Annotated in this window: 46 protein-coding genes and 1 pseudogene (2 of these 47 running past the window's edge); 14 read left to right on the forward strand and 33 right to left on the reverse strand. The window is 67.6% G+C overall.

Annotated features, from left to right (window positions below):
- Both HGB51_RS07815 and HGB51_RS07820 read right to left on the reverse strand, forming a co-directional pair.
- Positions 1–2,796: the 5' portion of an RHS repeat-associated core domain-containing protein gene (locus HGB51_RS07815; RefSeq protein ID WP_171966775.1), read on the reverse strand. Its footprint begins 1,869 nt before the window's first position; 2,796 of the gene's 4,665 nt are visible here — the first part of the coding sequence; the start codon lies at positions 2,794–2,796; the stop codon falls past the left edge of the window.
- Between the two features lie 359 nt (positions 2,797–3,155).
- Complete coding sequence (locus HGB51_RS07820) at positions 3,156–3,563, reverse strand: ExbD/TolR family protein (protein WP_070209539.1); 408 nt, start codon at positions 3,561–3,563, stop codon at positions 3,156–3,158.
- Positions 3,564–3,749: 186 nt separating this feature from the next.
- Here HGB51_RS07820 and HGB51_RS07825 point away from each other — a divergent pair, with 186 nt between their 5' ends.
- Positions 3,750–5,729 carry a transglycosylase SLT domain-containing protein gene (locus tag HGB51_RS07825; RefSeq protein ID WP_084739118.1) on the forward strand — a complete coding sequence of 660 codons (1,980 nt, stop codon included), beginning with the start codon at positions 3,750–3,752 and terminating at the stop codon, positions 5,727–5,729.
- 22 nt (positions 5,730–5,751) lie between these two features.
- Positions 5,752–6,972, forward strand: coding sequence for a multifunctional CCA addition/repair protein (locus HGB51_RS07830; RefSeq protein ID WP_070209542.1), 1,221 nt, complete (start codon positions 5,752–5,754; stop codon positions 6,970–6,972).
- A gap of 388 nt (positions 6,973–7,360) precedes the next feature.
- Here the strand turns inward: HGB51_RS07830 and HGB51_RS07835 are convergent, their stop codons facing one another.
- The 6 genes from HGB51_RS07835 to HGB51_RS07860 form a co-directional block, all read right to left on the reverse strand.
- Positions 7,361–10,186: an autotransporter family protein gene (locus HGB51_RS07835; RefSeq protein WP_171966776.1), complete on the reverse strand. Its 2,826-nt coding sequence runs from the start codon at positions 10,184–10,186 to the stop codon at positions 7,361–7,363.
- A 120-nt stretch (positions 10,187–10,306) separates the two neighbouring features.
- On the reverse strand, positions 10,307–11,374 hold the full coding sequence (locus tag HGB51_RS07840) for an acyltransferase family protein (protein ID WP_070209657.1): 1,068 nt from the start codon (positions 11,372–11,374) through the stop codon (positions 10,307–10,309).
- Positions 11,371–12,519: an N-acetylglucosamine-6-phosphate deacetylase gene (gene nagA, locus HGB51_RS07845; RefSeq protein ID WP_171966777.1), complete on the reverse strand. Its 1,149-nt coding sequence runs from the start codon at positions 12,517–12,519 to the stop codon at positions 11,371–11,373. The genes HGB51_RS07840 and nagA overlap by 4 nt, the downstream gene beginning before the upstream one ends.
- Positions 12,519–13,547 (reverse strand): SIS domain-containing protein, encoded by a 1,029-nt coding sequence (locus HGB51_RS07850; protein WP_070209642.1) that lies wholly within the window; start codon positions 13,545–13,547, stop codon positions 12,519–12,521. The genes nagA and HGB51_RS07850 overlap by 1 nt, the downstream gene beginning before the upstream one ends.
- A gap of 7 nt (positions 13,548–13,554) precedes the next feature.
- A complete protein-coding gene (locus tag HGB51_RS07855; protein ID WP_070209643.1) occupies positions 13,555–14,622 on the reverse strand; it encodes a LacI family DNA-binding transcriptional regulator in 1,068 nt (355 codons plus the stop codon).
- Positions 14,623–14,664: 42 nt separating this feature from the next.
- Positions 14,665–15,957: a sugar MFS transporter gene (locus tag HGB51_RS07860; protein WP_070209641.1), complete on the reverse strand. Its 1,293-nt coding sequence runs from the start codon at positions 15,955–15,957 to the stop codon at positions 14,665–14,667.
- 131 nt (positions 15,958–16,088) lie between these two features.
- Between HGB51_RS07860 and HGB51_RS07865 the strand changes: the two genes are divergently transcribed.
- The 4 genes and pseudogenes from HGB51_RS07865 (at position 16,089) to HGB51_RS07880 (ending at position 22,564) form a co-directional block, all read left to right on the forward strand.
- Complete coding sequence (locus tag HGB51_RS07865) at positions 16,089–16,235, forward strand: hypothetical protein (protein WP_171966778.1); 147 nt, start codon at positions 16,089–16,091, stop codon at positions 16,233–16,235.
- Between the two features lie 135 nt (positions 16,236–16,370).
- On the forward strand, positions 16,371–17,342 hold the full coding sequence (locus HGB51_RS07870) for a glucokinase family protein (protein ID WP_171966825.1): 972 nt from the start codon (positions 16,371–16,373) through the stop codon (positions 17,340–17,342).
- 110 nt (positions 17,343–17,452) lie between these two features.
- Positions 17,453–20,114 (forward strand): annotated as a pseudogene (locus HGB51_RS07875) (TonB-dependent receptor).
- Positions 20,115–20,227: 113 nt separating this feature from the next.
- Positions 20,228–22,564 carry a beta-N-acetylhexosaminidase gene (locus HGB51_RS07880; RefSeq protein ID WP_070209408.1) on the forward strand — a complete coding sequence of 779 codons (2,337 nt, stop codon included), beginning with the start codon at positions 20,228–20,230 and terminating at the stop codon, positions 22,562–22,564.
- 44 nt (positions 22,565–22,608) lie between these two features.
- On the opposite strand, the gene HGB51_RS07885 is transcribed toward HGB51_RS07880, so the two are convergent.
- Both HGB51_RS07885 and HGB51_RS07890 read right to left on the reverse strand, forming a co-directional pair.
- Positions 22,609–22,983, reverse strand: a complete 375-nt coding sequence (locus HGB51_RS07885; RefSeq protein WP_425505364.1) for a VanZ family protein — start codon at positions 22,981–22,983, stop codon at positions 22,609–22,611.
- Positions 22,984–22,999: 16 nt separating this feature from the next.
- The gene (locus HGB51_RS07890; protein WP_084739104.1) at positions 23,000–24,184 is read right to left on the reverse strand and encodes a class I SAM-dependent methyltransferase; all 1,185 of its coding nucleotides are present in this window, start codon (positions 24,182–24,184) and stop codon (positions 23,000–23,002) included.
- A 55-nt stretch (positions 24,185–24,239) separates the two neighbouring features.
- Here HGB51_RS07890 and HGB51_RS07895 point away from each other — a divergent pair, with 55 nt between their 5' ends.
- Positions 24,240–24,977, forward strand: coding sequence for a pteridine reductase (locus tag HGB51_RS07895; protein ID WP_070209411.1), 738 nt, complete (start codon positions 24,240–24,242; stop codon positions 24,975–24,977).
- Positions 24,978–25,013: 36 nt separating this feature from the next.
- On the opposite strand, the gene folK is transcribed toward HGB51_RS07895, so the two are convergent.
- A complete protein-coding gene (gene folK, locus HGB51_RS07900) occupies positions 25,014–25,496 on the reverse strand; it encodes a 2-amino-4-hydroxy-6-hydroxymethyldihydropteridine diphosphokinase (protein WP_070209412.1) in 483 nt (160 codons plus the stop codon).
- A gap of 84 nt (positions 25,497–25,580) precedes the next feature.
- Here folK and HGB51_RS07905 point away from each other — a divergent pair, with 84 nt between their 5' ends.
- Positions 25,581–26,315, forward strand: coding sequence for a proteasome-type protease (locus HGB51_RS07905; RefSeq protein WP_070209413.1), 735 nt, complete (start codon positions 25,581–25,583; stop codon positions 26,313–26,315).
- On the opposite strand, the gene HGB51_RS07910 is transcribed toward HGB51_RS07905, so the two are convergent.
- Both HGB51_RS07910 and HGB51_RS07915 read right to left on the reverse strand, forming a co-directional pair.
- A complete protein-coding gene (locus HGB51_RS07910) occupies positions 26,316–27,827 on the reverse strand; it encodes an ATP-binding response regulator (RefSeq protein ID WP_171966779.1) in 1,512 nt (503 codons plus the stop codon).
- A gap of 145 nt (positions 27,828–27,972) precedes the next feature.
- Positions 27,973–28,350, reverse strand: coding sequence for a BON domain-containing protein (locus HGB51_RS07915; protein WP_070208927.1), 378 nt, complete (start codon positions 28,348–28,350; stop codon positions 27,973–27,975).
- Positions 28,351–28,521: 171 nt separating this feature from the next.
- On the opposite strand from HGB51_RS07915, the gene HGB51_RS07920 reads away from it, so the two are divergent.
- A complete protein-coding gene (locus HGB51_RS07920; RefSeq protein ID WP_070208926.1) occupies positions 28,522–29,565 on the forward strand; it encodes an oxidoreductase in 1,044 nt (347 codons plus the stop codon).
- 10 nt (positions 29,566–29,575) lie between these two features.
- Here HGB51_RS07920 and gnd read toward each other — a convergent pair whose 3' ends face one another.
- From gnd to HGB51_RS07955, 7 genes are all read right to left on the reverse strand, one after another.
- A complete protein-coding gene (gnd, locus tag HGB51_RS07925; protein ID WP_070208925.1) occupies positions 29,576–30,481 on the reverse strand; it encodes a phosphogluconate dehydrogenase (NAD(+)-dependent, decarboxylating) in 906 nt (301 codons plus the stop codon).
- A 3-nt stretch (positions 30,482–30,484) separates the two neighbouring features.
- A complete protein-coding gene (locus HGB51_RS07930; protein WP_084739074.1) occupies positions 30,485–31,753 on the reverse strand; it encodes a hypothetical protein in 1,269 nt (422 codons plus the stop codon).
- Positions 31,753–32,490: a DUF2242 domain-containing protein gene (locus HGB51_RS07935; protein ID WP_070208924.1), complete on the reverse strand. Its 738-nt coding sequence runs from the start codon at positions 32,488–32,490 to the stop codon at positions 31,753–31,755. The genes HGB51_RS07930 and HGB51_RS07935 overlap by 1 nt, the downstream gene beginning before the upstream one ends.
- A gap of 125 nt (positions 32,491–32,615) precedes the next feature.
- On the reverse strand, positions 32,616–34,793 hold the full coding sequence (locus HGB51_RS07940; protein ID WP_070208928.1) for a carboxy terminal-processing peptidase: 2,178 nt from the start codon (positions 34,791–34,793) through the stop codon (positions 32,616–32,618).
- A gap of 295 nt (positions 34,794–35,088) precedes the next feature.
- Complete coding sequence (gene lipA, locus HGB51_RS07945; protein ID WP_070208923.1) at positions 35,089–36,099, reverse strand: lipoyl synthase; 1,011 nt, start codon at positions 36,097–36,099, stop codon at positions 35,089–35,091.
- A complete protein-coding gene (gene lipB, locus HGB51_RS07950) occupies positions 36,092–36,802 on the reverse strand; it encodes a lipoyl(octanoyl) transferase LipB (RefSeq protein ID WP_070208922.1) in 711 nt (236 codons plus the stop codon). Before lipB ends, lipA begins: the two co-directional genes overlap by 8 nt.
- Positions 36,790–37,068 carry a DUF493 family protein gene (locus tag HGB51_RS07955; protein WP_070208921.1) on the reverse strand — a complete coding sequence of 93 codons (279 nt, stop codon included), beginning with the start codon at positions 37,066–37,068 and terminating at the stop codon, positions 36,790–36,792. Before HGB51_RS07955 ends, lipB begins: the two co-directional genes overlap by 13 nt.
- Before the next feature lie 190 nt (positions 37,069–37,258).
- Between HGB51_RS07955 and HGB51_RS07960 the strand changes: the two genes are divergently transcribed.
- Positions 37,259–38,323: a lipid A deacylase LpxR family protein gene (locus HGB51_RS07960; protein WP_070208920.1), complete on the forward strand. Its 1,065-nt coding sequence runs from the start codon at positions 37,259–37,261 to the stop codon at positions 38,321–38,323.
- A 127-nt stretch (positions 38,324–38,450) separates the two neighbouring features.
- On the opposite strand, the gene HGB51_RS07965 is transcribed toward HGB51_RS07960, so the two are convergent.
- The 8 genes from HGB51_RS07965 to HGB51_RS08000 all read right to left on the reverse strand — a co-directional run bounded on the left by HGB51_RS07965 (position 38,451) and on the right by HGB51_RS08000 (position 48,515).
- Positions 38,451–39,668, reverse strand: a complete 1,218-nt coding sequence (locus HGB51_RS07965) for a D-alanyl-D-alanine carboxypeptidase family protein (RefSeq protein ID WP_070208919.1) — start codon at positions 39,666–39,668, stop codon at positions 38,451–38,453.
- A 101-nt stretch (positions 39,669–39,769) separates the two neighbouring features.
- Positions 39,770–41,020: a septal ring lytic transglycosylase RlpA family protein gene (locus HGB51_RS07970; protein WP_070208918.1), complete on the reverse strand. Its 1,251-nt coding sequence runs from the start codon at positions 41,018–41,020 to the stop codon at positions 39,770–39,772.
- Positions 41,017–42,162, reverse strand: a complete 1,146-nt coding sequence (mltB, locus tag HGB51_RS07975; protein ID WP_070208917.1) for a lytic murein transglycosylase B — start codon at positions 42,160–42,162, stop codon at positions 41,017–41,019. Before mltB ends, HGB51_RS07970 begins: the two co-directional genes overlap by 4 nt.
- Before the next feature lie 510 nt (positions 42,163–42,672).
- The gene (gene rodA / locus HGB51_RS07980) at positions 42,673–43,785 is read right to left on the reverse strand and encodes a rod shape-determining protein RodA (RefSeq protein WP_070208916.1); all 1,113 of its coding nucleotides are present in this window, start codon (positions 43,783–43,785) and stop codon (positions 42,673–42,675) included.
- Complete coding sequence (gene mrdA / locus HGB51_RS07985) at positions 43,782–45,845, reverse strand: penicillin-binding protein 2 (RefSeq protein WP_070208915.1); 2,064 nt, start codon at positions 45,843–45,845, stop codon at positions 43,782–43,784. The genes rodA and mrdA overlap by 4 nt, the downstream gene beginning before the upstream one ends.
- A 1-nt stretch (position 45,846) precedes the next feature.
- The gene (gene mreD, locus HGB51_RS07990) at positions 45,847–46,332 is read right to left on the reverse strand and encodes a rod shape-determining protein MreD (RefSeq protein ID WP_070208914.1); all 486 of its coding nucleotides are present in this window, start codon (positions 46,330–46,332) and stop codon (positions 45,847–45,849) included.
- Entirely contained in the window at positions 46,329–47,336 is a 1,008-nt protein-coding gene (gene mreC / locus HGB51_RS07995; protein WP_070208913.1) for a rod shape-determining protein MreC, read from the reverse strand. Before mreC ends, mreD begins: the two co-directional genes overlap by 4 nt.
- Positions 47,337–47,468: 132 nt before the next feature.
- Positions 47,469–48,515: a rod shape-determining protein gene (locus HGB51_RS08000; RefSeq protein WP_102947251.1), complete on the reverse strand. Its 1,047-nt coding sequence runs from the start codon at positions 48,513–48,515 to the stop codon at positions 47,469–47,471.
- Positions 48,516–48,789: 274 nt separating this feature from the next.
- On the opposite strand from HGB51_RS08000, the gene HGB51_RS08005 reads away from it, so the two are divergent.
- Positions 48,790–49,728 carry a carbohydrate kinase family protein gene (locus HGB51_RS08005; protein ID WP_070209143.1) on the forward strand — a complete coding sequence of 313 codons (939 nt, stop codon included), beginning with the start codon at positions 48,790–48,792 and terminating at the stop codon, positions 49,726–49,728.
- A 36-nt stretch (positions 49,729–49,764) separates the two neighbouring features.
- Here the strand turns inward: HGB51_RS08005 and HGB51_RS08010 are convergent, their stop codons facing one another.
- From HGB51_RS08010 to ubiE, 3 genes are all read right to left on the reverse strand, one after another.
- Positions 49,765–50,496 (reverse strand): hypothetical protein, encoded by a 732-nt coding sequence (locus HGB51_RS08010; protein ID WP_070209144.1) that lies wholly within the window; start codon positions 50,494–50,496, stop codon positions 49,765–49,767.
- Positions 50,497–50,587: 91 nt separating this feature from the next.
- Positions 50,588–52,519, reverse strand: a complete 1,932-nt coding sequence (locus tag HGB51_RS08015) for a M1 family metallopeptidase (RefSeq protein ID WP_070209145.1) — start codon at positions 52,517–52,519, stop codon at positions 50,588–50,590.
- 63 nt (positions 52,520–52,582) lie between these two features.
- On the reverse strand, positions 52,583–53,344 hold the full coding sequence (gene ubiE / locus HGB51_RS08020) for a bifunctional demethylmenaquinone methyltransferase/2-methoxy-6-polyprenyl-1,4-benzoquinol methylase UbiE (protein WP_070209146.1): 762 nt from the start codon (positions 53,342–53,344) through the stop codon (positions 52,583–52,585).
- A gap of 71 nt (positions 53,345–53,415) precedes the next feature.
- Between ubiE and HGB51_RS08025 the strand changes: the two genes are divergently transcribed.
- From HGB51_RS08025 to HGB51_RS08035, 3 genes are all read left to right on the forward strand, one after another.
- Positions 53,416–53,868, forward strand: a complete 453-nt coding sequence (locus tag HGB51_RS08025; RefSeq protein ID WP_070209147.1) for a nucleoside deaminase — start codon at positions 53,416–53,418, stop codon at positions 53,866–53,868.
- Between the two features lie 197 nt (positions 53,869–54,065).
- Positions 54,066–54,398: a hypothetical protein gene (locus tag HGB51_RS08030; protein ID WP_070209148.1), complete on the forward strand. Its 333-nt coding sequence runs from the start codon at positions 54,066–54,068 to the stop codon at positions 54,396–54,398.
- Between the two features lie 7 nt (positions 54,399–54,405).
- Positions 54,406–54,801 carry a low affinity iron permease family protein gene (locus tag HGB51_RS08035; protein ID WP_070209149.1) on the forward strand — a complete coding sequence of 132 codons (396 nt, stop codon included), beginning with the start codon at positions 54,406–54,408 and terminating at the stop codon, positions 54,799–54,801.
- A gap of 123 nt (positions 54,802–54,924) precedes the next feature.
- On the opposite strand, the gene HGB51_RS08040 is transcribed toward HGB51_RS08035, so the two are convergent.
- Positions 54,925–56,325 (reverse strand): efflux transporter outer membrane subunit, encoded by a 1,401-nt coding sequence (locus HGB51_RS08040; protein WP_070209150.1) that lies wholly within the window; start codon positions 56,323–56,325, stop codon positions 54,925–54,927.
- Positions 56,322–57,671, reverse strand: partial view of a multidrug efflux RND transporter permease subunit SmeE gene (smeE, locus tag HGB51_RS08045; protein ID WP_070209151.1) — the end only. It continues 1,785 nt past the right edge of the window; 1,350 of the gene's 3,135 nt are visible here — the last part of the coding sequence; the start codon falls outside the window, past its right edge; the stop codon is at positions 56,322–56,324. Before smeE ends, HGB51_RS08040 begins: the two co-directional genes overlap by 4 nt.

Below are 57,671 nucleotides of genomic sequence, written 5' to 3' on the forward strand. Positions count from 1 at the left end.
GTCCGGGCTTACCTGCCGCGTCAGATCTCCGAAGCCGTTGTAGGCGTATGTGGTGTGCAGCCCTTTCGGATCGATTACCTGCGTGACCTGATCCAGCGCGTTGTAGCTGGATCGTATCTCGGCCTCGATACCGCCTACGTCCTGTAACGTACGCGCCAACCTGTCCAGGGGGTCGTGTTGCTGGGTCGTCACCCGCTGCAGCGCATCGGTCACGCTGGCCGGATTTCCTTCGGGATCGTAGGCGAACAGAGTGGCGCGGTTGTTGGCGTCCTTGAGCGCTGTCAGCTCACCCAGGGAATTGTAGATGCGGGACAGCGTTCGGCGTAGCGTGCCAGCGGCATCCACGGTGTCTTCCTTGAGGCGGTTACCGGCGTCGTCCAAGGTGTAGTGGAGGGTGTTGCCAGCGTTGTCGGCAATATCGGTGAGGCGTTGCGCCGCGTCATAGACATAGGTGACCGTGCTGCCATCCGGCTCGATGACTTCCTGCACCTGGCCGGTCGGCCAGTAGCTGATCTGGGTGGTGCGATTGGCGGAAGGGGTGTCTCCGCGTACCGTGACCGAGGCAGGCCAGCCGCGCGGATGGTATGTGAAGTCAGTGATGACGCCGTTGCTGTCCACTACCGAGAGCGGAAGCCCGAGGGAGGTGTAGGACAGTGTTCTTGCGCTGTGCCCCATGGCATTTGTCACGCTCAGCAGGTCACCTTTGCGAAAGTTGCAAGTGCCGGCACTGCCGGGCGCGCAGCCGGCGTCGTCGGCCGCGTAGTAGGCGTAGGTGACTACGTCATCGACTTCGGTGCGCGGCCCGTCTACCTGCTTGAGGAGGCCCAGCACCGGGCAGGTTCCTGCAGCAGCCACATCGGCCGCCTCGCAGTAGCTCAGGGTGGTGGTGAGAACCTCATTGGAAGCGATGTCCCGTACTGCAATCGTTGCCGGCTGCAGGCGAGCGTTGCGGGTTGCACGCGTTTCGCGATTGCCAATCCGGCTCAGCATCACCCGGTTGCTGGTCACGTCCGTGTGGGTCTCGATGATGCGCTGCTCCGGCAGACCGACAGCCTCGGTCGTGGTCCGGACGTTGACCGGCTGTCCTCCTATGGGGTCTGTGCCAGCACCATAAGCGTACTTGGTCTGAACGCCCCGACGGTCGGTAGCAGTGTCCAGCCTTCGGCGAAAATCCTGGGAAGTTGGGTAATACGAGCGGCTGGTGGCGCCTTGGCTATCGGTGAGCCCGGTGACCTTGCGCGGATATCCTCCGGCGGCGGTCGCAGTGAGGCCATAGGTGGTGACGTGACCAAGGGCATCGGTAACGACGGTGGCACCTGCGGCGGTGTAGGCCAGGCGGGTGCCATCTATTCCCACATCCGCTTGGCTGCAGTCGCTGGAATGGCGGCTGCAGGTCACGCGACCCTTGGCATCGTAGGCGTACCATCCGAAGCGGCGGTTGTCCTCGGCCGTAACACCGGTGAGGTACAGGGGAAACCGCGTGTCTTCGTAGTGATAGACACGCGTGGCGCCATCGGCATGGGTAGCAGTAGCCACCTGTGCATTCAAACTGTAGGTGTAGGACGTCACCACCTGCCCGGCCACCGAGAGTGCGCTGATTAGGTCGGCGCCTTGTGGAGCGTCGTAGTGCAGGACCAGCGCGCGGCCATTTGTATGGGTGATGGAACCCAGTCGGCCCAGAAGGTCGTACGCATAGCTCAGGGTCGTACCGTCTTCGCGGGCGCGTGACTTCAGACGGCCGTCCTCGCTGAATGTCAGCACCTCGTCGGCGCGGTCAAGCTGCCACTCGCTGCCCTGCCGGACAATGCGGTCTCCGCTGCCGTCGACGGCCTCGTATGCAGCGCCTGCCGCCTGGAATGCGCCGTGCGAGCCATCGGCCTGGATCAGACCCACCATGAGTTGCGTGTCTGGCGGGAAGGTGGTGGGGTCGGTGCCGATGGCCAGGCGCAGGTTGTGCGAGTGCGTCCAGCCTTGGCCAAATGCGCCACCTGCCGTGGAAGTCATGGACTGGAAGTAACGGATGAATTGGATCCAGCCATAGTCGAGATCCGGCTCAGGCTGCGACTTGTTGCCGGTGGTTGGTTCGCACGGGTTTCCCACCGGGCACTGGTTGGTCAGTGGCGAACTGGAGTAGGTGCGCAGCTGTGCGCTGCTTTGCTCCTGGATGGGGTCCATGCCGCATGCGTCCAGGTCCGGACGCCAAGCCATGATGTTGGTGTTCGGACACTTTACCGTGCGAGTGCGCTGTACATACTGCGTGGCCGAGGTTGGAGCGCATGTGCCGGCAGTCGCGTCGTGGGACTGCACCACCACTGCATGGTTGGTGTCTTCGCCAGTGTTGCTGCCGTCAGGTCCAGCGCCTGCACCGCCGCCGGGGATGCCGGTCCAGGTCCCCGGCGTTACCTGCGTTGCTGGACACTGCGGAGACGACACGTACGCGGCCTTGATCGCAGCGACCAGGGCGTCTTCGGTCGGATACTGCTGGAAGTTGAAGGTGTAGGACCAGTCGGTGCGTTGCAGCGCCTCCGGTTGGATCTGGTAGTCGTATAGGACCTTGTCCGCGGCGACTATCTGCCTGGCGACGTGCCACTTGAAGGGACCGCCAGACTGGTAGGAGGCGTAGATGTTCTCAATCGCATCCTGGACTTCGCTCTCGGTGTTCCTGGGCTGGCCGAAAGCGGCCATCGTCTCCCATTTCTTTTCCACTTCCTGCGCATGCGCGAATGAGGTGGATGCAAGTGCAGCAAGAGCGACGAGAGCGCGTTGATGCGCGCGGATCGAGGTAAAGCTGGACATCCCTGTACTCCTTCCTGGAGGCGGACTGCGCGTTTGACTGGAAACATCATTCGGGCGTCACCGCGTACACCGAGACTGCAGGCGGTGCGTGACAGGGAGGTTTATGCGCGGTGCAACAGTTCGGCGCAAGGCGAAAAGTGTGTGCCGGTGCACTAAATGGAATTTTGAGGAATTACCTTACTGGGGCGTTGGGCATTTCCCTTGGGATCGCAAGGGCTCCGCTTACACCGCGATGGGGTTGGTAGAGCCACGCCCTGCGTGGCTGTCCCGGTCGGCGTCTCCGCTCGGCATTTCAGCCACGCAGGGCGTGGCTCTACCAATCCGGAATGGCCAAAGATGTTCCCGGCCATCCCGGTCCATCACGGCCGCACGAACGCGATCTTTTCCATGTGCGCGTTGTTGGCGGCTGCCAGCACCTTGGCCATCACGTCGTATTCGGCGTTCGGGTCGGTGGCGATGCGCAGCTCCGGCAGGTTGCCGGTGTTGGCCTGGGCGAGGTCCTGCATGCGCTGCTGCAGGGAAGACACCGCTACCATCTGGCCGTTCCAGCTGACCTGGTTGCTGGCGTCCACGCGCAGTTCGATCGGCGGTGGCGGTGCGGTCGGCGGCACGATCGTGGTCGGTTGCGGCAGGTTGATCGGGATGGGCATCGAGACCATCGGGGCAGTCACGATGAAGATGATCAGCAACACCAGCATTACATCGACCAGCGGAGTGACGTTGATCTCGGCCAGGGGGCCGGACTTGCCTGCTGCGGTGAAGGCCATGGGGTGCTCCTTGTCGGGTGACATTGCGAGGGCCGGCCAACGGCCGGCGCTACCGGTTCCCTGCGTGTGGTGCGACTCCGACAGTACGCCCGTTGGACGCGCCCATTCAGGGCGGCGACGGGTGCCGTTCATCATGGAGTTGGCTTACCCTCACCGACGTTCACTGACGCCCGCTATGCTTTCGGCATGAACCGATTCCCCCTGCATATCCTCAGCGCCGTCCCCCTGCTCGCCTGTCTTGGGCTGAGCGCTGCGGCCGGTGCCCAGAACCTGGACGCGCAGCGCGCGCAGATGAAGGCGGCCATCGACAATGCCGAACGCGGCCAGTTCGATCCGGCCCAGGCCGCAGCGCTGGTCAAGCACCCGCTGTACCCGTGGCTGGAGTACGCCAACCTGCGCCGCAACATCGACACGGTGACCACCGCGCAGGCCCAGGACTTCCTGAAGCGCTACAACGGCCAAGCCGTGGCCAGCAGTTTCCGCAGCGTGTGGCTGCCGGCGGTGGCCCGCCGCGAAGACTGGCCGACCCTGCTCGCCAACTGGGCGCCGACCGACAACGTCGGCCTGCGCTGCGCGCAGCTCAACGCGCGCCAGGCCACCGGCAAGGCCGACGCCCAGTGGGTGAGCGACGCCCAGGCGATCTGGCGCAGCACCGGCAAGTCGCTGCCCGACGCCTGCGACCCGGTATTCGCGGTGCTGGATGCGAAGGGTGGACTGAGTGCGGACCTGCGCTGGGCGCGCATTGACGCCGCCGCCGACGCCCAGCAGCCGGCGGTGATGCGCAGCGCCGCGCGCGGCCTGCCCGCCGCCGACCTGGCGCTGGCAAACACCTACGCGGCGTTCGTCGACACGCCCAACGCCAGCGCCCTGAACTGGCCTCGCAACGAGCGCAGCCGGCGCATCGCCACCGACGGCCTGGCCAAGCTGGCGAAGGCCGACCCGGATGCCACCGAGCGGCAGCTGCCGCAGTATGCCGACGCGCTGCAGCTCAGCGCCGCCCAGCAGGCCGAGGTGAAATATCAGATCGCGCTGTGGACGGTGGCCTCGTACGGGCCGGATTCGGCGCGCCGGCTCAATGCCGTGCCCGATTCGGCCTATGACGAACGCCTGCACGAGTGGCGCGCGCGCGAGGCGATGTCGCGGGGCGACTGGCCGGCCACGCTGGCCGCGATCCGCAAGATGGGCCCGAAGCAGCGCAGCGACTCGCGCTGGCGCTACTTCGAGGCGCGCATGCTGGACAAGACCGGCAAGCGCAACGAGGCGCTGCCGCTGTTCCGCGAAGCTGCGCGCTCGGCCACCTTCCACGGCTTCCTGGCCGCCGACCAGCTGGGCCAGAACACGTACACGCTGTGCCCCCTGGAGCCGAACGACAGCGCGCAGGCGCAGGCCGCGGTTGCCCGCGACCCGGCGATCGTGCGCGCGATGGAGCTGTTCAAGATCGAACGCTCCGGCTGGGCCGTGGCCGAATGGAACGACGCGCTGACCCGCTTCGACACCACCCAGCGCCGCATCGCGGTGGAAGTTGCGCGCGACAATGGATGGTTCGACCGCGCGGTGTTCTCGCTGGGCAAGACCCCGGACGAGCAGCGCCTGTACAGCCTGCGCTTCCCGCTGCACCACGACGATGCGATCCGCCGCGAATCGGCGCGCAACGCGATCGACCCGGCCTGGGTGGCGGCGGAGATCCGCGCCGAGAGCATCTTCAATCCGAAGGCGCGTTCGCCGGCCAACGCGATGGGCCTGATGCAGGTTCTGCCGGCGACCGGGGCCAGCGTCGCCAAGAACATCGGGCTGTCCGGCTACGGCGGCGCCGCCAGCCTGTATGACCCCGACACCAACATCGCGCTGGGCACCGCCTACCTGCGCCAGCTGATGAACAAATACGACGGCCTGCCCTACGTGACCATCGCCGCGTACAACGCCGGCCCGACCCCGACCGCACGCTGGCAGGCGCAGCGCCCGGGCTTCGACCCGGATATCTGGATCGAGACCATCAGCTACAAGGAAACCCGGGAGTACGTGGCGCGCATCCTGGCCTTCAGCGTGATCTACGACTGGCGCTTGAACGGCGACGCGCTGCCGGTGACCGACCGCATGAACGGGCGGTTGCAGGCCAAGCGCAAGGCACTCACCTGCCCGGCCGACGCCGACAAAACCAGCGAATGACCGGCATGGCATGATTGCGGCCATGAAGATCTATCTCGTTGGCGGCGCGGTGCGCGACCGCCTGCTGCAGCGCTCGCCCGGCGACCGCGACTGGGTGGTGGTCGGTGCCACCCAGGCGGAAATGGAAGCGCAGGGCTACAAGGCGGTCGGCAAGGACTTCCCGGTGTTCCTGCACCCCGACAGCGGTGAGGAATACGCGCTGGCGCGCACCGAGCGCAAGTCCGGACGCGGCTATCGCGGCTTCGTGGTGGACGCCGACCCGTCGGTGACGCTGGAAGAAGACCTGCAGCGTCGCGATTTCACCATCAACGCGATTGCCTGCGACGAGGCCACCGGCACCCTGGTCGACCCCTACGGCGGCGTGCGCGACATTGAACAGCGCGTGCTGCGCCATGTCGGGCCGGCCTTCGTCGAAGATCCGCTGCGCGTGCTGCGTGCGGCACGCTTCATGGCGCGCTTCGCCCCGCTGGGCTTTACCGTGGCGCCGGAAACGCTGCAGCTGATGCGGCAGATCGCCGAAAGCGGCGAACTCGATGCGCTGGTGCCCGAACGTGTGTGGCAGGAACTGCGCCGCGTACTCGGCTCGGCGCAGCCGTCGGCGTTCCTGCGCACCCTGCACGACGCCGGTGCGCTCGGCGCGGTGCTGCCGGAACTGGAGGCACTGTATGGCGTGCCGCAGCGGGCCGAGTACCACCCGGAAGTGGACACCGGCGTGCACCAGGAAATGGTCAGCGACAAGGCCGCGCAGCTGGCCCCGGGCGATGATCAGGTGGGCTTCGCCGCGCTCACCCACGACCTCGGCAAGGCGCTGACGCCGCAGGCGGAGTGGCCGCGCCACGTGATGCACGAACAACGCGGCCTGGCCCCGCTGCGGGCGCTGTGCGAGCGGTTGAAAGTTCCGCTGGATCATCGCCAGCTCGCTGAAGCGGTGTGCCGCGACCATCTCAACGTGCACCGCATCGACGAACTGCGCGATGCCACCGTGCTGGAGCTGCTGGGCCGCTTCGACGGCTTCCGCCGCCCGGAGCGCATCGCGCGCATCGCGGTGTGCTGCGAAGCCGACGCCCGTGGCCGGCTCGGGTTCGAGGACCGTCCCTACCCGCAGGGCGAGACGTTGAAGCGCCTGCACCAGGCCGCGCTGTCAGTGCAGGCGCGCGACCTGGACGTGACCCATCTGAAGGGCCCCGCCATCGGCGAAGCCCTGGCCCGGGCACGGGTCAAGGCGATCGCTGCAGCGCGCTGAGCACCCGATTCCATCGGTGCAGGGTCTCAACGTTTGCGTGGCACCGGTAGGGTTGGTTCCCGAACAACCGCCCTCAGCGTTTCCACATCCGGTAACGCATGACCTGCGCCGAAGGAAGCGCGTGCCTGCACCGGAGGTCATGCCCCACCGAACGCGGCCAGTTTCCCGGCGGTCGATTGGGATGCGACCCTACCAAGGCAGCTCCCAGATATTCATTGATTTCCAGATCCCGCGGCTACGGACGCACCACGAACAAGCCACCTGCACCGGATGAACGGACCGAGGTGGCATCGGACAGGCGCGAGCGGTGATTGGGCTGGGCATTGGGCTTGGTTCGCATCCGGAAAGCGTACACCAATAGCAACACCCCGCCCCGCCAGCGGGGCGGTCAGAAGTCCACGCGCAGCCCGATGTTTCCTTCGATCACCCGCCGCTCCTTCAACCGGTGGCTGTCCAGGTCGCGGGTGTAGTCGGCCACCGCGAACGCACTGATGTTGGCGTTGTAGCGCGCGACCACGCCGAGACCGACTTCCAGGGCGCGATAGCTCTGCTCGCTCATCAGCGGGTCCCCGCCGATGTCGATCCGGTCCTCGCCGCTGAACGCGCGCCAGTAGTTGAGCTTGAAGTAGGGTTGCCAGCCGTTGTCGACCAACATGTAGTCGCCCGCCAGGCGCAGCCCGATCCGCGCGGTCCAGGCATCGTCGTTGTCCACCCGCAGCACCGACAGCGCATCGCGGGTGTCGTCGATCCGGGTCTTCTGCCAGATCACCTGGGCCTGCGGTTCGAGCCACCAGGCCGAACTACCGAAGTGCAGCAGCGGCTTGCCCACTTCGAGCGAGGCGGTGGTGCCGTCGCCCTTCATGTCCACGCCGATGCCGCGGCTGGAGACGCTGTCGCCGTCGTAGCGGCTGCGCATCAGCACCGCATCGAGGTAGCCGTTGGCGCTGCCGACCCGCGTGTAGGACAGGCCCACGTGCTTGTCGTCCAGCCGCGAGCGGCCGACATCGACATTCTCCCAGCCCAGCGCGAAGCCGGTGACATTGCCCTTGGCGCGGGTCTGCCCGACGAAGAGCCCGACCTGGTTGCGCACGTCGCCGTCGTCTGCATACAGGTCGCCGCCGGCCTGCACGCCGACAAAGCGGCCATTGAAGCCGGGCTGCGCATCGCCGGCCCAGTTCTGCTCGTGGCTCTGCCCGATCATGCGACCCCACACCGAACGGAAGATGCCCTCGCCACGCAGCAGACGCTGTTCGCCCTGGCGCTCGTGGAAGGTGCCCAGGCTGGCCATGCTGGTCTCGCGCAGCAATGGCGGGATCACTGCGTAGGTCGGCGTTTCCACGCGGTAGATCGGCACCACCGCCATCTGCGGTGGACGCGCCTGCGGGGTGGGCGGCACCTGCATCGGGCTCGGCACCGGCACCGGAACCGGCGGCGGAGGGGGCTCCGGTGGCACGCCCGCCACCGGCGGTGGCGGCGGGGGCGGGTCGGGAACGACCACCACCGGCGCCGGCACCGGGCCGGGCACGATGGTGGAGCGCAGGTACCAGTTGTTGCTGGTGCCTGCGCTCACGCCGCCCTTGAACAGGAAGTACTCGAACGCACCCGCCGACAGGCTGCCGGCCAGCGAGAACGCGCCTGCGGCGGTACTGCCGCCGTTGGTGGCCTGCACCACCATGATGCCGTCGGCCACGGTGCTGGCACCGCCGCCACCGACATTGGTGACGCGCATGATCGTATTGCCGGTGGCACTGCCGCCGGCGATCACCAGCCGGTCCGACGCCGAGGCGTCGTTGCCCAGCACCGTCTGCAGCGCCAGGGTGCCGCCGTTGCCGACGTAGTTGCCGGCAATGGTGAAGGTATCGCCAGGCGCACTGCTGCCGTTGCCCAGCTCGATGCGGCCGGCATTGCTCACGTTGGCGAGCTGGCCGGCGGTGAACGCGGCCACGCGTCCGCCGCCGCCACCGGCCAGCAGCGCACTGGCGCTGTCGATGAGCAGCGCTCCGGTGCCGCTGGCGCTGTCGCCCAGCGCCAGCGTGCCGTCCATGGTCAGCTCGGTGCCGCGCGTGGCATTGACCTGCTCCCAGTTGGCGAACCGTGCCACGCCGCCGGTCTTGACGTTGAGCATGTCCAGCCGGTCGGTGCCCGGGCCGGCGTCGAACAGCGGCAGCGCACTCATCTGGGTCGGAGTGAGGTTGGTCAGGGTGGCGGTGTCGTTGCCCTCGCCGAAGTCCACCGGTCCGCGCAGCACGCCGCCGCCGGTCCATTCGAAGCGGTCGTTGCCGACGCTGAGCAGGATGCTGCCGCCCACCGAGCCGCCGCTGATCTTGACGATGTCGTCGCCACCGCTGACGCTGATGTTGCCGCCGATGTCGCCCCCGGAGAGTTCGACCCGGTCCTTGCCCAGGCCGGTGACCAGGTTGGCGTCGATGCTGCCGCCGGACATCAGGAAGATGTTGTCGTCCAGCTTCATGTTGACCCGGCCGATGCGGCCGCCGGTCATCTCGGCCGAATCGCCGTCGTCGAAACCGCCGATGATGTGGCCGGCGGTCATGCGGAATTTGTCGAAGCCATCGCCCTGCACCAGCCCACCGACGGTGCCGCCGGTCATCACGAACGTGTCGGGATCGCGGCTCTGGTCGATGCTGCCGGTCACCGTGCCGGCGCTGATCTCCAGGCTGTCCTCGCCTTCTCCCTGGTCGATGCGGTCGATGGTGCCGTCGCTGATCACCATGCTGTCGGTGCCTGCGCCCTGCAGCACGCCGCCGGTGATGCTGCCACCGAGCATCTCCAGCCGGTCGGCACCCAGGCCGAAGATGATGCCGCTGGTGCCGCCACTGATCACGCCACGGTTGATGACCGTGGTGGCGGTATTGCTGAGGATGGCGGCACCGGCGGTGCCGGTGATCGTGCCGCGGTTGTCGATGCGGTGCCCGCCGCCGCCATCCAGCGCGATCGCCGCGCCAGTGGGCACCACCAGCTGCGCGTTGGCCTGCACGTTGACGGTGATCCCGGCCGAGCCGGACACGCTGGCGACCGTTGTGGTCTGCGGATTGGGCGCGGCCGTGGAACAGGTCACGGTCTGGCCGGCGGTGGGTGCGGAGTTGTCGCAGGCCGCCCACGCCGGAGCAGACGCGGTCAACAGCACGGCGGCGAGGCAGCACGAAACAGCAGAGGCCAGCCCGTTGCGGGCCGGCAGGGAGGCATGGGGTTGCATACACCCTCCCTTTCAACGAATGAAATGGGGTATTGCAACGGACCTATGGTTCCCCCCGCAGGGCCGGCTGACGCTACTGTCTGTCCACTGGCGTGATGGCCACGTCAAAAAATGCGCGGGTCAGATCTTGAAATAAACGCGGCGTCGATCAAGCAGCCACACCACGCACCACCAGAACGCGACGAATCCCAGCGCGCACGACAGCGAGGCGAGCTTCGGCGCCGCGGGCATCAGCGAGAGCAGCCCGGCGAAGCACGCCGCCCACGCACCGCTGGCGATCAGCACCAGCGCCATCACCGACGAACCGAGATAGGCGGCAATCGCGTTGACGCCGAAGCGGCGCCCGATCGCCGGCCAGTCCCAGCGGTCGATGAGCTGGTGCGCCAGCAGCAGCGCCAGGATCGACAGCCCGCCGGTCCACAGCACGTAGCTGGGCGTCCACAGGTTCTTGTTGAACGGCAGCACCGCCGCGAGCAGCAATCCGGCGCCCAGCCCGACCAGCGCCAGCCCGGCGAGCGCACCGCGCCGCCCTGCCCGCAGCCAGCTGCCGGCGATCAGTCCCAGCAGCGTGGTGGCGATCGCGCCGGCACTGCTGAGCAGGCCTTCGGGGTCATGGCCGAGTTTGGTGATCGCGTCGTACTTGTACAGGAACGGCGCGAACAACGCGGTGTCCACGCGGCTCACCGGGTTGTGCCACGGCGCCAGCGTGTCGGCACCGAGCAGCAACGCGGTGTAGCCCAGCAGCAACCCAACCAGCACCAGCCAGTGCGTGCGTGCACGCGCATGGATCGCCAGCAGGCCCACAACCGCCACGCACACCGCGATCCGCTGCAGCACGCCCCACAGCCGGTACGCCGGCAGCTCGAACAGCCACCAGGCCAGCACGTGCAGCAGCGCGCCGGCGATCAGGATGCGCAGTGCACGCTGCAGCAGCGTGCGTCCCAGCGCCGGGCGCAGCAGCGGGTCCACTGCACGCGGCACCAGGCTCCAGGCCATCGACACGCCGGCAATGAACAGGAACAGCGGGAAGATCAGGTCGGTGGGGGTGAACCCGTGCCAGTCCGCATGCAGCAGCGGCGCATACACGTGGCCCCAGTCGCCCGGGTTGTTGACCAGCAGCATCGCAGCCACGGTCAGTCCGCGCAGGGCGTCGATGGAGCCCATGCGCACCGATGCGGAGGTGTTCATGCGTCCTCGCGCTGGCCGGCGATCCAGGTCGCACGCACCTGCAGCGCGTCGTCGAGCAGCACCAGGTCGGCATGGTAGCCTTCGGCGATCTCGCCCAGGCGGTCGTCCACGTTGAGGAACTGCGCCGGGTAGCGCGAGGCCATGCGCGCGGCTTCGTCCAGCGGCAGGCCAAGCAGGTTCACCGCGTTGCGCACGGCGGTGACCATGTCCAGCGCCGACCCGGCGAGCGCGCCGGCCGCGTTGCGGACAACGCCATCGACCACAGTGATTACTTCGCCATACAGCTCGAAACTGGGGCTGTCGGCGCCCACCGGCGACATCGCGTCGGTGACCAGCATGACCTTGCCCGCGGGCTTGGCCGCCAGCGCCACGCGCAGGCTGCCGGGATGCACGTGCACGCCGTCGGCGATGATGCCGATCCAGCTGTCGCGGTCTTCCAGCGCCGCGCCGACCGCACCGGGTTCGCGCCCGGTCAACGGCGACATCGCGTTGTACAGGTGGGTGAAACCGCGGACGCCGGCGTCCAGCCCGGCACGCGCTTCTTCATACGTGGCCGCGGTATGCCCGGCGGCGACGATGACCCCGCGCTCGACCAGCGCGCGGATGCTGTCCAGCGGCACCCGCTCGGGCGCCAGGGTCAGCAGGGTCACGCCGTTGTCGAGCGAGGCCGCGAGTGCGATCTCGTCGGCATCGGGCACGCGGAATTTGCTGGCATCGTGGGTGCCCTTGCGTCCCGGTGCGATGTACGGCCCTTCCAGATGGATGCCGATCACGCCGGGCACGCCCTGCTCGATCGCGATGCGGGTGGCGTCGATCGCGGTGCGCATCACCTGCACGTCGTCGCTGATCAGGGTCGGCAGCAGCGCGGTGGTGCCGAAGCGGCGGTGCGCCGCCGCCAGCGTGCGCAGGCTGTCCACGTCGGGCGTGTTGTTGAACAGCACGCCGCCGCCGCCGTTGACCTGCGCATCGATGAAGCCCGGCAGCAGCCAGCCGCCACCGAGGTCGACCTGCTCGTCCGCGCTGCCCAGCTGCGGCGCCGCGTCCGGCAGCAGCGCGCTGATCCGCCCCGCTTCGATGACCACCGCCAGATCGTCGCGGAAGCCGTCAGCGGTGAGCACGCGCGCATTGCGCAGGACGGTCTTCATCAGACGGTCTCCGTGACCTTGTTCAAATGCGGCGGCAGGTCCGGGTTGTGGCCACGACGCAGCGCCAGCGCGTTGATCGCGCGGTAGAACGCCTGCACGGTCAGCAGCGGCGCGCAGGCCGGATGCGGTGCCTGCGGCAATGGCAGGTCGCCGTCCGGCGCGGCCAGCCACACCTGCGCAGCGCGCGCGGCGAACTCGGCGGCCACCGCACGGGTGCCGGCGCCGGTTTCGTCCGGCTGGGCGAAGGCGAGCACCGGGAAGCCCGGCCCGACCAGCGCCATCGGGCCGTGCTTGACCTCGGCCGAGCTGTAGGCCTCGGCGTGCAGGCCGCAGGTTTCCTTGAACTTCAATGCGGCTTCCTGCGCCGCGCCCAGGCCCAGGCCGCGGCCGACCACGAACAGGTTGTGCGCCGGCACAAGGCCGTCGGTCAGCGCCGACCAGTCGCTGTTCCAGGCCTGGCGCAATGCATCGGGCAGGGCCTTCAGCGAGGCGACCAGGCCGGCATCCTGGCTCCAGTACGCGACAAGCTGCAGGATCGCCGACAGCGAGGCCAGGTAGCTCTTGGTTGCCGCCACGCTGCGTTCGGCGCCCGCGCCGAGCGGAATCACCGTTTCGGCCAGCTGGGCCAGCGGCGAATCTTCCACGTTGACCAGTGCCACCACGCGCGCACCGGCCGCGCGCGCGGCTTCGGCATTGCGCAGCAGGTCCGGGCTCTTGCCGGACTGCGAGATGACGATGTACAGAGCCCCGCGCAGCTGCAGCGGCGCTTCGTACACCGAGCCCACCGACGGCGAGGCCGAGGCGGTCACCAGGCCGAGCTTCGTCTCCAGCAGGTACTTGGCATAGGTCGCGGCGTGGTCCGAGCTGCCGCGCGCGCAGGTCACCACGAACGGCGGCGGCGCCGCGCGCAGGGTCGCGGCCAGCGTCTGCACCGTCGCTTCGTTGCGCGTGAACTGCGCGGCGATCACGTCGGCCGCTTCGGCGGCTTCGCGGAACATCAGGGTGTCGTGCGGGGCTGGCAGGGACATGCGGGACTCAGGTGGTTTCGGGGGTGGGGGGACGCGCGGCCAACGGCCGCATCGGGGCAGTGGAACCGCGCACGATCAGCTGCGGCACGAAGCCCTGGTTCTGCAGCTGCAGCGGCGCGTCGTCGTAGGCGTCGCTGCGCAGCTGCGCGATCAGCAGGCGTGCGGCATGCCGGGCGATGTCTTCGGTGGCCTGCTTGGCGGTGGTCAGCGGCGGCCAGGACTGCCGCGAGAACGGGCTGTCCTCGAAGCCGGCGATGGACAGGTCGTAGGGCACGTTCATGCCGGCCGACTTGGCCGCGGCAAGCACGCCGGCGGCGATTTCGTCGTTGGAACCGAAGATCGCGGTGGGCGGTTCGCGCAGCGCCAGCAGGCGTCGCGCGCCGCGGAAGCCGTCGTCGAAGGTGTAGTCGCCCTGCACCACCAGGTGCTTGTCGTGCGGAATTCCGTAGTCGCGCAGCGCCGCTTCGTAGCCGGCGTGGCGTTCGCCGCTGGAGCGGTGCGAGGAACCGCCCCAGAGGAAGCCGATGCGCTGGTGGCCGAGCTGGATCAGGTGCTCGGTGATCTCGTAGGCGGCCTCGCGGTCGTCCACGAACACGCAGGCGCCGTCCTGCGGGTCGGCGGTGGCGGCGATGATGCGCACCAGCTTGATCCCGCGTGCGGTCAGCGCAGCCACCAGGTCGGCACGCTCGGACATCGGCGCGGTCAGCACCAGGCCAGCCAGGCGCGAACGCTGCACCCAGTCGGCCAGCTCTTCGGCCAGCATCGGCGAGCTGGAATCGCAGGGATGGATCTGCAGCCCGAAGCCGGTTTCGCGGCACGCGGCGAGCACGCCGTTCTGCACGCCGATGATGTGGTACGGGTTCGGGTTGTCGTAGACCAGCCCGATCACCAGGGTGGTGCCGGTGCGCAGGTTGCGTGCGGCGGGATCCGGCTCGTAGTCCAGCTCGGAGATGGCACGCAGCACGCGCGCGCGCGTAGCCTGCATCACCGACGGTTCGTTGTTGATGACCCGCGAAACGGTCTTCAACGATACCTTGGCCCGCTCGGCGACATCCTTGATGGTCGCTCTACGCATGCTCTTTTCCTGGCTCACCGGTTGGGCGTCCATCATCGCCGATCACTGCCCGTCGCGGGGCAGGCCGATCCGGTAGCCGCGCAACGAGTAGAACAGGATGTACAGGTAGCACGGCACCATCAGCCCGGCGAACACGAACTGGAAGTCGAAATGCTGCTTCAGCACCGCGAACGCCTGCGGGATGATCGCGCCACCGGCGATGGCCATCACCAGCAGCGCCGAACCGGTTTCGGTGAAGCGGCCCAGGCCGCGGATGGCCAACGGGAAGATCGCCGGCCACATCATCGCGTTGGCGAAGCCCAGCGCGGCCACGAAGCCCACCGACACATAGCCATGGGTGAACAGCGCGCCGATGCAGAACAGCACGCCCAGGCTGGCCGAGATGCTCAGGTAGCGCGACTGCGAGACCACGTGCGGAATCAGCGCCAGGCCGGCCAGGTAGCCGATCAGCATGGCGAACAGGGTGATCGAGGTGAACAGCTTGGTCTGGTCCAGCGGCAGGCCGAAGCCGTGCCCGTAGGTCCCGATGGCGTCACCGGCCATCACTTCCACGCCGACGTATACGAACAGGCACAGCACGCCCAGCCACAGGTGCGGGAACTGGAAGATGCTGGTGCGTTCGGCCACGCCGGGCGCGCGCGCCGGGGTGGCGTTGGCTTCTGCGGTCTTGATTTCCGGCAGCGGCGAGAACAGCACGCCCACCGCGAGCACCACCAGCAGCCCCGCCATGGCCATGTACGGCATCTGGATCTTGGCTGCGAAGGTGTCCAGCAGTGCGTTGCGGGTCACCGGATCGGCGGCGGCCACCTGGTCGGACAGGTCGCCGATGCCGTGCAGCACCAGGGTGCCGATCAGGAACGGCGCGATCATGCCGGCAATCTTGTTGCAGATGCCCATCAGCGCGATGCGGCGGGCGGCGGTCTCGATCGGACCCAGGATGCTGATGTACGGGTTCACAGCCGTCTGCAGCAGGGCGAGGCCGCTGCCGATGATGAACAGGCCGCTGAGCGCGCCCGGGTACCAGCGCTGCTGCGCGAAGTGGGCGAACACCACCGCACCGGCGGCCATCACCAGCAGGCTCAGGCTCAGGCCCTTCTTCATGCCGGTGCGCTTGAGGATCCACGAGGCCGGCAGCGCCAGGAAGAAGTACGACAGGTAGAACACCATCAGCACCAGGAAGGCGCCGACCTCGTCCAGCTCGAAGGCCAGTTTGACGAAGGTGATCAGCGGGCCGTTGAGCCAGGTGAAGAAGCCGATCAGGAAGAACAGCACGCCAATGATCAGGATCGAGGTGGCCACGCTCGAACGCGCGGAAGCAGCAGGCACTGCGGACATCGGGAAGGCTCCTGCATCGACGGCACGCAGGCGGCGTCGGAAGAGTGGCTGGGAACAACGTTGTCACATTTATTCGATGGGCCACCGGTCTTTGTCAACAACTGGTTTCGTCCACGGCGCGGGAAAACCGCATGCTGCACCTGCGCAAAGACCCGGCGAGCGCCCGCCGCGCCTTCACGGGGCCCCGGATTGCAGCGGGTTTGCGAAATCATGACGGCATCGGCATGAAAACGTTTTCTTGTGACGCAGGTCGCTGCGGCGCAGCATCGAAAGTCTGAGGTTATCGTTGACATCGTTGTCAGAACGATTACAGACTCCGCTCATTCGCCGGGGCCAGACCCGGCCGTACGCATCCCAGGGGAGTCCGAGTGACCGCAGCCGCCCACGCCATACCGGCCCATGCCAGCTCCGCGATGCCGCCGTTCCTGGCCGCGGATGTGGGTGGCACGCACGTCCGCGTGGCCCGCGTGCAGGCCAGCGCCGACCCGGCCCACCCGGTGGAGCTGCTGGAGTACCGCAAGTTCCGCAATGCCGACTACCCCGGCCTGAGCGCGATCCTGTCGGCCTTCATCGCCGACGGCGAGCGTCCCGCGCACTGCGTGGTGGCCACGGCCGGCTACGCCCGTGAAGACGGCACCGTGATCACCGCCAACGTGCCGTGGCCGCTGTCGGCTCGCCAGATCGAGCGCGACCTGGGCCTGGAAGCGGTGTACATCGTCAATGATTTCGAAGCGGTGGCCTATGCCGCTGCCCAGGTCGACGCCAGCGGCGTGCTGCAGCTGACCGGCCCGGCCACGGCACCGCGCGGCCCGACCCTGGTGGTCGGCCCCGGCACCGGGCTGGGCGCCGCGCTGTGGATCCCCACCGCGCACGGTGCGGTGGTGCTGGCCACCGAAGCGGGCCAGCCGACCCTGGCGGTCAGCACCGAACTGGAAATGGCCATCGTCCGCCAGATGCAGCGCGAGCACGCGCACGTCTCGGTCGAGCACGCGCTGTCCGGCCCGGGACTGATGAACCTGTATCGCGCCGTGTGCGCGATCGAAGGGCAGCCGGCGGTGCTGGCCACCCCCGATGCGATCACCGCCGCGGCCGTGAGCAACCGGGACGTACTGGCACGCCAGAGCCTGGAAGTGTTCTGCGGCCTGCTCGGCAGCACCATCGGCGACATGGCCCTGCAGTACGGCGCCCACGGCGGCGTGTACCTGGCCGGCGGGATCCTGCCGCAGATCCGCGAATTCCTGTTGAACAGCACCTTCGTCGCCCGTTACCTCAACAAGGGGCCGATGCGCGAGGCGCTGGAACGTATTCCCGTGAAGGTGGTCGAGCACGGGCAACTGGGCGTCATCGGCGCCGCCAGCTGGTACCTCGGCCGCACGGACGCTTGAATCAGTTCCAGAAGTAAGTCGCGCACCGGCAACGGTCGCTGGGCAAGGTTGTACGCATCTCTAACCGAACGCCGTCGCTGGCGCACACACGATTGATGAGGAGAGACATCATGAACCACCGTATCAGCCTGCTTTCGGCAGCCATTTTCAGCTGTATCGCGTTCGGCGCCCACGCGCAGGAAGCCCAGCCCACCGCCACCGACCTGGACACCGTGACCGTCACCGGTATCCGCGGCTCGATGGAGAAGTCGCTCGACACCAAGCGCGAAGCCAATGCGCGCCTGGAAGTGGTCACCGCCGAAGACGTCGGCAAGCTGCCGGCGCACAACGTGGCCGACACCCTGCAGCGCCTGCCGGGCGTGAACATCAGCTCGGCCAGCGCCGACGAAGGCGGCTTCGACGAAGCCGACCGCGTCAGCCTGCGCGGCACCGCCCCGAGCCTGACCCAGACCCTGATCGACGGCCACAGCGTCGGGTCGGCCGACTGGTTCGTGCTCAGCCAGGGCAACAACGTGGGCCGCAGCGTCAGCTACTCGCTGCTGCCGTCCGAGCTGGTCAGCTCGGTGGAAGTGAACAAGTCCTCGCAGGCCAAGCTGCAGGACGGCGGCACCACCGGTACCGTCAACATCATCACCCGCACCCCGCTGCAGTTCTCCAAGCCGTTCAGCGCCGAAGCCTCGCTCGGTGCGGTGCGTTCGGACCAGGCTGATTCGACCGATCCGCAGTTCTCGGGCCTGGTCAACTGGAAGAATGACAGCAACACCTTCGGCGTGCTGCTGCAGGCCTTCTACCAGAAGCGCGAACTGCGCCGCGAAGCACAGGAAATCCCGGGCGGCTTCTTCAAGATCGCCGCCACCGATCCGGTCGCCGCGACCAATCCGGACCTGATCGGCGTGAACGTGCCGGGCCTGCTGGGTTCGACGCTGTTCGAGCAGACCCGTGAGCGCAAGGGCGGCCTGCTGACCTTCCAGTGGAAGCCGATCGACAACCTGACCCTGGGCCTGAGCGGCTTCACCTCGGAACTGGAAGCCAACAACTACAACCGCAACTACATGATGTGGGGCGGCAACTTCGCCCGGTCGCAGGCGCCGAACCCCGGCTACACGATCACCGACGGCGTGCTCAGCAACGCCACCTACGCAGGCGTACCGGGTACCAACTACGCCGTGTACGACATGATCTACCGTAAAGCCTCGGCCAAGACCAGCTACGTCACCTTCGACGCCGACTGGCAGATCAACGACAACCTGGAAGCCAAGTTCCAGGCCGGCACCACCAAGGGTACCGGCGAGACCCCGCGCCAGTTCATCGCCGAAGTGACCCTGGGCCAGGGCGGCGGCGCCAGCTGGGCCACGCATGGCGCCGGTTCGCCTGTGGATTGGAACGTGGGCGGCGACACCAGCCCGAACGGCGTGAGCAGCTTCGGCACCTGGGGCAACCAGCAGGTCAAGGCGGAAGACCAGGAAGACTGGGCCTCGCTCGACTTCAACCAGTACTTCGGCGACGGTGGCGCTGAGCTCGATCGACTTCGGCCTGCGCTTCGCCGACCACGAACGTGAAGCCCTGTCGCCGGAAGGCGCCAGCCCGGGCGACATCTGGTCGGCCCTGCGTGGCAGCGCCACGGGCAACTACCCGGGCAACTTCGCCAGCGGCATCGGTGGCAACTTCCCGCGCGACATCTGGTACTACACCCCGGACGCGCTGCAGACCGCGATCCTCAACAACTCCACCTGGCTGTCCAACAACGACGGTCCGACCGGTCGCCACAACTACGGCGCCGAGTGGAAGGTGAAGGAGAAGAACTTCGCCGGCTACGTGCAGGCCAACTTCACCGGTGACTGGTGGAGCGGTAACTTCGGCCTGCGTTACGTGGACATCAAGCAGGACATCGACACCTACCTGGCGGTGAGCGACCCGGCCCGCGCCGACGTCAGCAGCCTGTTCGGCATGTGGCAGCGCCAGGCCTTCCAGAACAAGCACAGCCGCGTGCTGCCGAGCGCCAACATCAAGTTCGACCTGGACGACAACCTGGTGCTGCGCGTAGCCGCGTCGCAGACCCAGACCCTGCCGGACTACTCGGCGCTGGGTGCATCTGCCTGGGGTTCGGACCTGAACAAGACCGGCGGTGGCGGTAATCCGGAACTGAAGCCGACCATCGGCTCCAACCTGGACGCCAACCTGGAGTGGTACTTCATGCCGCGCGGCCTGCTGTCCGTCGGCGCGTACCACATCGACCTGAAGGACTACATCGCCTTCGACGTGATCAACAAGCAGCTCTTCAGCGAGTTGACCAACCAGCTTGAAACCTACGCCGTCTCCACCCCGATCAATGCCGACGGCAAGGTCACCGGCGTGGAAGTGGCGTACGAACAGCCGATCGGCGAGAACTTCGGCATCAACGCCAACTACACCTACGCCAACGGCACCTCGGCGCACACCTGGGCCGACGGCAGCCACAACCTGCTGGGCACCTCGAAGAACACCTACAACGTGGGCGCCTTCTTCGAGAACGACACCTTCGGTGCGCGCGTCAGCTACACCCGCCGCTCCTCGTTCCTGATCAGCCTGTCCGGTGCGAACCCGTACTACCAGGATGATTTCGGCACGCTGTCGGCCTCGCTGAGCTACTCGCCGACCAAGTGGATGAGCATCACCCTGGACGGCCTGAACCTCAACAACCCGACCTACAAGTACTACCAGAGCGCGTCGATCCCGACTTCGTTCTACTCGAACGGTCGCCAGTACTATCTGAACTTCCGCTTCAAGTACTGATAGGGTGCGTGGAGCCGGGCAGAGCCCGGCTCTACGCCCGAACGCGCCTCACCTGAAACGGGTCCGGATATCCGGGCCCGTTTTTTTTCACACCGCACCAAAGGAATGACCCGATGCAGACCCGCACCCGTCGTACCTCGCTGTCGCTGCTTTCGTTCGCACTGGCACTCTCCCTCGCGCCGCTGGCCCAGGCCACCGACGCCCAGGCACCGGACGGCCCGCGTGCCCTGCCCGGCTCGCTGCCCCTGATTCCGGCCCCCGCCCAGCTGCAACGCCTTGAAGGCGCGGGCTATACCGTTACCTCGACGACGGCGCTGCGTGCGCAGGGTGCGGCCGCGCAGCGCGTGGCCGGCCTGTTCGCCACCCAGCTGCAGCACAGCGGCGGCCCGGCACTGGCCGTGGCCAGCGCGCGCGGCACCGATGGCATCCGCTTCGTGCTGGCTGACAAACTCAAGACCGGTGCGGAGGGTTACCAGCTGCGCAGCGATGCGCGCGGCGTGACCGTGCAGGCCGCGACCGAAGCCGGCCTGTTCTATGGTGCGGCCACCCTCTCGCAGCTGCTCACCGGCGGCAGCAACGGCGTGGTGCCGGCGCTGAAGATCGACGACGCGCCGCGCTTCAGCTGGCGTGGCCTGATGCTGGACTCGGCCCGCCACTTCCAGAGCCTGGACGAGATCAAGCGCGTGCTCGACGCGATGGCCGAACAGAAGCTCAACACCTTCCACTGGCACCTCACCGACGACCAAGGCTGGCGCATGGAGATCAAGCGCTACCCGAAGCTGACCGGGGTGGGCAGCTGCCGCATTCCGGCCGGCGATGGCGGCCGCGACCCGGTGACCGGCGCACCGCGCCCGTACTGCGGCTTCTATACCCAGGACCAGATCCGTGAAGTGATCGCCTACGCCGCCGCCCGCCACATCCAGGTGATTCCGGAAGTGGACGTGCCCGGCCATGCCACCGCTGCGATTGCCGCCTACCCCGAGCTGGGCACGATCGATACGCCGCTGCAGCCGCTGAGCGAATGGGGTGTGTTCCCGAACCTGTTCAACACCGAGGAAAGCACGTTCGAGTTCCTGGAAAACGTGCTGGAGGAAGTGATCGAATTGTTCCCGTCCAAGTACGTCCACGTCGGTGGCGACGAAGCGGTGAAGGACCAGTGGGAGGCCAACGCGCGCGTGCAGGAGCGCATGCGCGAGGTCGGCGCCGGCACCGAAAATGAAATGCAGGCGCACCTGATCAAGCGCCTGGAGAAGTTCCTGGAGCAGCACGATCGCCGCCTGATCGGCTGGGACGAAATCCTCGAAGGCGGCCTGCCGCCGGAAGCCACGGTGATGTCCTGGCGCGGCACCGAAGGCGGCCTGAAGGCTGCCAGCGAAGGCCACGACGTGGTGATGTCGCCGGTGACCGACATGTACATGGACTACCTGCAGACCAACTCGGAAAACGAGCCGCCGGGCCGCCCGCTGACCACGCCGCTGGGCCGCGTGTACGGCTTCGAACCGGTGCCCGACGCGCTGGCCAAGGACAAGGAACAGCACATCCTGGGCCTGCAGGCCAACATGTTCACCGAGCACACCCGCAGCGTCGCGCGGCTGCACCACAACGTGTTCCCGCGCCTGGCCGCGGTGGCCGAAACCGGCTGGACACCGCGCGACCGCCGCAACTTCGCCGACTTCCTGGCCCGGCTGCCGTCGCAGCTGCAGCGCTGGCAGGCGATGGGCATCGCGTATGCGCAGACGCCGTTCGAAGTGGAAGCCGACGTCCAGGACGACCGCAAGGCCGGCATCGCGACGCTGGCGCTGCGAAACCCGCTCAACTACGAGATCCGCTACAGCGTGGATGGCAGTGCAGTGACCGCACAGTCGCCGCGCTACACCGTGCCGCTGACCCAGCCGCTGCCGGTGGGCGTGCAGGCGGCGACCTTCTTCAACGGCCAGGCGCTGGCAAAGGCGGCGAGCCGTTTCGACATCACCGCGCAGTCGCTGCTGACCCGCAACGACGAGCACCTAGCGATGTGCCCGGGCGAAGGCAAGCTTCTTCTGCGGCTGGAAGACGACGGTCCGGCCGACGGTGCGCGCGCGATCTTCAACGTCAACATCTTCAACCCGTGCTGGCTGTGGGAGCAGGCCGACGTGGACGGCATCGCCAGCGTGCGCGTGCGTGCCGGGCAGATTCCGTACTACTTCCAGCTGGCCCATGATGAGCCGCAGCGTCGCTTCGTGAAGGCGCGCAGTGCGCATGGCGAGATGGACATCCTCAACGCTCAGTGCGACGGCAAGCCGCTGGCCAGCGTGCCGCTGCCGGCGAAGCCGGGTGCGGATGGCTTCATCACCCTGGAAGCCAAGCTGCCGCGTTCGCTGAAGGGCCGCCAGGACCTCTGCGTACGCTTCACCGGCGACACGCGCCCGACGATGTGGGTGCTGGACGAGTTGACCCTCGTCCCGCGCTGACCCCACCAACCGCGACGATCCGTGGTGCCGGCCGGCGGCCGGCACTACCCCTTCAGGCGGATCAACAGATCGCGCAGCGGGGTGAACACCACCGCCATGCCGGCCAGCACGCCTACGCTGTTGGCCAACGCGTCCATGGGGTCGGCCATGCGGTTGGTGGTCAGCGCGCCCTGCAGGAACTCGATGCCCACCCCCAGCAGCACCAGCCCGGCGCCGGCGCACAGCAGCGCCGTGCGCGTGCGGTAGATCTGTACCGCCGCCGAGGCCAGCAGGAAATACGCGAGGAAATGCTCGACCTTGTCGCTGTTGGGCGGCAACGCCAGCGGCGGCGGCGGGATCAGGCAGACCACGATCGTGGTCACGATCGCCAGCCACCACAGGCCCAGCCACAGGCGCGGGAAGCGCAGCGGCTTCAACATCCCGGTGGCCGGCATCTCAGAGGCGCCAGGTCAGGTCGCCGAGCGCGAACGCCGGTTCGAAATCCACGTCGCGCTGGAATCCCATCACCTGGAAACGCTCGCCCATTTCGCTGGGCAGGGTGAGCTTCTTGACCTGGTCGCGCAGGCGCAGCTTGCCGACCTCGTCGGCGCGCCCCTCGGCCAGCGCCAACAGCGCGTCCAGGCCATTGCCGAGCAGGAAGCTGGACTGCGTGCAGTAGCCGGCCAGCTCGAACCCGGCATGGGTGCCGGCTTCGGCCAGCGCGGTGAAGTCCACCGAGGCGGTCAGGTCCTGCAGGCCCGGCCACAGGAACACGTCGCTGTGCACGTGGTGGCGGTAGAACGCGCGCACGGTGCCGTCGTCGCGGTCGTCGTTGTAGAACTCGTTGCGCGGGTAGCCGTAGTCGACGAACAGCATCGCGCCACGCTTCAGTCCGCCGGCCACCGCCTGGATCCAGTACGGCAGGTGCGGCAGCAGTTCGGAACGGTAGCCGTCGGCGAAGGGCTTTTCGCGGTAGTGCTCGAGGTGGCGCACTGCCGCGCTCAGCATCGCGTCGGCCGGCTGCGCGCCGCGCATGAACGCGCCGTTGGCGTCCAGCTCCACGGTTTCCTCATACACCATGCCATCGCGCGCCAGGAAGCGCGGCGTGGGCAGGGCGTCGATCACTTCGTTGGCGAACACCACCCCGTCCCAGTCGTCGTCGAACGGTCCGTCCAGCCATTCCACCAGCGCGAACAGCGGCGGCACCAGCGCCCGCTCCAGGCGCTCGCGCTGGCGTTCGCGCAGGTCCGCACTCGGTTCCAGGATGGCGTAGCGCTCGGGCAGCGCGTCCAGTTCCAGCATGCGCTTGAGCAGGATCTCGGCGAATGCGCCGCTGCCGCCGCCCAGCTCCAGGAACCGCGCTTCCGGCCCGAGCTGCTGCATGACCGGGGCGATCGCATTGGCCAGGGTCGCGGTGAACAGCGGGCCCATTTCCGGCGCGGTGGTGAAGTCGCCAGCCTCGCCGAACTTGCTGGACCCGGCGCTGTAATAGCCCAGCCCGGGCGCGTACAGGCTCAGCTCCATGAACCGGGCAAACGGCATCGCACCGCCGTTGGCGAGGATTTCCGCGCGCAGGGCGGCGGCCAGTTCGTCGCTGTGGGCCAGGGCGTCGGTATCGGGCGTGGGCAGTGAAGAATGCATGGTGCAGGCGATTGCGGTGACAATGCACAGCATAGCCGAGCCGCAAGGAGCCCCGATGACCGCCACCACACCCGTCGTGCTGATCACCGGCAGCGCGCGCCGGATCGGCGCCGCGATTGCCCGCCAGTTCCATTCCTGTGGCTGGTCGGTAGTGCTGCACGCCAACACCTCCACCACCGAGCTGCAGCAGATGGCCTTCGACCTGGACATGCTGCGCCCGGGCAGCGTGCTGGCCCTGCAGGCCGACCTGCGCGACGCCGAGGCCCTGCCCGACCTGGTCGAACAGACCGTGGCCCAGTTCGGCCGGCTGGACGCGCTGGTCAACAACGCCTCCAACTTCTACCCCACCCTGCTCGGCCAGATCACCGCCGACCAGTGGGACGACCTGTTTGCGGTCAACGCCCGTGCCCCGCTGCTGCTGGCCCAGGCGGCGGCCCCGCAGCTGCGCCGCCATCAGGGCTGCATCGTCAACCTCACCGACCTGCACGGCACCCAGCCGATGCGCGACCACCCGGTCTATGCGGCGGCCAAGGCGGCACTGGAGATGGTCACCCGCTCGCTGGCGCTGGAGCTCGCGCCCAAGGTCCGGGTCAATGCAGTGGCGCCCGGCGCGATCCTCTGGCCCGAACAGGGCAAGGACGACTATGCGCAGCAGGCGCTGCTGGCGCGCACCCCGCTGGGGCGTACCGGCACGGTGGAGGAGATCGCCGAGGCGGTGTATTGGCTGGTCAATGACGCCCCGTTTGTGACCGGGCACACGTTGCGGGTCGATGGGGGGCGGATGTTGTCGTGATGCCGGGCATCGCCTGGAGCCGGCCGGCGGCCGGCACTACAGTTCGACTACTTCGAAGGGGTCGCCGAACTGTTTGTGCGCCTTCCACAACGCGGCCAGGTCCAGCTTGCTGACCGGATCCACGAAGTCCGGCGCGATGTCTGCCAGCGGCTTCAGCACGAAGGCGTGCTTCAGCTCGGGGCGCGGAATGCGCAGGTGGCCGGGGCCTTCCACGATCAGGTCACCGTAGAACACCACGTCGATGTCCAGGGTCCGGTCGCTGAAACGCGGCCCGCTGCGGTCGCGGCCGTGCGCGTCTTCCACCGCATGCAGCCAGGTGTCCAGCGCCTCCAGTGGCATGTCGGTTTCCAGCGCCACCGCATTGTTGAGGAAGGCCGGGCCGTCGAACCCCACCGCGGCGGTGCGGTAGGCCGGGGACACCCGGATATCGCCGAAACGCTGGCGCAGCACGGCCACCGCGGCGTGAAGATGCTGTTGCGGCTGCAGGTTGCTGCCCAGGCTCAGGAGCACAGTGGTCATGGTATTCAGCGTACGTGGGGCGAATCCACACGGGACCAACAGGGTCACCGCATAGAATCGGGGTGCACATCATAGGACACCGACATGACCTATTGCGTCGGCATTGCGGTGGATGAAGGCCTGGTCTTCGCCGCCGATACCCGTACCAACGCGTCGCTGGACGACGTTCGCGTGCACCGCAAGCTGCACGAATTCGAGTTCCCCGGCCAGGCCAGCTTCGTGATCATGGCCGCCGGCAACCTCGCCACCACCCAGTTGCTGATCTCGCGGCTGCACCGCGACGTGGAGGAACAGCGGCCGGAAAACCTGCTCGCCTACCGGCACCTGTTCGAGGTCGCCGAGTACGTGGGCCGGGTGCTGGTCGACAGCCAGGTCAAATGCAGCAACCCCGAGCACGGCCACGACGGGGTCAACACCCAGGCCACGCTGATCCTGGGCGGCCAGGTCGGCGGCGAGCATCCGGGGCTGTACATGATCTACCCGCTGGGCAACGCGATCGCCGCCTCGCCGGAGACGCCGTTCCTGCAGATCGGCGAGTCCAAGTACGGCAAGCCGATCCTGGACCGCATCATCCGCCCGCAGACCCGCCTGGATGACGCCGCACGCACCGCGATCGTGTCGCTGGATTCCACCATCCGCTCCAACCTGTCGGTCGGCCTGCCGGTGGACCTGGTGCTGCTGCGCGCCGGCGACCTGCACATCAGCCACCGCATGCGGCTGGCCGGCGACAGTCCCTTGTATGCGGAGATCCATGGCAACTGGTCGCGGCGCCTGGAACAGGCGGTGGCGTCACTTCCAAGGTTTCCCTGGGAGGGGTGATCACCCCAACGCGTCGGCCACCGAACGAAACACCTGCTGCATTTCCAGCGGCTTGCGCAGCACGTGGACGTTCACGCCGGTGGGGTATTCCTGCACTGGGGCCGGTTCGTCCACGTCTTCCAGCACCAGCGCGGGGCCGTGGTAGCCCAGGGCTGCCATTTCATCGAGCAGGTGGCCGGCCGAGAGCAGCTTGTCTCCGGCGTCGGCAATGACCAGCGCCGGCATCGCTTCCTGCTGCATCCAGCGCAGCGCCGCGCCGCCGTCGGAGGCCAGCTGCAGGTGGTAGCCCTGGCTGGACAGCGCGTTGCCCAGCAGCGAGAGCCGGGTCGCCTCGCCGTCCACCACCAGGATCGACTGCCCGGTACCGGCCGCCACCGGCTGAACCAGCGGCACCTCCTCGACGACCTCGGCGCGGACCGGCAGCAGCAGCACGAAGCAGCTGCCGGCGCCCGGCGTGCTGGCGACCTGGATGCTGCCCTTGGCGCCCTCGACGATGCGCTTGCATGAAATCAGGCCCAGGCCGGTGCCGTTGGGCTTGGTGGTGAAGAACGGATTGAACAGGCGCGCCATCACCTCCGGTCCCATGCCCACGCCCTCGTCGTTCACCGACAGGCGCAGCCGCTCCGGGCCGCGCGGATCGGCGTCCGCTTCAGCACGCAGGGTCAGGCGGCCGCCGTCGGGCATGGCCTGGATCGCGTTGAGCGCGAGGTTCAGCAGCACCTGCTGCAGCTCGGTGTAGTTGGCGTCCACCGCCAGCGCCGGGTCGGCCACCTCCAGGTGCAGGCTGACCTGCGACGGCAGGGTACTGCGCAGCAGCAGTTCGATCGCCTCGAACAGGTGCGCGACCTGGATGCGTTCGCGGGTGTTGCGCGACCCGCGCACGAACGACAACATCGACTCGGCCATTTCATGCCCGCGCCGACCGCACTCGGCGATCACGTCGGCCAGGTGATGCAGCTGCGGGTCGGGGGTCCGCGCCTTGAGCAGCTCCGGCATGATCAGCAGCGGCTGCAGGATGTTGCGCAGGTCGTGGCTGAGACCGGCCGCCAGCAGCGACAGGCTTTCCAGCCGCTGCGCGCGCATCAGTTCGGCTTCCACCCGCTGCCGGTCGATCGAACCGCGCGCATCGCGCACCGCGCGCGCCACTGCCGAGGGCAGCCGCGCCGGCTGGTGCTTGATGATGTAGTCGTTGGCGCCCTGGTGCAGGGCGGCCACCGCGTTTTCTTCGCCCAGGGTGCCGGAAACGAAGATGAAGGGCAGGTCCGCGTGCCATCCGCGCACGATCTCCAGCGCCTGGGTGCCGGCGAAACCCGGCATGCCCAGTTCGGACAGGACGATGTCCGGGGCGAAGCGCAACAGCGCCTCGCGCAGTTCGGCCGCGGTCTCCACCCGCTCGAAACTGGCCTGCAGGCCGGCGTCGAGCATCTGCCGGCTCATCAGCGCGGCGTCTTCAGGCGAATCTTCCACCAGCAGGATGCGCAGGTGTCCCAACGAAGACCCGATAGGTGGCATGGCGTACTCGGCCTCCCCGGCCGGGTTCATGTATGGCGTGAATATACTCCACACCAACGTGAATACGGGGCAGGAGCGGACAGCCCCGCGACATGAAAAAGGGCGCGCCCTGCGGCGCGCCCCTCCGAATACGTTCCGGTGCCGATCAGCGCTTGGCGGCAGTGCCGGCGACCGTCAGGGCCTTGGCATCGACGCTCTTCACGCCCTTGATGCCCTTGGCGGTCATGACCGCCTTGTCATGCTCGGCCTTGGTGGCCACGGTGCCGGACAACGACACCACGCCGTTGACGGTTTCCACCTTCACCTCGGTGCCGGGAACATTGCTGCTGGCCAGCAGATCGGCCTTGACCTTGGTGGTGATCCAGCTGTCGGTCACCGGCTCGGCCGAGTCATGCTTGTCGGCATGGGTCATGGCGCTGTGGTCGGTGGTCTTCGGCGGATCCTTGGCCATCGCCGAAGCGGAGCCAAACACCATGCCGAGGGCGAGCGAAGCAGCAAGCAGATTACGCGTAGTGTTGGTCATGTGCGGTGTCTCCCTGGTGTGTGCCGCCAGTGTCGGCGGCGATGCGTACACGACACGTCGCCGCCACATCAAATCGCCGTGAACCAGTCAGCTTGAACCCCAACGGTTCACGTTTCCGCACTGCATCAATTGCAATTATTCTTACTCCACGCACACAGCAAAGGCGATTTCATGAGCGCGATCCTGCAGGTGGGACTGATCGGTTACGGCCTGGCCGGCAGCGTGTTCCATGCACCGCTGATCCAGCACACACCGGGGCTGGCGTTGCACGCCATCGTCAGTTCGCAGCGCGACCGCCTGCTGCGCACGTTCACCGACGTGCACGTGCACGCGCAGGTGGACGACCTGCTGGCCGACCCGGCCGTCGACGCAGTAGTGATCGCCACGCCGAACGAACAGCATGCACCGCTTGCACTGGCGGCGTTGCAGGCCGGCAAGCATGTACTGGTGGACAAACCCTTTGCATTGAGCACGGCCGAAGCGCGCAGCGTGGTTGATGCCGCACGCAGCGCCGAACGCGTGGTCAGCGTGTTCCAGAACCGTCGCTTCGATGCGGATTACCTCAGCCTGCGCGGTGTACTGGAATCCGGTGCATTGGGACGGATCGCCGAATGCCATTCGCACTTCGACCGCTTCCGTCCGCAGGTACGCGACCGTTGGCGCGAGAGCGACGCACCGGGCAGCGGCTTGTGGATGGATCTCGGCCCGCACCTGCTCGACCAGATGCTGCAGCTGTTCGGCTGGCCCGAAGCGATCAGTGCCGACATCGACGCGCAACGCGAAGGCGCACGCAGCGACGACTATTTCCACGCCGTGCTGCACTACCCCGGCCTGCGCGCGATCGTGCATGCCGGTTCACTGGTGGCCGCCTCGGCACCGCGCTTCGCGGTGCACGGTAGCCACGGCAGTTACCTCAAGGACGGCCGCGACGTGCAGGAAGACCAGTTGCGCCAGGGCATCGCACCGGGCGCACCGGGCTGGGGGCTGGACCCGGTGCATGGGCAGCATGTGCAGGTGGATGACGACGGCAACGTGCAGCGCAGCAGCGTGGACAACGCATTCGGCGACTACCGCCGCTTCTACGCTGCATTCCGCGACGCGATGGAGGGCGAAGGCGAACCGCCGGTCACGGCCGAACAGGCGCTGCAGCTGATGCGCCTGCTGGAAGCCGGCCGCGAAAGCGCCGACACCGGCCGGCGCGTGGACCTGCGCTGATCGGACCGCGTTACTCCTTCATCATCGCGTGGCCGCCGAACTGGTTGCGCAATGCGGAGAGCATGCGGTCGCTGAAGGAATTCTTTTCGCGCGAGCGCAGGCGTTCCAGCAGCGACAGGGTGATCACCGGTGCCGACACATCCAGGTCGATCGCCTCGGCCACGGTCCAGCGGCCTTCGCCGGAATCGGGCACGAACGGGGCGATGCCGTCCAGCTGCGGGTTGCGCTGCAGCGCGTCGGCACTCAGGTCGAGCAGCCACGAGCGCACCACGCTGCCGTGCTGCCACGCCTTGGCCACTTCACCCAGGTCCAGGTTGAACTCGGTCTTGCGCTGCATCAGCGCGAAGCCTTCGGCATAGGCCTGCATCATTCCGTACTCGATGCCGTTGTGGACCATTTTGCAGAAGTGCCCTGCCCCGCTCGGCCCCACGTGCGCCCAGCCACTGTCTTCGGCCGGCGCCAACGTGCGGAAGATCGCACCAATGCGCTGCACCGCGTCGGTGTCGCCGCCGATCATCAGGCTGTAGCCTTCCTGCAGGCCCCACACGCCGCCGCTGGTGCCGCAGTCGATGTAGGTCACGTCTTCTTCAAGCAGCTGCTTGGCGCGGCGCATCGAATCCTTGTAATAGGAGTTGCCGCCGTCGATCACCACATCGCCTTCGGACAGGTGCGGCGACAGCGAGGCCAGGGTCTGGTCGACCACCTCGCCGGCCGGCACCATCAGCCACACCACGCGCGGTACCGACATCTTCGCCAATGCTTCGGCTACGGTCGCACTCACGTCGAAGCCGCGCTCGGCGGCGCTGGCGCGTGCGGCCTCGCCCGGGTCCACGCCGATCACGCGGTGGCCGCCGCGATGCAGCCGCTCGGCCATGTTGGCGCCCATGCGCCCCAGTCCAATCATTGCAATTTCCATGACTCACCTCTGCTCGGGTTGCGAATCTATCGATGCTGCCGCGCACTGCTGGAGTTGGGTGTCCACCCAGCGGCGGTACAGCGTGGTATGCAGGTTGTGCAGGCCCAGCTCGAACGCGAACGGCGTGCGCGGGTTGCGGTCGAGCAGGCGTGCCACGTGATAGCCCACCGGACGTATACCGCGCGGATGCACATAAATCACGAACCCCTGGTAGAACGGATCGTCCAGCAGGGCGTCCAGTTCAGCCAGCACCGGCTGCTGCCGCGCCGGCAGCGACGCGCGCAGGGCCGGGTCGCGCTCGAACAGCAGCCGCTCGAAGCGGCGCGGCCCCGGCCCGGGAATCTGGCTGGCCAGCTCCCAGATGCGGCGATTGATGCGGTCGTAGTGGGCGAAGCCGCCGTGCGTGCGCAGCGCCTCTCCCGCCGCCGCGCTGACCTCCACCACCACGAAGTTCTCGGCCTGGTTGTTGATGTCGTCGAGGAACTGGCGGTCGAACACGTGCTCGATGAAACCTGGCGTGCCGACGAACGCCTGGCGACCCATGCGCGAGGTACGCACCGCCTTGCCGTCGGCCAGGAATTCCCCGGCGTGCTTTCCGAGCAGGACGCTGTCGGTGTCGTGCAGGGTCAGGAAGGTGCCGATGGAAAGTTCGGCCGGGCTGAACGCCGCATCGAAGCCGGCGTCGCCGTACAGCTCGCGCTGGGTCGCCAGCTGTGCGACCTGGCGGCCCACCCCGCACTCGCTGCGCACGCGGCCGTCGTAGAACGCCTGCAGGGCCGTGCTGTTGCGGCCAGCCGGGTGATAGCCGCGGCCGAGGCTGCGGAAGCCTTCCCAGCCCTGCGCGGCGGCGCCACCGGGGCCGAAGCCGATCCAGCCCAGCTGCAGTCCGGAGAAGCGGTAGCCCGGATTGTCCTGCAGCCGGGTGGCGGCGCGCCGGGTCGCGTTGCCCAGTTCGAAGGTGTACGCACAGACCGTCGCCGGATCGTCGAGCAGGGTGCGCAGGAAGGGCGCCCGCTGCGCCGGTGACCACGCGCGCGGGAGCTGCACGCGCAGGTCGCCGGCCGCCTGCGCGTCGCGCAGGGTCTCCCGGTCGCAGACCGGGCCACCGTGCACGCGCGGTGCTTCAACATCGGCCTCGCCCAGCTGCCAGCCCAGGCGTTCCAGCAGGGATTGCACGCAGTCGGGGGACGCGGCGCTGGTCGCGGCGGGCAGCGACAACACCAGCACGATCGCCAGCACCGGAAGTCGCAGACGCGCCACCCGGGCTCCGATCAGTTCAGCGAGTTGGGCGTGTCAGCTGGCGGCGTTGGAACGTCAGCAGCTTCAGCAGCGTGATCCACCGCTGGCGCCACGTCGCTCGGAGCAGGTTCCGGCGCCATTGCAGGCGGCATGACTGCGGGCGCAGCCGCAGGGGGCAGCGCCGCGGCCGGGCGCGGCTCCGGAACCGGCGTCGGCGGGGCCGGTGCCGGTGGTACCGGTTCGGGGGTGCCAGCCTTGGCGGCCGGCAGGTACTGCTGCAGGCGGGCGAAGAAGCGGCGGTAGAAGTCGGCGTCCTGCACGGTGCTGCTGGCTACCTTCACCAGCGAATCGTCATTGCTGCCGAACGGCAGCGACACCGAGCCCAGCGCGCCGACGCCGACACTGGCCGACGTCGGGCTCTTCTTCAACGCATAGCGGTCCTGCACCGCGCTGATGAACACGAGCGCCTCGTCGCCGCGCGCCGCGCAGGAAATGCGCAGCACCAGCTGTTCGTGCGCGTCTTCGCGCGGCTGGAAGTTCTTGTTGCCCTCCACTGCATCGGCATCGGCGCGGGCGATCGCGTAGCCCTGGCTGAGCAGGGTACGTCGCGCCGCCTCGCAGGCCTGGGCCGGGGTACCCGGCACGGTACGGGAGTAGGTATCGCCCGAGTCGAAGGATTCGCGCAGAAGCGTGCTGTCCGCGGCCTTTCCACCGCAGGCTGACAGGGAAACGGCCAACAGACCGGCCGGAATTGCATGTAACAGCCGCATGGGCGCTCCTGCAGGAGGGTTATCCATGAAGCATAGGCCTTGCGGCGTATGCGCGGGGTCTAAACGCAAAAGGCCGGCGTCTCCGCCGGCCTTTCGTTTCAGGGGGATTCACCCGCTGCGGGCGATCAGTCCGCCCAACGGCCCGCCGCAGTCGACTGCGGCAGCACCTGCGCCGACAGCGGACGGTCTTCGGCCAGCAGGTTCACCGCGTCGGCCAGGATCGCCGCCGACTCACGCAGCAGCGGATCCGGACGCTTCTCGGCGGCCTTCTCGCGTGCGGCGTCCTTGACGATGTCGCGCTCGTTGCCGGTCAGGCCATCGTCGTTGCTGTCGTCGGCCAGCGGATCCAGGTCCAGGCCGAGCTCCTTGCGGGTGGCCTGGCGCTGCTTGCGCTGGGTTTCCTGGCGCTCACGCTCGGCACGGCGCTCGCCTTCGTTGAGCGAGATGTACTTCTTGGCGGCCTCGGTGCGGAACTGCTCCACGTCCTCGTTCCACCACTGGAATTCCTTGTCGGTGGCGATACGCGCGGCGTGGCGGGTTTCCAGCTTGGGCAGCAGCGGACCGAAGTTGCCGTACTGGGTATGCGGCACGGCAGCGATGCGGGTCCACGGCAGCGCGTTGTCGTAGGTGCTTTCGCCGTACTCGCTGGCGTCCACGCTGGCCGGGAAGGCCAGGTCCGGCACCACGCCCTTGTGCTGGGTGCTGCTGCCGCTCACGCGGAAGAACTGCGCGATGGTCAGCTTCACCTGGCCGAAGCGCTGCGCTTCACCGCTCGGCCAGCGGTCCAGGTCGACGATGTTCTGCACGGTGCCCTTGCCGAAGGTGGTTTCACCAATGACCAGGCCGCGGCCGTAGTCCTGGATCGCACCGGCGAAGATTTCCGACGCCGACGCCGAGCCGCGGTTGATCAGCACCGCCAGCGGGCCATCCCATGCCACCGCCTCGCTGCGGTCGTTGTTGACCGTGACCCGACCACCGGACTCGCGCACCTGCACCACCGGACCCTGTTCGATGAACAGGCCGGTGAGCTCGATGGCTTCGTCCAGCGAACCGCCGCCGTTGTTGCGCAGGTCCAGCACCACGCCGTCGAGCTTGTCGTTCTTGAAACCGGCCAGCAGCTTGGCCACGTCGCGGGTGGCCGACGCATAGTCGGTCGCGTTGCGGCGGCGGCCCTCGAAGTCCTGGTAGAAGGTCGGCAGCTTGATCACGCCCACGCGGCGCTCAGGCTCACCGTCCTTGGCCGGAATGGTCAGGGTTTCGCCCTTGGCGGCCTGCTCGGCCAGGCGCACCTTCTGCCGGGTCAGCACCAGCATGTGCGGCTTGCCGTCCACGCCTTCCTCGGCCGGAATGAATTCCAGCCGCACCTGGGTGTCCTTCTTGCCGCGGATCTTGGCCACCACGTCGTCGATGCGCCAGCCGATCACGTCCTCGACCGGACCCGACTTGCCCTGGCCCACGCCGACGATGCGGTCGCCCGGCTTCAGCGTGCCGTTCACCGCAGCGGGACCACCGGCGATGATCTCGCGGATCACCACCATGTCGTCCTGGCGCTGCAGCTGCGCGCCGATGCCTTCCAGCGACAGCGACATCGCCTGGTTGAAGTTCTCCGCCGTACGCGGGGTGAAGTAATCGGTATGCGGATCGACGGCGCTGGTATAGGCGTTTAGGAAGAACTGGAACACGTCCTCGCCCTTCAGCTCGTTGACCGACTTCTCCAGCTGCGCATAGCGCTTGTCCAGCGTCTTGCGGATCTCGGCCGGCTGCTTGCCGGCCAGCTTCAGGCGCAGCCAGTCGTTCTTCACCGACTTGCGCCACAGGTCATCCAGCTCGGCGCTGCTCGCCGCCCACGGCACGTCCTTGCGGTCGTACTCGAAGCGCTCGTCGCTGCTGAAATCGAAATCCTGCTTGAGCAGCTTGCGCGCATAGCCGACCCGCTCGCCCACGCGCTGCTTGTACACCGCGAACACCTGGAACGCCGGCTCCAGCTCACCACCGCGGATCGCCGAGGAAATGTTGGCCTCGAACGGCGCGAACTTCGTGATGTCGGCCTGGGTGAAGAACTGCTTGCTGCCGTCCAGCGACTCCAGATAGCGCTTGAACACGTCCTTGGAGGTCGCCGCGTCCAGCGCGCGCGGCCGGTACGCATAGCGGCTGTCCGAAAGCAGCCCGTAGACCAGCTTGGAGGTCGTGACCTGGTCGGCGGTCGCCGCCGACGGCAGGGCCGGCGAATCGGCATAGGCAGACAGTGCCAGGGGGGCGCTCAGCGCCAGGGCCATCAGGAATGCGGGGGCTTTGAATTTCATCGACTTGCTCATGGCACCTTGCCAGGGGAGAGACTGCGTGCGGATCTGACCACACGACAGTGCCGAAAGTTGCGGGAGATTTCCAGCGTAGTTCGGCCGGCGTAGCAAATTGTGAACACCTGACGGGAACGTTCACAGAACGCCTGGGCCGGCCAACGGCCGGCGCTACCATGATCCGTCTGGTGGAGAGCCCCCTGAGTCAGGGGGCGGCCGCGAAGCGGCGGGGGTCTGGGGGCACGGTGAAGGGGGGCCCGCGGTCTGCGCAGCAGACCGTGGGAAGCGAAGCGCGAATGCGCTACGCGACCCCTGCGCCTTTGGCCTGTACGTCGGCGTGGTACGAGGAGCGCACCATCGGGCCGGAGGCCACGTGGCTGAAGCCCAGCTCGTAGCCGTAGTCTTCCAGCGCCTTGTACTCGTCCGGCGTCCAGTAGCGCAGCACCGGGTGGTGGTGCGAGGTCGGCTGCAGGTACTGGCCGATCGTGATCATGTCCACGTCGTGCGCGCGCAGGTCGCGCATGGTCGCCCGCACCTGGTCCATGTCCTCGCCCAGGCCGAGCATGATCCCCGACTTGGTCGCGATCGACGGGTGCTGGGCCTTGAAGTTCTTCAGCAGGGTCAGCGACCACTGGTAATCCGCGCCCGGCCGCACGTTGCGGTACAGGTCCGGCACGGTTTCGATGTTGTGGTTGAACACGTCCGGCGGGTTGGTCGCCAGGATGTCCAGCGCCCGCTCCATGCGGCCCTTGCCACGGAAGTCCGGGGTCAGCACCTCGATCCGGGTGTTGGGGGACTTCGCGCGGATGGCACCGATGCAGTCGGCGAAATGCTGCGCACCGCCGTCGCGCAGATCATCGCGATCCACGCTGGTCACCACCACGTACTTCAGGCCCATGTCCGCCACGGTCTGCGCCAGGCTGGCCGGCTCGCCCGCGTCCGGCGGCTTGGGCCGGCCATGCGCCACGTCGCAGAACGAGCAGCGCCGGGTGCAGACCTCGCCCAGGATCATGAACGTCGCCGTGCCGTGGCTGAAGCACTCGTGGATGTTCGGGCAGCTGGCCTCTTCGCAGACCGTCACCAGGCGGTTCTCGCGCAGCTTGGCCTTCAGCGTCTGCACCGCATTGCCCGAGGGGATCCGGACCCGGATCCACGACGGCTTGCGCAGCACCGGCGCGTCGGCGAACTGCACCGGCGAGCGGCCGATCTTGTCACCGCCCAGCTGTTTGACCCCCGCCTGCAACGGCGCGGCGGACGGCGTGTCGCCCTGCACGACCTGCAGGGGAATGATGCGAGCGGTGGTTTCAGTCATGGTCAGTCAGATCGGGCAGGTCCGCGGCAGGCTGGAGGTCCAGGCCGAACTGGCGGGCCAAATGGCCCAGCAGTACCGGCGTGACGGCCGCCATGCCGGACGGTCCCCCCAAGTCTACCACCGAGGTGACCTGCAGCCCTTGGTAGCCGCAGGGATTGATGCGGTGGAACGGTTCCAGGTCCATCGCCACGTTGAAGGCCAGGCCATGGAACGTGCAGCCCCGGCGGACCCGGATGCCCAGTGCGGCCACCTTGGCCCCGCCCACGTACACCCCGGGCGCGCCGTCCAGCCGTTCAGCCCCGATATTCCATTCGTCCAGGGTATCGATGATCGCCTGCTCGATCCGGCACACGTAATCGCGCACCCCGATCCCGAGCCGGCGCAGCTGCAGCAGCGGGTAGACCACGATCTGGCCCGGCCCGTGATAGGTCACCTGGCCGCCGCGGTCCACGTGCAGCACCGGAATGTCGCCCGGCGCCAGCACGTGCTCGTCCTTGCCGGCCTGGCCCAGGGTGAACACCGGGTCGTGCTCGACCACCCACAGCTCGTCGGGCGTGTCGTCGGTGCGCGCGTCGGTGAAACGCTGCATCGCATGCCAGACCGGCGCGTAGGGCTGCCGGCCCAGGTCGCGCACGATGGCCGGCCGGGCCACGCGCTGGCCGGGGGCCGCGGCGTCCAGCGCACAGGCGGTTACAGGGTCCACTTCACTTCCGGATGGCCACGCAGCGCTTCGTGGGCGGCGTCGTACTGCTCGCGGCTTTCCGCCTTGAACACCAGTTTCACCGACACATACTTGCCGTTGGACGAGGTCTTCCAGGTGATCTTCTCGCTCACGACATCGATGCCGGCGGCGGTCAGCAGGTTCGGAAGTTCATGCTCCAGCCCAATGTTGGCCTGGCCCAGAGCATTGAGCTCGAACTGACCGGGGAACTGGAAGCCGTGTTCGGGGTTGTCAGACTTGATTTCCATGGCGGGATTATGGGGATGGAAACGACGGAACCCAAGCCCTGCCTGAACGTGCGCACAGCGGCACCCAACGTTGCGTGAAGATCGGCGTTCATCAACAAAACGATCCAGTGCATGCGCGGCGTTGAGATGACCTCACACCCTGACTACGCTGCACCCGCTTAAAAGTGGATAAACCATCAGCGGGACTCCCATGCAGTTGAAGCCCTTTGCGTTGCCGGCCGCACTCGCCGGTGTTCTTGCGTTGGCCGTGCCCGCCGTACAGGCTGCCGAACAATGTGGACCGGATGCGATGAGCGAGCATCCGCCGCAGGTCAACTTCCGCGTCGACAACGATCTGTTCGGCGGCGCCGACCAGGACCAGGGCTACACCAACGGCGCCCAGATCACCCTGGTCTCGCCGAACCTGGTCGACTACACCGACGATCCCTGCCTGCCGCGCCTGGCGCGCTGGGTCAACCGCCACCTCGAACGCCTCGCCCCCGGCGAGTTCGAGCAGCAGAACATGATCTTCAGCTTCGCCCAGCAGATTTACACCCCCAAGGACTTCACCCGCCGCGACGTGATCGAGGACGACCGTCCCTATGCCGGCGTGCTGGTCGGCAGCTTCGGCTACAACGCCCGCCGCGGCGACCGCCTGCAGACCACCCAGCTCACGCTCGGCGTGGTCGGCCCGTGGGCGCTCGGCAAGGAAGTGCAGGACGCCGTGCACGACGCGCTGGGCGATGAGAAGTTCCAGGGCTGGGACAACCAGCTGCACAACGAGCCGGTGGTGATGCTGACCCACGAGCGCATGCGCCGCTGGCCGGCCGATGCCACCGAGAACCTGGGCGGCTGGGGCTGGGATGCGATCAGCCATTACGGCGGCGCGGTCGGCAACCTGGCGACCCACCTCAATGCCGGTGGCGAAGTGCGCTTCGGCTGGAAGCTGCCCGACGATTTCGGCAGCACGCCACTGCGCCCGGCCGGCGAAAACACCGCGCCGACCCGTGGCGGCAAGCCCAGCGGCTGGTCGTTCCACGTGTTCGCCACCACCGACGCAGCCTGGGTGATCCGCGACATCACCTTGGACGGCAACACCTTCCGCAACAGCCACAGCGTGGACAAGCGCAACGTGGTCGGCCAGGCCGGCTACGGCCTGGCGGTGATGTACAACCGCTGGAAGTTCGCCCTCGCCCGCTACCACAGCACCCGCGAGTTCGACCTGCAGGACCAGTCGCCGATCTATGGGTCGTTCACCATCAGCAGATCGCTGTAGCGATCTGCTGTAGGTACCGGCCGCTGGCCGGTACACCGAAAAGAAAAAGACCGGCCATGGCCGGTCTTTTTTTGCTTTCGTTCGATGTCCGGAAGAGCCGGCCAGCGGCCGGCACTACCTCATGGGGTTATTCCGATTCCCACCACATCCAGAAGCTGTCCCACAGGCGCTTGAAGAAGCCGGCTTGTTCCACTGCGGCCACGGCCACCAGCGGGGCCTGGGCCACCACCTTGCCGTCCAGAGTCACCTTCAGCGTGCCCACGGCCTGGCCGGCGGTGAACGGCGCTTCCAGGGTCTTGGGCACGTCGATGCTCGGCTTCAGGTCGTTGTAGCGGCCGCGCGGCACGCTCACCAGCAGCGGCTGGGCCACGCCCAGCTGCAGCTTGTCGGCCGTGCCCTTCCACACCTTGTGCTCGGCCACGGCCTTGCCCGGCTCATACATGCGGTGCGTTTCGAAGAAGCGGAAGCCCCAGTTGAGCAGCGCCAGGCTGTCATCGGCGCGCTGCTTCTCCGAGCTGCCGCCCAGCACCACCGCGATCAGGCGCTGGTCGCCGCGCTGCGCCGAACTCATCAGGCAGTAACCGGCTTCCGAGGTGTGGCCGGTCTTGATGCCGTCCACGCTCTGGTCGCGCCACAGCAGCAGGTTGCGGTTGGGCTGGGTGATGCTGCCCACGGTGAATTCCTTCACCTTGTTGTAGGCGTAGGTTTCCGGGTAGTCACGCACGAACGCGCGGCCCAGCAGCGCCAGGTCGTAGGCGGTGGTGTGGTGGCCTTCGGCGCTCAGGCCGTGGGCGTTGACGAAGTGCGAGTCCTTCATGCCGATCTTGGCGGCGTAGCTGTTCATCAGCGAAGCGAATGCCTCTTCGCTGCCGGCCACGTGTTCGGCCAAGGCGATCGCCGCGTCGTTGCCCGACTGGATCGCCATGCCCTTTTCCATGTCTTCCAGGCGCGCGGTCTGGTTGACCGGGAAGCCGCTGTAGCTGCCGTCGGTGCCTGCGCCGCCTTCGCGCCAGGCGCGCTCGCTCATCATCACCTGGTCGTCGGTGCGGACCTTGCCGTTCTTCACTTCGGCGGCGACCACGTACGAGGTCATCACCTTGGTGATGCTGGCCGGGGCCAGCTGTTCATTGATGTTCTCGCCCGCCAGCACCTGGCCGGTGGCGTAGTCCATCAGGATCCAGGCCTTGGCCACGCTGGGCTTGGGCGCCGGCGGGGTGGCCACGGTGGCCGGGGCGGCGGCGGCAGGAGCAGGTGCCGGGGCCGGCGTGGGCAGGGGGGTCTGGGCGGAGACCATGCCCACAAACAGGGTCGTGGCCATGGCAGCAGCGGCAAAGCGGAATTTCATCGGACAGCAAGCTCCAGGAAGGCGCCAAGGGGATTACAGGGGACGGCCATTGTAGGGCCATGGGGTGGCCGCACGCGCAGGCGCGCACGGCCCGGCCGCATTCACTCTTTTACGATCTGGGGCGACCCGAATCCCAGACCGGCAATGCGGCCGGCAAGTTCCGAGGCGCTGGCCGTGTCAGCGGCGGGGACGCGCAGGCGCCACAGGGTGCGGCCCCCGCTGACGATATCGCTGATGCTGGCGCCGACGATGCCGGCCGAGGACAGCTGGCCCAGCGCGCGGGTAGCATTTTCACGGCTGGCGAAGCTGGCCACCTGCAGCAGCACGTAGCCGACCTGCTCCTGCAGCGACGCGCTGGGCGTCGGCGCAGGCGCCGGGCGTACGACCGTGGCCGCCGGGCGCGCCGCCGCCACCACCGGTGCGGCCGGTGGCAGGGTGCTCACGGTGACCGGGCCGGTCTCCAGCGAGGCGGCCTGGGTGGCTGCAGGCTGGGCGTTGCCGGCCGGGCGCGGCGACGGCGGCGGCAATGCACCGACCAGCCGGTCCATGTCGCTGGCCCGCTTGGCCGGCGCTGCGGGCGCCGGCACCGGCGCAGCGGCCGCGGCGGCAATCGCACGGCGCTCGCGGCGCGAAGGTTTGTCGGCCAGCAGGTTGTCGTCGCCCGGCTGCAGCGCGCGGATCTCCACATTTCCTGTGCCGCGCTGGGTGATGCCCAACCGCACGGCGGCGGCATAGCTGAGATCGACCACCCGGCCGTCATGGAAGGGCCCACGGTCGTTGACCCGCACGATCACCGACTCGCCGTTGTCCAGGTTGGTGACCCGCGCGAAACTCGGCAGCGGCAGGGTCTTGTGCGCGGCGGTGAACGCGTACATGTCGTACACCTCGCGGTTGGAGGTGAGCCGGCCGTGGAACTTGGCGCCGTAATACGACGCGGTGCCCTTCTCCGCGTAGCCGCGGGTGCTGTCCATGACCTGGTACTGCTTGCCCAGCACCGCATACGGCGTCTTGTTGCCGACCGGCGAACGCGGCAGGTCCACCACGTCCGGCTCGGGAATGCAGGCGACGTTGGGAATGTAGCTGGGCGTACTGTCGTTCACGCCGGGCTTGTACAGCCCGCCGGCGCGGTAGTTGCCGCGCGTGCTGGGATCCTCGGTGGCCGCCTTGTAGGGCGAGCCTTCCGGGCAATGCGCCGGACGGCTGCCCTTGCCCGCTCCCTGCACCAGCGTGCCGCTGGATTTGCCACCGCCGACGCTGGCGGCCGGCGGCTTCTTCGGTGCACTGCTGCAGGCGGCCAGAGCCAGGATCAGCAGGCTGGGGACCACCCATCTGCAGCGTGCGAATGCGTTCATGCCGGCGGCAGCTCCTGTCCGGCGATGGCCTGGGACAGCTGGTACACGGCCATCGCGTACATTTTGGAAAGGTTGTAGCGGGTGATCGCGTAGTAGTTCTGGAAGCCCAGCCAGTACTGCTTGCCAGTGCTGCCCTCCAGCGTGATCGGCGTGGCGGTCAGCCCGGCGGCGACCGGCACGCTAGGCTGGTAGCCGCGCTGGGCCAGGTCGGTCAAGGTCCAGCTCGGCGTCCAGTCGGTGGGATCGAACGGTTCGCGGCCGGCGGCCAGCGTGGCCGGCACCGCGACCGGACCGCCACGTACCCAGCCGCCCTTCTTGACGAAGTAGTTGGCGATCGAAGAGAACACGTCGTCGTAGCTGTTGAACAGGTCGCGGCGGCCATCGCCGTTGCCGTCCACGGCGAAATCCAGGTAGCTGGAGGGCATGAACTGGCCCATGCCCATGGCGCCGGCATAACTGCCCTTGATCGCCAGGATGTCCAGCTTCTCGTCGCGGGTGAGCGCGAACAGGCGCGCGAGTTCGTCGCGGAAATACAGCTCGCGGCGCACTTCGCGTTCCAGCTTGGCCGGGTCGCCGCTGCGCGGGTAATTGAAGGCCAGCGTGTACAGCGCATCGAGCACGCGGTAGCTGCCGGTGTTGCCGCCGTAGCTGGTTTCCACGCCGATGATCGCCACGATCACCTCGGCCGGCACGCCGGTACGCTGCTGCACGCGCATCAGTTCGTCGCGGTGCTGGGCCAGGAATTTCTTTCCGCCGTCGATCCGCGCCTGGCTGATGAACATCGGCCGGTACTCGTTCCACGGCTTGACCCGCTCGGCCGGGCGCGACATCGCCGCGATGATCGGGTTGCGCACCTGCGCCTGGGCCAGGGTGGCTTCGATCTGGGCGGCGGGAATGCCGTAGCGCGCAGCGGTGTCGCGCACGAAGTTGGCGCGGGCGGTCTCAAAGGGAACCGGGGTCAGATCGACCGGCGGCGCGCTGGCCGCGGCACCTTCCGGCGCCGCTTCGGCAGGCCCCTTGTGGGCCACGCCCGGTTTGTTGGGCGCACCCGACGCCTGCGGCGGCGGTGACGGGGACTGCGGCTGGGTCGCGCAGGCGACCAGACCGAGCGTGAGCATGCAAGCCAAAGTGCGTCGAATCATCGCCGCAGGTTAGCAGGTCAAAGATGAAATAAAACCCCTAACACCATGAATCCCAACGATTTGCGTAGACAACCGTCAATTCGTTAAGAGCGCGTGTAGAGGTCGTACCAAGGTATCGCCGGTTGCGTCCCCATCCCCATGGACGCAACCGGCTTACCGACCAGGTCGATACCAGCGCGACGCGCTACTCCCCAGCGCAACGTCGCACCCCCTGTACCCGTTAGGTCAACTACGTCCCGCAGCGCCTGGCGCGTCGCTTGGCACGACGCGCAGCTGCTTGCGGGCCGCCATTGTGCAGGCCGTTTACGACATGTCCATTGATCGTGATCAAGCGCATTCATAACTGTGCGCGCCATCGCACTTTGCCGTCGGCTTGTTGACGCCTTCTACATCCCGGCTGCCGGATTCGGCATATTCGCAACGATCCAACGGCCGGATTGCGCAAAACCTTGCGCTTAAGCGGCCACTGTTTTGACTGGACATAAGGGCGCGACGGAAAGTCGCCGCCGTTCAGCTGTAGCCGCCGTGTACCGGATTGTGGGCGCGCGCGGCCATCACCAGCCCGAACCCGGCCAGCAGCGAGACCGCCGAGGTGCCGCCGTAGCTGATCAGCGGCATCGGCACGCCCACCACCGGCAGCAGGCCGGAGATCATGCCGCCGTTGACCAGCACGTAGACGAAGAACGCCAGGCCGGTGGCACCGGCCAGCAGGCGCGAATAGGAGTCGCGCGACTGCGAGGCGATCCACAGGCAGCGCCCGATCACCACCAGGTACAGCGCCAGCACGGTGGCCACGCCGATCCAGCCGAACTCTTCGCTCAGCACCGAGAAGGCGAAGTCGGTGGTCTGCTCCGGAATGAAGTTCAGGTGCGACTGCGAGCCCTGCCCCCAGCCCTTGCCATCCAGGCCGCCGGAGCCGATCGCGATCTTGGACTGGATGATGTTCCAGCCGGCCCCGAGCGCGTCGCTTTCCGGGTCCAGGAACATCATGATGCGGTCCTTCTGGTACGGGCGCAGCAGCCAGATCCAGGCCACCGGCGCCGCCGCGGCCACGCCGCCGACCGCCACGCCGACCCACCACCACGGCAGGCCGGCCAGCAGCAGCACGAAGGCGCCGCTGGCCGCGATCAGCACGCCGGTTCCGAAGTCCGGCTGCAGCATCACCAGGCCGGTCGGCACGCCGATGATCACGGCGCTGACCAGCACTGTGTTGAAGCGCGGCGGCAGCGGCATGCGGTGCAGGTACCAGGCCACCATCATCGGCAGGCTGACCTTGAGCAGTTCAGCCGGCTGCAGGTAGAACAGCTTGAGGTCCAGCCACTGGCGGCCGTACTTGCCGGTGCCGAGCACGAACACCGCCAGCAGCGGAATCATGGAGATCGCATAGACCAGCGGGGTGGCCGAACGGATGCGCAGGATCGGCACCCGCGAAATCATCCACAGCGCGGCCAGCCCCACGGCGAAACGCGCGGCCTGGGCGAACACCAGGCCATCGCCGCCAGCACTCTTGAGCACCGACAGGCCGATCAGCATCAGCGCACCCAGGGCCAGGCACAGCACCCAATCCAGGGTGCTGCAGAAGCGCACGACCATGTCGGTCGCCCAACGCAGAAAATCCTTCATCGGGTGCGCTCCGGGGGCATTGGCGGGGCGGCGGCAGGCGCCAGCGGTGGGCCGGGCGACGGCGCCGGTGCAGGCACCGGTTCGGGCAGGCCGACCAGCACTGGCAACGACTCCAGCGCGGCAGCGGCGATATCACCGGCCTCGCGCGCGGCGCTGTCGCCTTCAAACGGCGTCATGCCGATCGCCGTGGTCCCACGGGCACTGTCCAGCGGTTCCATGCCTTCGGGCATCTTGCCCAGCAGCCAGGCGTCGAACAGCTTGCGCGCGATCGGTGCGGCCGCCGAGCCGCCGTAGCCGCCACCTTCCACGGCGATGGCCAGCGCGATCACCGGGTTCTCGGCCGGGGCAAAGCCCACGAACAGCGAACGGTGGCGCAGGTGCATCGGCAGGCTCTTGGGATTCACCGCCGCCGTGCCGCGACGGCTGATCACCTGCGCGGTGCCGGTCTTGCCGGCAATGGTGTACGGCGCGCCGGCCGCGGCGCGCGCACCGCTGCCACCGGGACGCATGGTGCCCATCATGCCTTCGCGCACGGCCTGCAGGTTGCCCGGGCTGGGGCTGACCGGCTTGCTGGCGCCGGCCGGGGTGGCCACCCAGTCCGCATCGAAGCCTTCGCGCTGCTGCATCACCAGGTGCGGGGTGCGCAGCTGGCCATCGGCGATGCCCCCCACGCCATGCACCAGCTGCAGCGGAGTGACCTTCCAGTCGCCCTGGCCGATGCTGACGTTCACGGTGTCGCCGGGATACCAGCGTTCCTTGCGCGCCTTCGCCTTGTTCTGCGGTGACGGCAGGATGCCGCCGATCTCGCCGGTGAGATCGATACCCGTGGGCTGGCCGAAGCCGTAGTAGCCCATGTAGTGGTCGAACTTCTCGATCCCCATGTCCAGGGCGAGCTTGTAGTAATAGGTGTTGACCGACTGGGTGATCGACTTGCGCAGGTCGGTCCAGCCGTGGCCGCCACGGTTGGCGTCGCCCCAGCCGCGCGAGGTACCCGGCAGGTAGAACATGCCGGTCGACAGGATCTTGTCTTCGGGGCGGCGGGTACCGCTGTCCAGGCCGGCCAGGCCGATCAGCGGCTTGATGGTCGACCCCGGGGCCACGCCACCGAGCACCAGGCGGTTGAACTGCGGCCGCGACGGATTGTCGTTGAGCGCCTTGAAGTCGGCGTGCGAGATGCCGTTGACGAACAGGTTGGGGTCGTACGACGGCAGGCTGACCATGGCCAGCACCTCGCCGGTGCGCGGGTCCATCGCCACGGCCGACCCTTCGAACTCGCCGAACGCGGCCACCATGGCGCGCTGCAGGTCGGCGTCGATGGACAGGCGCAGGTCGCTGCCGGACTGCGCGGCGACCCGGCCGATGGTGCGGATGGCGCGGCCCTGCACGTTGGTTTCGACCTGCTCGTAGCCGACCTTGCCGCGCAGCTGCTGCTCGTAATAGCGTTCCAGCCCGGACTTGCCGATGTGGGTCAGCGCGGCATTGCCCTCGCCCAGCATCTCCAGATCCTTGTCGTCGACCCGGCCGACGTAGCCGATGATGTGCGCGAACAAGTCGCCGTAGGGGTAGCGACGGGTCAGGTAGGGCTCGAGTTCCACGCCCGGGTAACGCCAGCGGTCGACCGCGAAGCGCGCCATCTCCTCGTCGGTGACGCGCAGCTTGAGGGTCACCGGCAGGAAGCTGCGGCGCGCCTTGCGCGACCTGTTGAAGGTCTCGATGTCCTCGGGCGTGAGGGTCAGGATCTTCGCCAGCCCGGCCAAAGTGGCGTCCATGTCCTTGACCTTGTCCGGGGTGATGTCCAGCCGGAACGCGGGCACGTTCTCGGCCAGCAGGCGCCCGTTGCGGTCGTAGATCATCCCGCGCCCGGGTACGACCGGTCGCGGCTTGATCCGGTTGGCTTCCGAACGGGTGGCGTAGATATCGTGGTCCAGCACCTGCAGCTTGAAGTACCAGCCGCCCAGGCCGAGCAGGCAGACCAGCACGCCGAGGAAGCCCAGGGCGGCGCGGCGCCGGAACTGTTCGGCTTCGGCGTGGGGGTTCTTGGCCTGGCGGCGCGCGTACATGTCAGCGCCCGCGACGTCCGAAGCGCACCGCGTCGAGCAGCACGAACACCAGCGGCCACAGGCCCATGCCGAGCAGCGGCGCCCACCAGTACGACCACGGCAGGGTCGGTTCGCCCACGGCGATGTGGACCACGGCACTGACGATGCGGTCGTTGAACAGCAGGCCGCCGATCGCCAGCACCTGCTGCGACATCGGGAAGAAGCGGATCCGCGCGCGGAAGCGCTGCAGGATGAAGGTGAGCATCACCAGCCGCAGCGCCTGTTCGCCGAGCACGCCGCCGTACAGCAGGTCGGCGATCACGCCGCAGCTGAAGGCCACGCCGAGGCCGACCCGGTCGGGGGCTTCGATCACCCAGTAGGCCAGCACCAGCGCCAGCCAGTAGGGACGCAGGGGCTGCAGCAGTTCGGGCAGCGGCAGCAGGCCGAGCAGCAGGGCGAGCACGATGCTGACCGGGAGCACCCAGGGTTTGTCGCGCAGGCGGCTCATGGGGTGGTGCCCGTTGCGGTGGGTGTGGGTTGGGCTGGTTGGGGTGCGGGTTGCGCTGGCTGCGGTGGGGTTTCCGTGGGCCGGCCAGCGGCCGGCGCTACCGGGGTTTCCGTTGCGGGGGGACCGCCTGCGGCTTCCGACAATTGCAGGTTTGGCGGGACGCGGATGGCTGCGCCGGGGCGCAACAACAATACGTCGCGGCCGCGGTCGAGCTGGGCTGCGGGCTTGAGTTCGCCGACCAGGAAGGCGTGGGTGTCGTCGGGGCGCAGGGCGGTGATCTTGCCGACCGGGAAGCCGGCCGGGAAGCGGCCGCCGAGGCCGGAGGTGACGATCTCATCGCCCACTTCCACCCCGGCGCTGAGCGGAATGTCGCGCAGTTCGAGGGTGTCGCCGCGGCCGTACACGATCAGGCGCACGCCGTTACGGGCCACGGTGACCGGCACTGCGTGGTCGGGGTCGGTCAGGAGCAGCACCGTGGCGGAGCTGCCGGTGGTGGCGATCACCTGCCCCATCAGGCCGCCGGCGTCGATCACTGCCTGGCCCAGGTGCACGCCGTCGCGGCTGCCGGCGGCCAGCACCAGGCGCTGTTTCACCGGGTCCAGGTCGATGTCCAGGATCGGTGCCAGCTGCACGTCCAGCCCGCTGCGTTCGGCCACGTTGAGCAGTTCGCGCAGCTGGGCGTTGTCCAGCGCGGCGGTCTGCAGGCGGGTCAGGCGCGCGTTGGCGATCAGCAGCTGGTTGCGCAGCTGCCGGTTTTCGTCGACCAGCTGGCCATGGCTGGCGGCGTTGTCCTTGACCTGGGTGCCGAGCCGGCCCGGCAGGCCGGCCAGCGCCCACACCGGCTGCACCAGCACGTTGGCCTGCGCGCGCGCGCGCGCCAGCCAGCCGGCCTGGTCGTCGAGCACGATCAGGGTGATGGCCAGGGCCAGGTAGGCGAGCAGCCGCAGCGGGCTGCTGGCATCTCCCTGGCGGGAGGCTACGGGAGGACCGGCGTAGGGCGGCACGAGCGGTTTCGACTGATCAGGGTAGAAAGGGAGCGGATGCGACAACGCCCCGGCGCTGCGATGCCCGGCGTGCCAGGCACGCAATGGGCATCACGCCGCAGGGGCGCGTCCACGACACAGGACCGGTACGGATTACTCCGGCGCAAAGAACTCGTTGCCGTGCATGTCCACCAGCTCCAGCGCACGACCGCCACCGCGGGCCACGCAGGTCAGCGGGTCGTCGGCCACCTGCACGTGCAGGCCGGTTTCCTCGGAGATCAGGCGGTCCAGGTCGCGCAGCAGCGCGCCACCGCCGGTCAGCACGATGCCGCGCTCGGCGACGTCGGCGCACAGTTCCGGCGGGGTCTGCTCCAGCGCCAGCTTGACCGCGCTGACGATGCCCGACAGCGGCTCGTGCAGGGCTTCAAGCACTTCGTTGGAGTTGATCTTGATCATCTTCGGCACGCCCTCGGCGAGGTTGCGGCCGGAGATTTCCATTTCGATGACCTCGGCCTGCGGGTAGGCGCAGCCCAGCTCGACCTTGATCCGCTCGGCGGTGGCTTCACCGATCAGCATGCCGTGGTTGCGGCGCACGTAGTTGGTGATCGACTCGTCGAAACGATCGCCACCGATGCGCACCGAGGCCGAATAGACGATGCCGTTCAGCGAGATCACCGCCACTTCGGTGGTGCCGCCGCCGATGTCGATGACCATCGAGCCACGGGCTTCGGTGACCGGCATGCCGGCGCCGATCGCGGCGGCCATCGGCTCTTCGATCAGGAACACGTCACGGGCACCGGCCTCCTCGGCCGATTCCTTGATCGCGCGACGCTCGACCTGGGTCGAACCGGCCGGCACGCAGACCAGCACGCGCGGGCTCGGGCGCAGCACGCGCGACTTGTGCACCTTCTTGATGAAGTGCTTGAGCATCGCCTCGGTGTAGGTGAAATCGGCGATGACGCCGTCCTTCATCGGGCGGATGGTGGTGATGTGGCCCGGGGTACGGCCCAGCATCTGCTTGGCTTCGGCGCCGACCGCGGCGACCGAACGGGTACCACCGATGGCACGGTCCTGGCGCACGGCCACGACCGACGGTTCGTTCAGCACGATCCCCTGCCCGCGCACGTAGATGAGGGTATTGGCCGTGCCCAGGTCGATGGACAGGTCATTGGAGAACATGCCACGCAGTTTCTTGAACATCTGGGAGTTGATCCTGAGGGGTGCCGCGCCCAATGCGGAATGGCGAAAAATTGGGCAGAATTCGAGGCCGACAAGCCTAGCAATCCCCCTGTGCGCGAGCAAGGAGAAATCTGCCCCAAAGCCAGCCTCGGCGGCCATTCAGGCGGATCCGGACAGCCGGGGTTCTGGCCCTGCGGCGCCGCACCCGTTAACCTTTGCGCCATTGGGCGCCTCTGGGCGCCGTTTCGTTGCCCGCCTGCCGGGCCTCAAACCCCATTCGCATAGGCCTTAATCGATGTCCGCTCTGATCTGTGGTTCTCTTGCCTTCGACACCATCATGGTGTTCCCGGACCAGTTCAAGAATCACATCCTGCCGGACAAGGTGCACATCCTGAACGTCTCGTTCCTGGTGCCGCGCATGCGCCGCGAGTTCGGCGGCTGCGCCGGCAACATCGCCTACAACCTGCACCTGCTGGGCGGCGAGCCGATCCCGATGGGCACGGTGGGCTCGGACTTCGGCCCGTACCGCGAGTATTTCCAGGGCCTGGGCATCGACCTGAGCCGGATCAAGGTGATCGACGAGCTGTTCACCCCGCAGGCGTTCATCACCACCGACCACGACAACAACCAGATCACCGCCTTCCACCCGGGCGCGATGATGCGGTCGTACGAGAACCATGTGAAGGACGTGCCGGGCGTGACCCTGGGCCTGGTCGGCCCGGACGGCCGTGAAGGCATGATCCAGAACTCGCAGGAGTTCTTCGAAGCCGGCGTGCCGTTCATCTTCGACCCGGGCCAGGCGATGCCGCTGTTCAACGGCCCGGAGCTGCGCACCTTCATCGAGCAGGCCGACTACGTGGTGGTCAACGACTACGAGTCCAACCTGCTGCAGGAGCGCACCGGCTGGGACGAAAAGGAGATCGTGAGCCGGGTCAAGGCCTACATCACCACCCGTGGCCCGAAGGGTGCGGTCATCCACACCCCGGAAAAGACTTACGACATCCCGCCGGCGCACGAGCGCCGCGTGGTCGACCCGACCGGTTGCGGCGACGCGTTCCGCGCCGGCCTGATCTACGGCATCGAAAAGGGTTACGACTGGCTGACCATCGGCCGCATGGGCAACCTGATGGGCGCGTTGAAGGTGGAGCACCCGGGCACGCAGAACCAGCGTTTCACGTTCGATGAGTTCAATGAACAGTTCAAGCAGCAGTTCGGCTACGCACTGAACGGTTGATCGTGCGGGAGTGCCGGGCAGGGCCCGGCACTACCCTCAATTCCACCAGTTCGGCATGCGGCTGGCGTCTACGCCGCCGGTTTCGAATACGGCGGTGCGGGTGCCGCCGGCCTTGACCGGGAACTCGATGCTGATGGATTTCGCCTTGCGGGCGAGCTTCCAGAGCGCTTTCTGGTCGGTGATGAACATCGCGATGGCTTCGTCGGTCTTCGGGCGCCAGGCGGCCATGCTGATCGGCTTGCCGTCATCCACCGTGACCTTGACCGTGCACTGCGGGCAGCGGAAATCGCCGGCCTGCAGCACCAGGTAGGCGTGGCGCTTCCATTCGGGGTGGTCGCGGAAGATCAGCTGCACCGGCTTGGGGCCGCTGCCGTCCACGTCCACGCGCTCCTTGCTGTAGATCGAGGCCGAGACCTGATTGCCCTTGGTGCCCACCGGCATCTGGTTGTACTGCCACAGGCCCTGCATTCGGCGCAGTTCGCGCGCGGTATCGGCCTTGGCCTTCACCTCGGCGTAGCCCGGTTCGATGCGCGCGGCCACGTCGGTGTCCTTGTACTGGTCCAGCAACGAACCGCCGTGGATGCGCGCGCGCTCCCAGTCCTGCGCGGCCACGGCCATGTCGTACTGCTTGGCCACGCCTTCGGCCTTCTGCTCCTTCTGCGCCCGGGCGGCGGCATCGGCCGCTTCCTGCGCCCTGCGCTCTTCCTCGGGGTTGCTGCACGCGGCCAGGGCGAACGCGCAGGCGGCGGCGAGGATCAATCGTTTCATCGGCAGGTCCGGTTGCAGGAAGTGTTCCGAGTTTACAAAGAAAAACGGCGGGGTTTCCCCCGCCGTTCTCGTTCAACGCATGGCCCGGCGGTTACTTGCCGGCGCTTGCCTTGTCCAGCATGTCCTGCACCGATGCGGTGGTGATCGGGTGGTAGCTGGGCTTGGCCTTTTCGAACGCCGCCTTGGCGAACGCCAGGCCTTCCGGGGTCTTCACCAGTTCGGCGTAGATCGGCAGGATCAGCTTGCGGCGGCCCACGCGCTCGATGAACGCACCGGCGGCCTCATTGGCTTCGGCATAGCCGCTGCGGATCGCCAGCGGGTACCAGCGCATGGCGATTTCGCCATTGGCGGTGCCGGTGAAGTGGTAGGCACGGTCCAGCGCGGCCAGCTTCTCCACCGGCAGGGTCTTGCCCAGGCCGTCGATGAAGTGGACCCATTCCTGGGTACCCCATTCGCTGGTGATCTGCGCATTCGGCAGCTTGTCGCTGCCCTGCCAGGCGATGCGCGCGGTGTCGACGATGGAGAAGTTGCGCGAACGTGCCTTGGTGGCGAACGCCGGAATGCCCGGCTCGTCCAGCCACGCCTTCAGCTCGGCATCGGTGACCGCGCCGGGCTTCTTGGACAGCAGGTTCTTCTTCAGGTACTCGACGAACTGGTCGGTGTTGGCGCTCTGGAAGGCATGGTCATCGAACCAGCCCCGCAGGAACGGGTCGAACACTTCGCGGCCGAAACGCTGCTCCAGGAACTGCAGGAACCACGAGCCCTTGACGTAGGCCACGTTGCTCAGCGCTTCGTCGGGGTCGCGCTCGGTCAGCGGCGGCAGCGCCAGCGCCTGGTCGGCCGGGCTCATGTCCTTCACTTCGGCCAGCAGGTCGTTCTGGTCGATCTCGCGCTCCATCTCGGCCATTTCCTGGCCATACAGCGCTTCGGTGATGCGACCCTGCACGTAGGTGGTGAAGCCTTCGTTGAGCCAGATGTCCTTCCAGCTCGAGTTGGTCACCAGGTTGCCCGACCAGCTGTGCGCCAGCTCATGGGCGACCAGCGAGACCAGCGACTTGTCGCCCACGATCACGGTCGGGGTGGCGAAGGTCAGGCGCGGGTTTTCCATGCCGCCGAACGGGAACGACGGCGGCAGCACCAGCATGTCGTAGCGGCCCCAGCGGTATTCGCCGTACAGCTTCTCGGCTGCACCGATCATCTTCTCGGTGTCTTCGAACTCCTTGGCTGCCTTGCCGACCATGGTCGGTTCGGCCCAGACGCCCGAGCGACCGGAGATCGGCTCGAACACCAGGTCGCCGGCGGCGATCGCCAGCAGGTAGGACGGGATCGGCTGCGGCATCTTGAAGGTGTAATCACCGTCACGCGCGGCCTTGGGGTCGTTGTCGGCGCTCATCAGCACCATCACGTCCGGACGCGAGGTCACGTGCGCGCTGTAGGTAAAGCGCACGCTCGGCGTGTCCTGCAGCGGCACCCACGAACGCGCGTGGATGGCCTGGGACTGGCTGAACATGAAGGGCAGCTGCTTGCCCTCGGTCATCGACGGCTCCAGCCACTGCAGGCCCGAGGCGGTCGGCGCGGTGTGGTAGGTCACCAGCACCTTGCCCGGCTGTTCCGGGGCTTCGATGGTCAGCTTGCTGCCGAACACCTTGTCGGCCGGCGCCAGCAAGAACTGCAGCGGCGTGGTCTTGCCATCGGCGCCCACGGCTTCGACCTTCTCGATGGTCAGCTCGCGGGTGTCGAGCACCAGCTGTTTGGCGGCCTTATCCTTCCAGTCCAGCGTATAGGTGGCGGTGCCACCGATCTGCTTGAAGTCGAAGTCCAGCTTCAGGTCCAGCGCCAGGTCCTGGATGACGACCTTGTCCGGCTCGGCATAGGAACTTTCATCGTGGCTGCGGTTGGCGGCTTTCACGGCGTTGGCGGCGCTCGGCTGGGCGGCGGGGGCCGCGGTCGGGGCGGCGGGCTCTTTGGAGCAGCCGGCGGCAAGCGCGACGGCCAGGGGAATCAGCAGGAACGGAGATCGCATTGAATCGGGACCGATCGGGGGTGAAACCGCCAGTTTACCCCCTCCCGAATCCTGAATAGGGCCTCAGATCTTGTACCCGGAATGGATCGAGACGATCCCCCCGGTCAGGTTCTTGTAGTGGCAGCGCGCGAATCCGGCCTCGGCCATCATGGTCTTGAGCGCTTCCTGCGGCGGGTGCTTGCGGATGCTTTCGGCCAGGTACTGGTAGCTGTCGGCGTCGCGCGCGAACAGCTGGCCCAGCTTCGGCAGGATCTTGAACGAGTGGAAGTCGTAAATCGGCTTGAACCAGTCCGCGGTGACCTCGGAGAACTCCAGCACGCGCGCCTGCCCGCCCACCTTCAGCACGCGGTACATCTCGCGCAGCGCGGCGTCCTTGTCGGTGACGTTGCGCAGGCCGAAGGCGATGGTGACCAGGTCGAAGCTGGCGTCCGGGAACGGCAGCGCCTCGGCGTTGCACTGCACGAAATCCAGCCCGGCGACCAGCCCACGGTTGGTCAGGCGGTCGCGGCCCACGGTCAGCATGCCGGCGTTGATGTCGCCGACCACCACCTCGCCCTCGTCGCCCACCCGCTCCTTCAGCAGCACCGCGATGTCGCCGGTACCACCGGCCAGGTCGAGCACGCTGTCGCCCGGCTTCACCTGCGCGGTGGCCACGTAGTAGCGCTTCCACGCCCGGTGGATGCCCAGGCTCATCAGGTCGTTCATCAGGTCGTAGTTGCGCGCGACCGAGGTGAACACTTCGCCCACCAGCTTCTGCTTGTCCGAGGCGGCTACGTCACGGAAGCCGAAATGGGTGGTGCCAGTCTTGTAGGGGGATTCGCTCATGCCGCCGATTATCGCACCGCCGGCCGGCCTGCGGCACCTTATGATGCCCCCTTCACTTCAACGGACTGCCCATGATCAGCACCCCCGACTACGCCGCCCTGCTCGAAACCGCCATTGCCGAAGCCCGCCAGGGCCTGGCCGAGGGCGGCATTCCGATCGGCGCGGCGCTGTACCACAACGACGGGCGCCTGCTCGGCTGCGGCCACAACCGCCGCGTGCAGGAAGGCGACCCCTCGGTGCATGGCGAGACCGACGCCTTCCGCAAGGCCGGTCGCCAGCGTCGCTACCAGGACACCATCATGGTCACCACCCTGGCGCCCTGCTGGTACTGCAGCGGGCTGGTGCGCCAGTTCAACATCGGCACCGTGGTGGTGGGCGAGTCGGTCACTTTCCAGGGCGGCATCGACTGGCTGCGTGAGGCCGGCGTGCAGGTGATCGACATGCAGAACCAGGAATGCATCGACCTGCTCGGCGGATTCATCTCGGCCCACCCCGAAGTCTGGAACGAAGACATCGGCGAGTAACCCGCACCGCATCGTGCGCCGCGGCGCACGATGCAGGTCGATGACGACACCCTTGGCGACGGTTGGCGTGCCGCAGTCATGAATACTTCAGCTGCGCAGGGGCGATCCGCACGCCCGCTGCACATTGCCGTGACACCCCATGCACTGCGCGTTACGCATCATCAGGGTGCCTTCTCTTCCTGTGAATCGCCGCAACCATGTCCTCCGTGCCGCTGTCCATTCCAGACGTGATCAACGTCGAGGCCGAAATCGCCTATTGGCGCAAGCAACATGCGGACGGCAACATGAAGTTGCCCTCGTTCGGGCATTACGTTCCGTGGATCAAGTTCGCCTGCGACTCGCTGATCTCGCACCCGCGGGCCGGCGACAAGGAGCGCGACGAAGCCTTCCAGGCGCACTTTGCCTACCAGATCATGCCGCGGCTGACCGAGGCCGAAGCGCGTGAGTTCGTCGAACAGGTCTGGGAAAACGTGTACCTGCGCAGCCAGCACGACCAGAACGCCCGCCCGCGACTGAGCGCCGGCGCCTGAGCGTTTCATGAAACTCCGCAGCGTGTTCAACCTGGTCGCCAAGAAGGCGTCCTACGCGGCGGGTACGCCGTGGACCTTCCTGGGCGCGGTGACCATCGTGGTGATCTGGGCCCTGAGCGGGCCCGTGTTCAAGTTCAACGACACCTGGCAGCTGGTCATCAACACCGGCACCACCATCATCACCTTCCTGATGGTGTTCCTGATCCAGCACAGCCAGAACGCGGACACCGCCGCGATCCAGATCAAGCTGGACGAGCTGATCCGCGTTACCGCCGAGGCCAACAACGAATTGCTGGATTTGGAGGAGCTGGACGAGGAGCGGCTGGAGGAGATCCGGCGCACCTATGAAGAGATGGCGCGAAAAGCGAGTGCCACCCTGGCGAAGCGGCGCGGGGATCGTTGAGGTCGGCGCCTGTCCGGGCACCGCGTGGGACACGCATGGCGTGTCGCTACGCATCCCCGCCGTCGATCAATCCGCCATCTGCCCACCGCATAGAGACACGCCATGCGTGTCCCACGCGCACCGTCAACGCGCGGCTACCTCCCCCCGCTCATACCAACCGCCACCGAGCACCTTGTACAACGCCACCTGGTTGGACAGCTGGTTCAACTGCGTGCTGACCAGCGACTGCCGTGCGCTGTAGGCGGTCCGCCGCGCGTCCAGGAGGGTCAGGAAGCTGTCCAGCCCCGCGTCGTAGCGCGCCTGCGACAACCGCTGCGCCTGCTCGGCGGCCGCGACCAGCGCCTGCTGCGAACCCAGCTGCGCATCCAGGCTGTCATTCAACGCCAGCGCATCGGCCGCTTCGCGGAAGCCGGACTGGATCGCCTTCTCATACTGGGCCAGGGCGATGTCGCGGTTGGCGTTGGCCACGCCGAGTCCGGCGCGCAGCTTGCCGCCCTGGAAGATGGGCAGGTTGAGCGTCGGCATGAAGCTCCAGACCCGGGTGCCCGAATCGAACAGGCCCGACAGTTCCGACGACGCCGAACCGACACTGCCGGTCAGGCTGATCGAGGGGAAGAACGCCGCACGCGCCGCGCCGATGTTGGCGTTGGCCGCCAGCAGGGTGTGCTCGGCGGCCATCACGTCCGGCCGGCGCAGCAACACCTCGCCCGGCACGCCGCCCGGAATCGCGCGCACGGCAGCGACCTCGGTGGATTCCCCGTCCGGCAGCAGCGCGGCGTCGACCGGTCCGCCGGCCAGCAGCACCAGCGCGTTGCGGTCCTGGGCGACCTGGCCCTGGAAGCGGGCCACGTCGGTGCGCGCGGTTTCCACCAGCGTGCGGGTCTGGCTGAGTTCCAGCGCCGATGCGCTGCCCAGCTGGTGGCGCGCTTCGCTCAGGCGCAGCGAATCTTCATAGGTCGCCAGCGTCGCCTCGGCGATCTTCAGCTGCTCGCTGTCCGCGCCCAGGGTCAGCCACGCGTTGGCCACTTCGGCCACCAGCGCCAGCTGCGCATTGCGGCGGTTGGCGGCTTCGGCGAAGTACTGCTGCAGCGCCGCCTGGCTCAGGTTGCGCACGCGCCCGAACAGGTCCAGTTCGAACTCGACCACGCCCAGGTTGGCGCTGAACTGTTCGGTGACCGGCGCGTCGCCGCCGCTGCGGGTCATCTGCCCCTGTACGCCCACCGCCGGGACGCGGTCGGCGCGCTGGATGCGGTACTGCGCACGCGCCTTGTCCACGTTGAGCACGGCCACGCGCAGGTCGCGGTTGTTGTCCAGCGACTGTGCGATCAGCGACTGCAGGCGCGGGTCGACGAAGAAATCGCGCCAGCCGATGTCGGCCACTTCGCCCGCCGCCGCGGTGGCGGTGGACGCCGGCCACTGCGCCGGGATCGCCGGCGCGACCTCGGTGCTGCGCGGTTCAAGGGTGGCGCAGCCGGAGAGCGACAGGACGGCGGCGATGGACAGGATCAACGATGTAGTTTTCATGATGCTTTCCGGGAATCGGTGCGCCGGTTGAACAGCTTCTGCACCACTACGAAGAACAACGGAATGAAGAACAGGCCCAGCACCGTGCCGACGATCATGCCGCCGAGCACGCCGGTGCCGATCGCCCGCTGCGCGCCGGAACCGGCACCGGAGGCGATCGCCAGCGGCAGCACGCCCAGGCCGAACGCCAGCGAGGTCATGATGATCGGGCGCAGGCGGTCGCGGACCGCGTGCATGGTGGCTTCCAGCACGCCCACGCCCTTCTCCAGGTTCTCCTTGGCGAACTCCACGATCAGGATCGCGTTCTTGCTGGTCAGGCCCACCGTGGTCAGCATCGCCACCTGGAAATAGATGTCGCGTTCCATGCCACGCATGCTGTTGGCCAGCACCGCACCGAGGATGCCCAGCGGCGCCACCAGCAGCACCGAGGTCGGCACGCTCCAGCTTTCATACAGGGCGGCCAGGCACAGGAACACGATCAGCAGCGAAAGCGTGTACAGCAGCGGTGTCTGCGAACCGGCCTGGCGTTCCTGGTAGGACAGCGCGGTCCATTCGATCTCGAAGCCCGGCGGCAGGTCCTTGGCGATCCGCTCGATCTCGGCCATGGCATCGCCCGAGGCGACGCCCGGGGCCGGTTCGCCCTGGATCTCCATCGCCGACACGCCGTTGTAGCGCTCCAGGCGTGGCGAACCGTAGTCCCAGCGCTTGGACGCGAAGGCGCTGAACGGCACCATCTCGCCGGCGCTGTTCTTCACCGACCACAGGTTGAAGTCGTCCGGGTTCATGCGGAACTCGGCGTCGGACTGCACGTACACGCGCTTGACCCGGCCACGGTCGATGAAGTCATCGATGTAGCTGCTGCCCCAGGCCGCGGCCAGGGTGCTGTTGACCGAGCTGATCGACAGCCCCAGTGCATTGGCCTTCTCCACGTCCACGTCGATGCGCAGCTGCGGGGTGTCTTCCTGGCCGTTCGGACGCACGTTGGCCAGCAGCTTGCTCTGCGCGGCGCCCCCGAGCAGCTGGTTGCGGGCGTTGAGCAGGGCTTCGTGGCCCTGGCCGCTGTTGTCCTTCAGGAAGAAGGTGTAGCCCGAGCCGATGCCCAGCTCCGGCATGGCCGGCGGCGGGAACGCGAAGATGAAGGCGTCCTTGACCTGGCCCAGCGCGCCCATCGCACGCCCGGTGATCGGACCCACGCCCTGGTCGGCATCACGCTCCTTCCAGTCCTTGAGCTTGATGAAGGACATGCCCGCGTTCTGGCCCATGCCGGCGAAGCTGAAGCCCTGCACCGAGAACACCGATTCAACCGCCTCGGTTTCGTTCTTCAGGAAGTGGTCTTCCAGCTTGTA

The sequence above is a fragment of the Stenotrophomonas bentonitica genome, assembly GCF_013185915.1.
Classification (GTDB): Bacteria; Pseudomonadota; Gammaproteobacteria; order Xanthomonadales; family Xanthomonadaceae; genus Stenotrophomonas; species Stenotrophomonas bentonitica.

Bases quoted from the DNA above. Each gene is read 5' to 3' on its own strand.
- rodA (WP_070208916.1), bottom strand. From the start codon at position 43,785: ATGAAGGATTTTCTGCGTTGGGCGACCGACATGGTCGTGCGCTTCTGC.
- HGB51_RS07825 (WP_084739118.1), top strand. From the start codon at position 3,750: ATGAACCGATTCCCCCTGCATATCCTCAGCGCCGTCCCCCTGCTCGCC.
- HGB51_RS07855 (WP_070209643.1), bottom strand. From the start codon at position 14,622: ATGCGTAGAGCGACCATCAAGGATGTCGCCGAGCGGGCCAAGGTATCG.
- HGB51_RS08005 (WP_070209143.1), top strand. From the start codon at position 48,790: ATGTCCGCTCTGATCTGTGGTTCTCTTGCCTTCGACACCATCATGGTG.
- HGB51_RS07865 (WP_171966778.1), top strand. From the start codon at position 16,089: ATGCTGCACCTGCGCAAAGACCCGGCGAGCGCCCGCCGCGCCTTCACG.
- HGB51_RS07905 (WP_070209413.1), top strand. From the start codon at position 25,581: ATGACCTATTGCGTCGGCATTGCGGTGGATGAAGGCCTGGTCTTCGCC.
- HGB51_RS07830 (WP_070209542.1), top strand. From the start codon at position 5,752: ATGAAGATCTATCTCGTTGGCGGCGCGGTGCGCGACCGCCTGCTGCAG.
- HGB51_RS07840 (WP_070209657.1), bottom strand. From the start codon at position 11,374: ATGAACACCTCCGCATCGGTGCGCATGGGCTCCATCGACGCCCTGCGC.
- HGB51_RS07885 (WP_425505364.1), bottom strand. From the start codon at position 22,983: ATGTTGAAGCCGCTGCGCTTCCCGCGCCTGTGGCTGGGCCTGTGGTGG.
- HGB51_RS07920 (WP_070208926.1), top strand. From the start codon at position 28,522: ATGAGCGCGATCCTGCAGGTGGGACTGATCGGTTACGGCCTGGCCGGC.
- HGB51_RS08025 (WP_070209147.1), top strand. From the start codon at position 53,416: ATGATCAGCACCCCCGACTACGCCGCCCTGCTCGAAACCGCCATTGCC.
- folK (WP_070209412.1), bottom strand. From the start codon at position 25,496: ATGACCACTGTGCTCCTGAGCCTGGGCAGCAACCTGCAGCCGCAACAG.
- HGB51_RS07850 (WP_070209642.1), bottom strand. From the start codon at position 13,547: ATGTCCCTGCCAGCCCCGCACGACACCCTGATGTTCCGCGAAGCCGCC.
- HGB51_RS07890 (WP_084739104.1), bottom strand. From the start codon at position 24,184: ATGCATTCTTCACTGCCCACGCCCGATACCGACGCCCTGGCCCACAGC.
- lipA (WP_070208923.1), bottom strand. From the start codon at position 36,099: ATGACTGAAACCACCGCTCGCATCATTCCCCTGCAGGTCGTGCAGGGC.
- HGB51_RS08035 (WP_070209149.1), top strand. From the start codon at position 54,406: ATGAAACTCCGCAGCGTGTTCAACCTGGTCGCCAAGAAGGCGTCCTAC.
- HGB51_RS07835 (WP_171966776.1), bottom strand. From the start codon at position 10,186: ATGCAACCCCATGCCTCCCTGCCGGCCCGCAACGGGCTGGCCTCTGCT.
- mltB (WP_070208917.1), bottom strand. From the start codon at position 42,162: ATGATTCGACGCACTTTGGCTTGCATGCTCACGCTCGGTCTGGTCGCC.
- HGB51_RS07860 (WP_070209641.1), bottom strand. From the start codon at position 15,957: ATGTCCGCAGTGCCTGCTGCTTCCGCGCGTTCGAGCGTGGCCACCTCG.
- HGB51_RS08030 (WP_070209148.1), top strand. From the start codon at position 54,066: ATGTCCTCCGTGCCGCTGTCCATTCCAGACGTGATCAACGTCGAGGCC.
- HGB51_RS07915 (WP_070208927.1), bottom strand. From the start codon at position 28,350: ATGACCAACACTACGCGTAATCTGCTTGCTGCTTCGCTCGCCCTCGGC.
- HGB51_RS08040 (WP_070209150.1), bottom strand. From the start codon at position 56,325: ATGAAAACTACATCGTTGATCCTGTCCATCGCCGCCGTCCTGTCGCTC.
- HGB51_RS07820 (WP_070209539.1), bottom strand. From the start codon at position 3,563: ATGGCCTTCACCGCAGCAGGCAAGTCCGGCCCCCTGGCCGAGATCAAC.
- HGB51_RS07870 (WP_171966825.1), top strand. From the start codon at position 16,371: ATGCCGCCGTTCCTGGCCGCGGATGTGGGTGGCACGCACGTCCGCGTG.
- nagA (WP_171966777.1), bottom strand. From the start codon at position 12,519: ATGAAGACCGTCCTGCGCAATGCGCGCGTGCTCACCGCTGACGGCTTC.
- HGB51_RS07910 (WP_171966779.1), bottom strand. From the start codon at position 27,827: ATGCCACCTATCGGGTCTTCGTTGGGACACCTGCGCATCCTGCTGGTG.
- mreD (WP_070208914.1), bottom strand. From the start codon at position 46,332: ATGAGCCGCCTGCGCGACAAACCCTGGGTGCTCCCGGTCAGCATCGTG.
- HGB51_RS08000 (WP_102947251.1), bottom strand. From the start codon at position 48,515: ATGTTCAAGAAACTGCGTGGCATGTTCTCCAATGACCTGTCCATCGAC.
- mrdA (WP_070208915.1), bottom strand. From the start codon at position 45,845: ATGTACGCGCGCCGCCAGGCCAAGAACCCCCACGCCGAAGCCGAACAG.
- HGB51_RS07955 (WP_070208921.1), bottom strand. From the start codon at position 37,068: ATGGAAATCAAGTCTGACAACCCCGAACACGGCTTCCAGTTCCCCGGT.
- HGB51_RS07970 (WP_070208918.1), bottom strand. From the start codon at position 41,020: ATGAACGCATTCGCACGCTGCAGATGGGTGGTCCCCAGCCTGCTGATC.
- HGB51_RS07965 (WP_070208919.1), bottom strand. From the start codon at position 39,668: ATGAAATTCCGCTTTGCCGCTGCTGCCATGGCCACGACCCTGTTTGTG.
- HGB51_RS08015 (WP_070209145.1), bottom strand. From the start codon at position 52,519: ATGCGATCTCCGTTCCTGCTGATTCCCCTGGCCGTCGCGCTTGCCGCC.
- ubiE (WP_070209146.1), bottom strand. From the start codon at position 53,344: ATGAGCGAATCCCCCTACAAGACTGGCACCACCCATTTCGGCTTCCGT.
- gnd (WP_070208925.1), bottom strand. From the start codon at position 30,481: ATGGAAATTGCAATGATTGGACTGGGGCGCATGGGCGCCAACATGGCC.
- HGB51_RS07895 (WP_070209411.1), top strand. From the start codon at position 24,240: ATGACCGCCACCACACCCGTCGTGCTGATCACCGGCAGCGCGCGCCGG.
- HGB51_RS07940 (WP_070208928.1), bottom strand. From the start codon at position 34,793: ATGAAATTCAAAGCCCCCGCATTCCTGATGGCCCTGGCGCTGAGCGCC.
- HGB51_RS07935 (WP_070208924.1), bottom strand. From the start codon at position 32,490: ATGCGGCTGTTACATGCAATTCCGGCCGGTCTGTTGGCCGTTTCCCTG.
- HGB51_RS07960 (WP_070208920.1), top strand. From the start codon at position 37,259: ATGCAGTTGAAGCCCTTTGCGTTGCCGGCCGCACTCGCCGGTGTTCTT.
- HGB51_RS08010 (WP_070209144.1), bottom strand. From the start codon at position 50,496: ATGAAACGATTGATCCTCGCCGCCGCCTGCGCGTTCGCCCTGGCCGCG.
- HGB51_RS07880 (WP_070209408.1), top strand. From the start codon at position 20,228: ATGCAGACCCGCACCCGTCGTACCTCGCTGTCGCTGCTTTCGTTCGCA.